At 45.2% G+C, this 57,671-nt stretch carries 59 protein-coding genes and 1 pseudogene (1 of these 60 only partly in view); 58 read left to right on the top strand and 2 right to left on the bottom strand.

Annotation, left to right across the window (positions count from 1 at the left end):
* From ACOJQI_RS21985 to ACOJQI_RS21950, 8 genes are all read left to right on the top strand, one after another.
* Nucleotides 1-7, top strand: the 3' portion of a protein-coding gene (locus tag ACOJQI_RS21985) for a 3-hydroxybutyryl-CoA dehydrogenase (protein ID WP_421382144.1). It extends 845 nt beyond the left edge of the window; the window shows 7 of its 852 coding nt (coding positions 846-852); its start codon lies off the left edge, out of view; the stop codon is at nucleotides 5-7.
* A 40-nt stretch (nucleotides 8-47) separates the two neighbouring features.
* Nucleotides 48-1,184, top strand: a complete 1,137-nt coding sequence (locus ACOJQI_RS21980) for an acyl-CoA dehydrogenase (protein ID WP_421382142.1) — start codon at nucleotides 48-50, stop codon at nucleotides 1,182-1,184.
* A gap of 112 nt (nucleotides 1,185-1,296) precedes the next feature.
* Nucleotides 1,297-2,436 carry an acyl-CoA dehydrogenase gene (locus tag ACOJQI_RS21975; protein WP_421382140.1) on the top strand — a complete coding sequence of 380 codons (1,140 nt, stop codon included), beginning with the start codon at nucleotides 1,297-1,299 and terminating at the stop codon, nucleotides 2,434-2,436.
* Nucleotides 2,437-2,705: 269 nt separating this feature from the next.
* On the top strand, nucleotides 2,706-3,335 hold the full coding sequence (locus ACOJQI_RS21970) for a TetR/AcrR family transcriptional regulator (RefSeq protein ID WP_421382138.1): 630 nt from the start codon (nucleotides 2,706-2,708) through the stop codon (nucleotides 3,333-3,335).
* Between the two features lie 20 nt (nucleotides 3,336-3,355).
* Nucleotides 3,356-6,622: a fused isobutyryl-CoA mutase/GTPase IcmF gene (gene icmF, locus ACOJQI_RS21965; RefSeq protein ID WP_421382136.1), complete on the top strand. Its 3,267-nt coding sequence runs from the start codon at nucleotides 3,356-3,358 to the stop codon at nucleotides 6,620-6,622.
* A 242-nt stretch (nucleotides 6,623-6,864) separates the two neighbouring features.
* The gene (locus tag ACOJQI_RS21960; RefSeq protein WP_421382134.1) at nucleotides 6,865-7,056 is read left to right on the top strand and encodes a hypothetical protein; all 192 of its coding nucleotides are present in this window, start codon (nucleotides 6,865-6,867) and stop codon (nucleotides 7,054-7,056) included.
* A 262-nt stretch (nucleotides 7,057-7,318) separates the two neighbouring features.
* Entirely contained in the window at nucleotides 7,319-7,891 is a 573-nt protein-coding gene (gene rpoE, locus ACOJQI_RS21955; protein WP_421382131.1) for a DNA-directed RNA polymerase subunit delta, read from the top strand.
* Between the two features lie 243 nt (nucleotides 7,892-8,134).
* A complete protein-coding gene (locus ACOJQI_RS21950) occupies nucleotides 8,135-9,736 on the top strand; it encodes a CTP synthase (RefSeq protein WP_421382129.1) in 1,602 nt (533 codons plus the stop codon).
* A 60-nt stretch (nucleotides 9,737-9,796) separates the two neighbouring features.
* Here the strand turns inward: ACOJQI_RS21950 and ACOJQI_RS21945 are convergent, their stop codons facing one another.
* On the bottom strand, nucleotides 9,797-10,318 hold the full coding sequence (locus ACOJQI_RS21945) for a DUF2529 domain-containing protein (RefSeq protein WP_421382127.1): 522 nt from the start codon (nucleotides 10,316-10,318) through the stop codon (nucleotides 9,797-9,799).
* 310 nt (nucleotides 10,319-10,628) lie between these two features.
* Here ACOJQI_RS21945 and ACOJQI_RS21940 point away from each other — a divergent pair, with 310 nt between their 5' ends.
* The 39 genes and pseudogenes from ACOJQI_RS21940 (at nucleotide 10,629) to spoIID (ending at nucleotide 46,594) form a co-directional block, all read left to right on the top strand.
* Nucleotides 10,629-10,991, top strand: coding sequence for a response regulator (locus tag ACOJQI_RS21940; RefSeq protein WP_421382124.1), 363 nt, complete (start codon nucleotides 10,629-10,631; stop codon nucleotides 10,989-10,991).
* A gap of 164 nt (nucleotides 10,992-11,155) precedes the next feature.
* Nucleotides 11,156-12,013, top strand: coding sequence for a class II fructose-bisphosphate aldolase (locus ACOJQI_RS21935; protein WP_421382122.1), 858 nt, complete (start codon nucleotides 11,156-11,158; stop codon nucleotides 12,011-12,013).
* 124 nt (nucleotides 12,014-12,137) lie between these two features.
* Nucleotides 12,138-12,788, top strand: a complete 651-nt coding sequence (gene fsa, locus ACOJQI_RS21930) for a fructose-6-phosphate aldolase (protein WP_421382119.1) — start codon at nucleotides 12,138-12,140, stop codon at nucleotides 12,786-12,788.
* 314 nt (nucleotides 12,789-13,102) lie between these two features.
* Complete coding sequence (locus tag ACOJQI_RS21925; RefSeq protein WP_421382117.1) at nucleotides 13,103-14,392, top strand: UDP-N-acetylglucosamine 1-carboxyvinyltransferase; 1,290 nt, start codon at nucleotides 13,103-13,105, stop codon at nucleotides 14,390-14,392.
* Nucleotides 14,393-14,511: 119 nt separating this feature from the next.
* Entirely contained in the window at nucleotides 14,512-15,474 is a 963-nt protein-coding gene (gene glpX / locus ACOJQI_RS21920) for a class II fructose-bisphosphatase (protein ID WP_421382115.1), read from the top strand.
* 297 nt (nucleotides 15,475-15,771) lie between these two features.
* The gene (gene rho, locus ACOJQI_RS21915) at nucleotides 15,772-17,034 is read left to right on the top strand and encodes a transcription termination factor Rho (protein WP_421382113.1); all 1,263 of its coding nucleotides are present in this window, start codon (nucleotides 15,772-15,774) and stop codon (nucleotides 17,032-17,034) included.
* Between the two features lie 248 nt (nucleotides 17,035-17,282).
* Nucleotides 17,283-17,495 carry a 50S ribosomal protein L31 gene (gene rpmE / locus ACOJQI_RS21910; RefSeq protein ID WP_421382111.1) on the top strand — a complete coding sequence of 71 codons (213 nt, stop codon included), beginning with the start codon at nucleotides 17,283-17,285 and terminating at the stop codon, nucleotides 17,493-17,495.
* A gap of 345 nt (nucleotides 17,496-17,840) precedes the next feature.
* The gene (locus tag ACOJQI_RS21905; protein ID WP_421382108.1) at nucleotides 17,841-18,455 is read left to right on the top strand and encodes a thymidine kinase; all 615 of its coding nucleotides are present in this window, start codon (nucleotides 17,841-17,843) and stop codon (nucleotides 18,453-18,455) included.
* Between the two features lie 311 nt (nucleotides 18,456-18,766).
* On the top strand, nucleotides 18,767-19,201 hold the full coding sequence (locus tag ACOJQI_RS21900) for a hypothetical protein (protein ID WP_421382106.1): 435 nt from the start codon (nucleotides 18,767-18,769) through the stop codon (nucleotides 19,199-19,201).
* A 90-nt stretch (nucleotides 19,202-19,291) separates the two neighbouring features.
* Nucleotides 19,292-20,362, top strand: a complete 1,071-nt coding sequence (gene prfA / locus ACOJQI_RS21895; RefSeq protein WP_421382104.1) for a peptide chain release factor 1 — start codon at nucleotides 19,292-19,294, stop codon at nucleotides 20,360-20,362.
* Nucleotides 20,362-21,228 (top strand): peptide chain release factor N(5)-glutamine methyltransferase, encoded by an 867-nt coding sequence (gene prmC / locus ACOJQI_RS21890; RefSeq protein WP_421382102.1) that lies wholly within the window; start codon nucleotides 20,362-20,364, stop codon nucleotides 21,226-21,228. Before prfA ends, prmC begins: the two co-directional genes overlap by 1 nt.
* Before the next feature lie 232 nt (nucleotides 21,229-21,460).
* Nucleotides 21,461-22,294 (top strand): stage II sporulation protein R, encoded by an 834-nt coding sequence (gene spoIIR / locus ACOJQI_RS21885; protein ID WP_421382100.1) that lies wholly within the window; start codon nucleotides 21,461-21,463, stop codon nucleotides 22,292-22,294.
* A 108-nt stretch (nucleotides 22,295-22,402) separates the two neighbouring features.
* A complete protein-coding gene (locus tag ACOJQI_RS21880; protein WP_421382098.1) occupies nucleotides 22,403-22,846 on the top strand; it encodes a GNAT family N-acetyltransferase in 444 nt (147 codons plus the stop codon).
* Nucleotides 22,847-23,100: 254 nt separating this feature from the next.
* On the top strand, nucleotides 23,101-24,147 hold the full coding sequence (locus ACOJQI_RS21875) for an L-threonylcarbamoyladenylate synthase (protein ID WP_421382096.1): 1,047 nt from the start codon (nucleotides 23,101-23,103) through the stop codon (nucleotides 24,145-24,147).
* Between the two features lie 104 nt (nucleotides 24,148-24,251).
* On the top strand, nucleotides 24,252-24,806 hold the full coding sequence (locus ACOJQI_RS21870; RefSeq protein WP_421382094.1) for a manganese efflux pump MntP family protein: 555 nt from the start codon (nucleotides 24,252-24,254) through the stop codon (nucleotides 24,804-24,806).
* A gap of 192 nt (nucleotides 24,807-24,998) precedes the next feature.
* Entirely contained in the window at nucleotides 24,999-25,445 is a 447-nt protein-coding gene (locus ACOJQI_RS21865; protein WP_421382092.1) for a low molecular weight protein arginine phosphatase, read from the top strand.
* 4 nt (nucleotides 25,446-25,449) lie between these two features.
* Nucleotides 25,450-25,824, top strand: a pseudogene (locus ACOJQI_RS21860) (HAMP domain-containing protein); the annotation flags it as partial.
* A complete protein-coding gene (locus ACOJQI_RS21855; protein ID WP_421385535.1) occupies nucleotides 25,816-26,763 on the top strand; it encodes a methyl-accepting chemotaxis protein in 948 nt (315 codons plus the stop codon). The pseudogene ACOJQI_RS21860 and the gene ACOJQI_RS21855, both read left to right, overlap by 9 nt.
* Nucleotides 26,764-26,892: 129 nt before the next feature.
* Nucleotides 26,893-27,339: a ribose 5-phosphate isomerase B gene (gene rpiB / locus ACOJQI_RS21850; protein WP_421382090.1), complete on the top strand. Its 447-nt coding sequence runs from the start codon at nucleotides 26,893-26,895 to the stop codon at nucleotides 27,337-27,339.
* 37 nt (nucleotides 27,340-27,376) lie between these two features.
* A complete protein-coding gene (locus ACOJQI_RS21845; RefSeq protein WP_421382087.1) occupies nucleotides 27,377-27,943 on the top strand; it encodes a TIGR01440 family protein in 567 nt (188 codons plus the stop codon).
* A gap of 195 nt (nucleotides 27,944-28,138) precedes the next feature.
* Nucleotides 28,139-28,675 (top strand): RNA polymerase sigma factor, encoded by a 537-nt coding sequence (locus ACOJQI_RS21840; protein ID WP_421382085.1) that lies wholly within the window; start codon nucleotides 28,139-28,141, stop codon nucleotides 28,673-28,675.
* Nucleotides 28,668-29,666, top strand: coding sequence for an anti sigma factor C-terminal domain-containing protein (locus ACOJQI_RS21835; RefSeq protein ID WP_421382083.1), 999 nt, complete (start codon nucleotides 28,668-28,670; stop codon nucleotides 29,664-29,666). The genes ACOJQI_RS21840 and ACOJQI_RS21835 overlap by 8 nt, the downstream gene beginning before the upstream one ends.
* 244 nt (nucleotides 29,667-29,910) lie before the next feature.
* Nucleotides 29,911-31,152 carry a serine hydroxymethyltransferase gene (gene glyA, locus ACOJQI_RS21830; RefSeq protein ID WP_421382081.1) on the top strand — a complete coding sequence of 414 codons (1,242 nt, stop codon included), beginning with the start codon at nucleotides 29,911-29,913 and terminating at the stop codon, nucleotides 31,150-31,152.
* Nucleotides 31,153-31,308: 156 nt separating this feature from the next.
* The gene (upp, locus tag ACOJQI_RS21825; RefSeq protein WP_421382079.1) at nucleotides 31,309-31,938 is read left to right on the top strand and encodes a uracil phosphoribosyltransferase; all 630 of its coding nucleotides are present in this window, start codon (nucleotides 31,309-31,311) and stop codon (nucleotides 31,936-31,938) included.
* Between the two features lie 163 nt (nucleotides 31,939-32,101).
* Nucleotides 32,102-34,297, top strand: a complete 2,196-nt coding sequence (locus ACOJQI_RS21820) for a S8 family serine peptidase (RefSeq protein WP_421382077.1) — start codon at nucleotides 32,102-32,104, stop codon at nucleotides 34,295-34,297.
* A gap of 784 nt (nucleotides 34,298-35,081) precedes the next feature.
* Complete coding sequence (locus ACOJQI_RS21815) at nucleotides 35,082-35,303, top strand: AtpZ/AtpI family protein (RefSeq protein ID WP_421382075.1); 222 nt, start codon at nucleotides 35,082-35,084, stop codon at nucleotides 35,301-35,303.
* Between the two features lie 6 nt (nucleotides 35,304-35,309).
* Nucleotides 35,310-35,684 (top strand): ATP synthase subunit I, encoded by a 375-nt coding sequence (locus ACOJQI_RS21810; protein WP_421382073.1) that lies wholly within the window; start codon nucleotides 35,310-35,312, stop codon nucleotides 35,682-35,684.
* Between the two features lie 22 nt (nucleotides 35,685-35,706).
* A complete protein-coding gene (atpB, locus tag ACOJQI_RS21805; RefSeq protein WP_421382071.1) occupies nucleotides 35,707-36,417 on the top strand; it encodes a F0F1 ATP synthase subunit A in 711 nt (236 codons plus the stop codon).
* 78 nt (nucleotides 36,418-36,495) lie between these two features.
* On the top strand, nucleotides 36,496-36,708 hold the full coding sequence (gene atpE / locus ACOJQI_RS21800) for a F0F1 ATP synthase subunit C (RefSeq protein ID WP_006838507.1): 213 nt from the start codon (nucleotides 36,496-36,498) through the stop codon (nucleotides 36,706-36,708).
* Between the two features lie 167 nt (nucleotides 36,709-36,875).
* The gene (locus ACOJQI_RS21795; protein ID WP_421382068.1) at nucleotides 36,876-37,391 is read left to right on the top strand and encodes a F0F1 ATP synthase subunit B; all 516 of its coding nucleotides are present in this window, start codon (nucleotides 36,876-36,878) and stop codon (nucleotides 37,389-37,391) included.
* Nucleotides 37,388-37,927: a F0F1 ATP synthase subunit delta gene (locus ACOJQI_RS21790; protein ID WP_421382066.1), complete on the top strand. Its 540-nt coding sequence runs from the start codon at nucleotides 37,388-37,390 to the stop codon at nucleotides 37,925-37,927. The genes ACOJQI_RS21795 and ACOJQI_RS21790 overlap by 4 nt, the downstream gene beginning before the upstream one ends.
* A 101-nt stretch (nucleotides 37,928-38,028) precedes the next feature.
* Nucleotides 38,029-39,537, top strand: a complete 1,509-nt coding sequence (gene atpA, locus ACOJQI_RS21785) for a F0F1 ATP synthase subunit alpha (protein ID WP_421382064.1) — start codon at nucleotides 38,029-38,031, stop codon at nucleotides 39,535-39,537.
* Between the two features lie 108 nt (nucleotides 39,538-39,645).
* A complete protein-coding gene (locus tag ACOJQI_RS21780) occupies nucleotides 39,646-40,503 on the top strand; it encodes a F0F1 ATP synthase subunit gamma (protein ID WP_409252243.1) in 858 nt (285 codons plus the stop codon).
* Nucleotides 40,504-40,582: 79 nt separating this feature from the next.
* Nucleotides 40,583-42,001: a F0F1 ATP synthase subunit beta gene (gene atpD / locus ACOJQI_RS21775; RefSeq protein WP_421382062.1), complete on the top strand. Its 1,419-nt coding sequence runs from the start codon at nucleotides 40,583-40,585 to the stop codon at nucleotides 41,999-42,001.
* Between the two features lie 22 nt (nucleotides 42,002-42,023).
* Nucleotides 42,024-42,428, top strand: coding sequence for a F0F1 ATP synthase subunit epsilon (locus tag ACOJQI_RS21770; protein WP_421382060.1), 405 nt, complete (start codon nucleotides 42,024-42,026; stop codon nucleotides 42,426-42,428).
* Between the two features lie 274 nt (nucleotides 42,429-42,702).
* Complete coding sequence (locus tag ACOJQI_RS21765; RefSeq protein WP_421382058.1) at nucleotides 42,703-42,954, top strand: DUF1146 family protein; 252 nt, start codon at nucleotides 42,703-42,705, stop codon at nucleotides 42,952-42,954.
* A 254-nt stretch (nucleotides 42,955-43,208) separates the two neighbouring features.
* Nucleotides 43,209-43,952 (top strand): YwmB family TATA-box binding protein, encoded by a 744-nt coding sequence (locus ACOJQI_RS21760; protein WP_421382056.1) that lies wholly within the window; start codon nucleotides 43,209-43,211, stop codon nucleotides 43,950-43,952.
* 32 nt (nucleotides 43,953-43,984) lie between these two features.
* Complete coding sequence (murA, locus tag ACOJQI_RS21755) at nucleotides 43,985-45,301, top strand: UDP-N-acetylglucosamine 1-carboxyvinyltransferase (RefSeq protein ID WP_421382054.1); 1,317 nt, start codon at nucleotides 43,985-43,987, stop codon at nucleotides 45,299-45,301.
* A gap of 276 nt (nucleotides 45,302-45,577) precedes the next feature.
* On the top strand, nucleotides 45,578-46,594 hold the full coding sequence (spoIID, locus tag ACOJQI_RS21750; RefSeq protein ID WP_421382052.1) for a stage II sporulation protein D: 1,017 nt from the start codon (nucleotides 45,578-45,580) through the stop codon (nucleotides 46,592-46,594).
* 45 nt (nucleotides 46,595-46,639) lie between these two features.
* Here the strand turns inward: spoIID and ACOJQI_RS21745 are convergent, their stop codons facing one another.
* On the bottom strand, nucleotides 46,640-47,071 hold the full coding sequence (locus ACOJQI_RS21745; protein ID WP_421382050.1) for a VanZ family protein: 432 nt from the start codon (nucleotides 47,069-47,071) through the stop codon (nucleotides 46,640-46,642).
* A gap of 196 nt (nucleotides 47,072-47,267) precedes the next feature.
* On the opposite strand from ACOJQI_RS21745, the gene ACOJQI_RS21740 reads away from it, so the two are divergent.
* From ACOJQI_RS21740 to ACOJQI_RS21690, 11 genes are all read left to right on the top strand, one after another.
* Nucleotides 47,268-48,185 (top strand): peptidoglycan DD-metalloendopeptidase family protein, encoded by a 918-nt coding sequence (locus tag ACOJQI_RS21740; protein WP_421382048.1) that lies wholly within the window; start codon nucleotides 47,268-47,270, stop codon nucleotides 48,183-48,185.
* Between the two features lie 294 nt (nucleotides 48,186-48,479).
* Nucleotides 48,480-48,662 carry a hypothetical protein gene (locus ACOJQI_RS21735; RefSeq protein WP_421382046.1) on the top strand — a complete coding sequence of 61 codons (183 nt, stop codon included), beginning with the start codon at nucleotides 48,480-48,482 and terminating at the stop codon, nucleotides 48,660-48,662.
* Between the two features lie 15 nt (nucleotides 48,663-48,677).
* Complete coding sequence (locus tag ACOJQI_RS21730; RefSeq protein WP_421382044.1) at nucleotides 48,678-48,980, top strand: DUF4212 domain-containing protein; 303 nt, start codon at nucleotides 48,678-48,680, stop codon at nucleotides 48,978-48,980.
* 298 nt (nucleotides 48,981-49,278) lie between these two features.
* Nucleotides 49,279-50,946: a sodium:solute symporter family protein gene (locus tag ACOJQI_RS21725; RefSeq protein WP_421385534.1), complete on the top strand. Its 1,668-nt coding sequence runs from the start codon at nucleotides 49,279-49,281 to the stop codon at nucleotides 50,944-50,946.
* On the top strand, nucleotides 50,921-52,753 hold the full coding sequence (locus ACOJQI_RS21720) for a DUF294 nucleotidyltransferase-like domain-containing protein (protein ID WP_421382042.1): 1,833 nt from the start codon (nucleotides 50,921-50,923) through the stop codon (nucleotides 52,751-52,753). The genes ACOJQI_RS21725 and ACOJQI_RS21720 overlap by 26 nt, the downstream gene beginning before the upstream one ends.
* A gap of 51 nt (nucleotides 52,754-52,804) precedes the next feature.
* On the top strand, nucleotides 52,805-53,452 hold the full coding sequence (locus tag ACOJQI_RS21715) for a PolC-type DNA polymerase III (protein WP_421382040.1): 648 nt from the start codon (nucleotides 52,805-52,807) through the stop codon (nucleotides 53,450-53,452).
* Between the two features lie 307 nt (nucleotides 53,453-53,759).
* The gene (gene spoIIID / locus ACOJQI_RS21710) at nucleotides 53,760-54,023 is read left to right on the top strand and encodes a sporulation transcriptional regulator SpoIIID (protein WP_006838368.1); all 264 of its coding nucleotides are present in this window, start codon (nucleotides 53,760-53,762) and stop codon (nucleotides 54,021-54,023) included.
* A gap of 540 nt (nucleotides 54,024-54,563) precedes the next feature.
* A complete protein-coding gene (locus ACOJQI_RS21705) occupies nucleotides 54,564-55,565 on the top strand; it encodes a rod shape-determining protein (RefSeq protein ID WP_421385533.1) in 1,002 nt (333 codons plus the stop codon).
* A 98-nt stretch (nucleotides 55,566-55,663) separates the two neighbouring features.
* Nucleotides 55,664-56,506, top strand: coding sequence for a flagellar hook-basal body protein (locus tag ACOJQI_RS21700; protein ID WP_421382037.1), 843 nt, complete (start codon nucleotides 55,664-55,666; stop codon nucleotides 56,504-56,506).
* 16 nt (nucleotides 56,507-56,522) lie between these two features.
* A complete protein-coding gene (locus ACOJQI_RS21695) occupies nucleotides 56,523-57,362 on the top strand; it encodes a flagellar hook-basal body protein (protein ID WP_421382035.1) in 840 nt (279 codons plus the stop codon).
* A gap of 14 nt (nucleotides 57,363-57,376) precedes the next feature.
* A complete protein-coding gene (locus tag ACOJQI_RS21690) occupies nucleotides 57,377-57,664 on the top strand; it encodes a DNA-directed RNA polymerase subunit beta (RefSeq protein ID WP_421382033.1) in 288 nt (95 codons plus the stop codon).
* Nucleotides 57,665-57,671: the final 7 nt, after the last annotated feature.

The following is a 57,671-nucleotide window of genomic DNA, read 5'->3' as shown; positions in this document are numbered from 1 at the left end:
CGAATAAGTTCAGGCGCCTTTAAACAAACATCGGGGAGGAAAACAGGATGGATTTACGTTTTACAGAGGAACAGCAAATGATGAGAAAGATGGTCCGCGATTTTGCGCAGACCGAAATCGCACCATTTGTTGAAAGAATGGAAGAAGGGGAGTTTCCGAGGGAGATTCTCAAAAAAATGGCTGACCTCGGATTGATGGGGATCACGATTCCAGAAAAATACGGCGGTTCGGAAATGGACTTCACTTCCTATATCAGTGCGATTCATGAGTTATCCAAAGTAAGTGCGACAGTAGGGGTTATCCTGTCGGTGCATACATCGGTTGGAACGAACCCGATCCTTTACTTCGGAACCGAAGAGCAAAAGCAGAAGTACGTCACAAAGCTGGCATCCGGTGAATATCTCGGAGCATTCTGCCTGACGGAACCTAGTGCCGGATCTGACGCCGGCGGGTTGAAATCCCGTGCGGTCAAGAAAGAGGACCATTACGTGCTCAACGGATCCAAAGTCTTTATCACAAATGGCGGAGAGGCAGACGTCTATATCGTTTTTGCATCAACGGATCCTGACAAGGGCGGCCGCGGAGTTTCTGCTTTCATCGTTGAAAAAGATACACCGGGTCTCATCATCGGCAAAGATGAACATAAAATGGGGCTTCACGGTTCAAGAACAGTGCAGCTGACATTTGAAGATATGAAGGTGCCTGCAGAAAATCTCCTTGGTGAAGAAGGCCAGGGGTTCAAGATTGCAATGGCCAATCTTGATGTCGGGCGTATCGGTATCGCCGCTCAGGCACTAGGAATTGCAGAAGCAGCCTTTGAACACTCAACAGCTTACGCAAAAGAACGCGTCCAGTTCGGCAAGCCAATCGCCGCCCAGCAGGGTATCGGATTCAAGCTGGCTGATATGGCAACAGGTGTGGAAGCAGCAAAGCTGTTAGTCTATCGCGCAGCCAACATGAGAAGCGAAGGCTTGAACTGCGGAAAAGAGGCATCAATCGCCAAGCTATTCGCATCCAAGACTGCTGTCGAGGTGACAACGGAAGCCATCCAGGTCTATGGCGGATACGGCTACACAGAAGAATACCCGGTCGAAAGACTGTTCCGGGATGCCAAAGTAACCGAAATCTACGAAGGCACAAGCGAAATTCAGAGGGTAGTCATAGGCAAACATCTCATGAAATAAAAAGCGGCCGCTTTAACACTCTAAAGCACTGGGGGACAGTCCCCTGTTACTTTAAAGTACTAAAGCGTCATTACCAATACATCCTATTAAACAGACAAACGGGGGAAGAGAAATGAATTTTAAACTATCAGAAGAACATGAAATGATCCGTAAAATGGTCCGCGACTTCGCGAAGAACGAAGTGGAACCGACAGCTGCAGAGCGCGATGAGGAAGAGCGCTTTGACCGTGAGCTTTTCGATAAGATGGCAGAGCTTGGCCTGACAGGGATTCCTTGGCCGGAAGAGTACGGCGGAATCGGCAGTGACTACCTTGCTTACTGTATCGCAGTAGAAGAACTATCCAGAGTGTGTGCCTCGACTGGTGTAACGTTATCAGCCCACACTTCATTGGCTGGCTGGCCGATCTTCAAATTCGGTAACGAAGAACAAAAACAGAAATACCTTAAGCCGATGGCGCAAGGGGAGAAAATCGGCGGATACGGTTTGACAGAACCGGCTTCCGGATCGGATGCAGGCGGAATGAAGACTACTGCCAAGCTTGACGGCGATCACTATGTACTGAATGGTTCCAAAATCTTCATCACGAACGGCGGAATCGCTGATATCTATGTCGTATTTGCTTTGACAGATCCATCCCAAAGACAAAGAGGGACAACGGCATTCATCGTTGAAAGCGGCTTTGAAGGCTTCTCAGTCGGCAAGAAAGAAAAGAAACTCGGCATCCGTTCATCACCAACAACGGAAATCGTTTTTGATAACTGCCGCGTACCAAAAGAAAACATGCTCGGTAAAGAAGGAGAAGGCTTCAAGATCGCGATGATGACACTTGATGGCGGCCGTAACGGTATCGCCGCACAGGCAGTCGGAATTGCACAGGGTGCATTGGATGCCTCCATTGGCTACGCTAAAGAGCGTGAACAATTCGGCAAGCCGATTGCGGCAAACCAAGGGATTTCCTTCAAACTTGCCGACATGGCAACAAGCATCGAAGCTTCCCGCTTGCTGACTTACCAGGCGGCATGGCTTGAATCAGAAGGCCTTCCTTACGGTAAAGAATCGGCAATGTCCAAGCTGATGGCCGGTGACACAGCAATGAAAGTGACAACAGAAGCAGTCCAGATCTTCGGAGGCTACGGCTATACAAAAGACTATCCAGTAGAGCGCTACATGCGCGACGCGAAAATCACACAGATCTACGAAGGAACACAAGAAATCCAGCGCCTGGTCATCTCTCGTATGGTGACGAAGTAAGGTATTACAAAAGATAAATGCAAGGAGTTTTAAGACCTTCTTATAGAAAAAATTACTTTAGTTCAAAGAGTTGATTGGAGCGGAAGGTGCGCGACCTCCTGCAGGATTAGCGGGACAGGTGAGACCCCGCAAGGCGAAGCCGAGGAGGCTCACCGCCCGCCCCGCGGAGTCGAGCATCTGGAGCGGAAATCAACCACTCATCACAAAAGCAACAAAGGGGAAGTTTTACACAAGGGAGAAAAGGTGGTCAAAAAAGGCGGTCGGTTAAAGTGAATAAAAAGAGAGAAGTCCATGCTTCTGTCAAAGATGAAAGGCTTGTCGAAAAGCGCCGGGATGAAATGGTCAGCGGAGCTGTCTCTCTCTTCAAGCAAAAGGGGTTTCATCGGACGACGACTAGAGAGATTGCCAAAGCAGCCGGTTTCAGCATCGGAACGCTGTATGAATATATCAGAACAAAAGAAGACGTTTTGTACCTCGTATGCGACAGCATCTATGAACAAGTTCGCTCGCAGCTCCAAGCCATGGACACGGAACAGGGGACGCTGGTCAGCCTGAAACTGGGCATCGACCACTATTTCCGGGTCATGGATAACCTGCAGGATGAGGTTCTGGTCATGTATCAGGAAGCCAAGTCGCTATCAAAGGATGCCCTTCCGTATGTGCTGCAAAAAGAACTCGAGATGGTCGGGATGTTTGAAACATTAATCAACAGATGTTGCGAAAATGGCGAATTGAAGCTCGACGAAAACAGGATTCACCTGCTTGCTCAAAATATCTTCGTCCAGGGGCAGATGTGGGGATTCCGCCGCTGGGCACTTCAGAAAAAATATACATTGGAACAATACATTGAACTGCAGACAGATCTGCTTTTTTCAGGCATCAACGGATTCTTAGATTAAATACGAACAGGGGGAGAAATATGAGCACGGTTGAAATTTATAAACCAAAGCATCACGTCCGCTTCGTGACAGCATCAAGCTTGTTCGACGGACATGACGCTTCCATCAATATCATGAGAAGAATCATTCAGGCGAGCGGGGCAGAGGTCATTCACCTTGGCCATAACCGTTCCGTTGAAGAAGTGGTCAATGCGGCCATCCAGGAAGATGTTCAGGGAATCGCGATTTCCTCTTATCAGGGCGGTCACGTTGAATACTTCAAATACATGTACGACCTTTTACAAGAAAGAGGAGCTTCCCATATCCGCATCTATGGCGGCGGGGGCGGGGTCATCATCCCTCGTGAAATCAAAGAGCTCCATAATTATGGGATTGCCCGGATCTTCTCACCTGAAGACGGACGCACTCATGGCCTTCAAGGGATGATCAATAAAATGATCGAGGAATGTGACTTTCCTACCGTCACTTCTTCAGTAGGCGAGCAGCTTGATAAACTGCAGGAAGGTGACATCAACACCGTTTCCAAACTGATTTCCCTTGCTGAATATCAAATCAATTCCAATGAAGAAGCAGCTGCAACGGCCCAATCGGTGTTGACGGAAGTGAAATCGATGGCCAAAACGGTTCCTGTCCTGGGAATCACAGGTACGGGAGGAGCCGGAAAAAGTTCACTGACGGACGAATTGATCCGCCGTTTCTTAAATGAAATTCCTGAGAAAAAAGTGGCCATCCTGTCCATCGACCCGACGAAACAAAAAACAGGCGGAGCCCTTCTGGGTGACCGTATCCGCATGAATGCCATCTTCAATAACCGTGTGTTCATGAGAAGTTTGGCGACACGCGGATCGAAGACGGAGCTTTCCCTTGCCATCCAGGATTCCATCAATGTGGTTAAAGCTGCAGGCTATGACCTGGTCATCGTTGAAACATCCGGTATCGGCCAGGGGGATGCGGAAATCGCGGAAATCTGTGACCTATCCATGTATGTCATGACAAGCGAATTCGGTGCGCCTTCCCAGCTCGAAAAAATCGATATGATCGATTACGCAGATCTTATTGTCATCAACAAGTTTGAGCGTAAAGGTTCCGAAGATGCCAGACGCCAGGTGCAGAAGCAGTATCAGCGCAGCCATATGCTGTTCGATAAAGATCTGGATGCAATGCCTGTGTACGGAACGATCGCAAGCCAATTCAACGATCCGGGCACCAACGCATTGTTTGCGGCACTCGTTGATAAAATCAACAGTAAATTGGACATGGAATGGTCTACTTCTTTTTCAAAAGATGTGGATGTTGAAAAGCAGAATGTCATCATTCCGAATGACCGCCGCTACTACTTGAGAGAAATCTCTGAGACGGTGAGGAATTATCATAAAAAAGCGGGAGAGCAGGCACGCCTTGCCCGCAAGTTGTTCCAGCTTCAAGGGGCGATCGAAGCGGTGAAGGAGCAGGAAGCGAATGAGGAAGTGCTGACTTCGCTTGAAAGCCTGAAAAAGAATGTAGAAGAAAAGCTGACTCCGGAATCCAAGAAGATCCTTGACGGATGGGAAGAGTTCAAAGAGAAATACGGCGCAGACCAGTACATCACGAAAATCAGGGATAAAGAAATCATTACAGAACTGAAAACGAAGAGCCTTTCAGGTCTGGATATCCCGAAAGTGGCGCTGCCGAAATATAAAGACTTCGGAGAAATCCTTGGATGGGTATATAGAGAAAATGTACCAGGGGCTTTCCCTTATACAGCCGGTGTATTTCCGTTCAAACGCAAAGGAGAAGATCCGAAGAGACAATTCGCAGGTGAAGGGACACCGGAAAGAACGAACCGCCGATTCCATTACCTGTCCAAAGATGATGATGCGAAACGCTTGAGTACGGCATTTGACTCTGTAACTCTGTATGGCGAGGACCCGGACCATCGTCCTGATATCTATGGAAAAGTCGGAGAGAGCGGTGTCAGCATCTGTACACTGGATGACATGAAGAAGTTATATGCAGGATTTGACCTGTGTGCCCCTTCAACATCAGTTTCCATGACGATCAACGGACCTGCGCCGATCATCCTGGCAATGTTCATGAATACAGCCATTGACCAGCAGGTGAAAAAGAAAGAAGAAGAGCTTGGCAGAACGCTCAACCTGGAAGAGTTTACTGAAGTGAAAGAAGCTACTCTGAACGTCGTTCGCGGTACAGTTCAGGCAGATATTTTAAAAGAAGATCAAGGACAGAACACGTGTATCTTCTCAACAGAATTTGCTTTGAGAATGATGGGGGATATCCAGCAGTACTTCATTGATCACAAAGTGAGAAACTATTACTCTGTATCTATTTCGGGCTACCATATCGCCGAAGCGGGAGCGAACCCGATTTCCCAGCTGGCCTTCACGCTTGCCAACGGCTTTACTTATGTCGAGTACTACTTGAGCAGGGGCATGGATATCAATGACTTTGCACCGAATCTTTCATTCTTCTTCTCAAACGGACTTGATCCGGAGTATACGGTGATCGGCCGTGTTGCCCGCCGTATCTGGGCGACAGTCATGAGAGATAAATACGGCGCGAACGAGCGGAGCCAGAAGCTGAAGTATCACATCCAGACTTCCGGGCGTTCTCTGCATGCGCAGGAAATCGACTTTAACGACATCCGTACGACATTGCAGGCATTGATGGCGCTGCAGGATAACTGTAACTCCCTTCATACCAATGCGTATGACGAAGCGATTACAACTCCTACGGAAGAATCAGTCCGCAGAGCGATGGCAATCCAGATGATCATTACAAAAGAGCACGGGTTATCGAAAAATGAGAACCCGCTTCAAGGTTCTTTTATCGTGGAAGAATTGACAGATCTTGTGGAAGAAATGGTGCTGACAGAGTTTGACCGCATCAATGACCGCGGCGGCGTGTTGGGTGCGATGGAAACACAGTATCAGCGCGGCAAGATCCAGGAAGAATCCATGTACTATGAAATGAAGAAACACAACGGCGAGCTTCCGATTGTCGGGGTGAACACATACTTGAACCCGAATCCGCCATCCGAGGAACAAATGGACAGCATGGAACTCGCACGTGCGACAAAAGAAGAAAAAGAAACGCAAATCACGAACCTTCGCAGCTTCCAGGGCCGCAATGAGGACAGCACAGAAGAAGCCCTTAAGAAACTGAAAGAAGCGGCTGTGAACGACGGAAACATCTTCGCCGAATTGATGGAAACCGTCAAAGTGGCAAGCCTCGGCCAAATCACAAGAGCCCTGTACGAAGTGGGCGGACAGTATAGAAGAAATATGTAATCATTAAAGTTAACTGATCCAGAGGCTGGACCTTTGGATCAGTTTTTCTCTTTAACCCTTTAAAGTGCTAAGAGGGACAGTCCCCCTTAATGCTTTAAAGGGCTAAAGTACCAGTGTGGAGATTTCAAACGAATTTCCTGTTTTTTAACATAGATTTAATATTACGTAGAACCATTTTCATCTATAATAGGAGAAGAGTAATGTTTTTGTGATGCGCAGGACACATGGCAGGGAGTGACAGTGTGAAACTTATTCTTAAATACGCCCTGATCTTGGCAGGGTTCATCATATCGTTTTATCTTTATCAAAAGCTTCTGGGAGCAATACCGCTTTTGCTGCTGGCTTTCTACTTCTTTTACGAGGCCTTCAGTGAAATATATCAAAATTCAATAAAGCAGCGCCACGCTGAATTACAAAAAGGGGAATTGCCGTGAAGCTCTCATAGTTCGAGCTCATGAAAGGCGATTCCCTTAACTATTTTCTCCTCTATAAAATCCTTTCCCCACCGCTTCATCTTCCGTAACCAAACTTGGAAAAAAATAAAAGAAAAACCGCATAAATCTAGCATAAACCCATTCATATTGTTTATAATGAATAATATGGTTTTAGGCAAATTCGTGAATTATGCCCTTTTATCATTCTTTTGAAAATAGCATCTTTTAATAGAATGTGAAATAGAGAAAGGAAGTGCGTCAGATGAGTTTAAAGCAATTATCGACCGAAGAATTGCGTCAGAAATCCTTCATAGAATTAGCACATGAATTGCTTACAGAAAGAAAGCAGGCAATGGCCTTTAGTGATTTATTAAAAGAAATGGGCGACATGATGGAATTGTCCGAGGAAGAAGTCCGCTCCCGCATGGTCCAATTTTACACAGACCTGAACGTTGACGGCCGCTTCATCGCATTGGGCGAAAACCGCTGGGGAATCAGAGCATGGTATCCAGTTGATCAAATCGAAGAAGAAACCGTTCCGACCATCAAACCTCGTAAGAAGAAGGCTAAGAAAAAAGACGAAGATGATCTTGAAGAAGACTTCGATGAAGAAGATCTTGATTTTGATGACTTGGATGATCTGGATGAAGAAGATCTTACAGATGATGACGACGACGAAGATCTTGATGATGACGAGGACCTCGATTCAGATTCAGATGACGAGGAAGTCGACGATGAACTCATTGATGAAGATGAGTATGACCTTGGCGATGACGACGAGGACGAAGAAGACCTTGATGAAGAGGAAGAGGAAGCTGACGAAGAAGAAAAATAATCAGTTCTTGACTTCTTTTGTCGAGGAAGGTAGTATGTTATTTGGGCTCCTTAAAAAAGGATCAGAATGTGAATTCAACGCTCCCCTTACTACGGTAAGCGGGGGCGTTTTTTGTTTTTTACACCCCTTTGATACTGATTCATCGAGATCGGTCCTTAGATTAATTTCATCATAAGAGATTAATGTTCAGCCCTGCTGAACATACTTTTTTTAGACACTAACTTGAAGAAGGGGGTACTTTGCATGACAAAGTATATTTTTGTAACAGGCGGTGTAGTTTCCTCACTTGGTAAAGGAATTACAGCCGCATCACTTGGAAGATTATTAAAAAACCGCGGGTTGAAAGTGACAACCCAAAAATTTGATCCTTATATCAACGTGGACCCTGGTACAATGAGTCCTTATCAGCACGGGGAAGTTTTCGTAACAGATGATGGCGCGGAAACAGACCTTGATTTAGGGCACTACGAACGTTTCATCGATATCAACCTGAATAAATACAGCTCTGTGACCACAGGGAAAATCTACTCAACTGTATTGAAAAAAGAACGCCGCGGGGACTATTTGGGCGGAACGGTTCAGGTTATTCCACATATTACAAATGAAATCAAAGAGCGGGTTTTCCGTGCCGGCCGCGAAACCAACGCGGATATCGTCATCACGGAAATCGGAGGAACAGTTGGGGACATCGAATCCCTGCCATTCCTTGAAGCCATCCGCCAGATCAAGAACGATGTAGGCCGTGACAATGTTATGTACATCCACTGTACACTTGTGCCGTACATCAAGGCTGCCGGTGAAATGAAAACAAAACCGACGCAGCACAGTGTGAAAGAATTGAGAAGCCTTGGCATCCAGCCAAATGTGATCGTCGTGCGTACGGAAATGCCGATGACTCAGGATATGAAAGATAAAATTGCGTTGTTCTGTGACATCGACCAGCGTGCGGTTATCGAAGCGATGGATGCAGATACATTATATGCGGTGCCGATTGCCCTTCAGGACCAGAAGCTTGACCAGCTGACATGCGAGCATCTGAAGCTTGAGTGCGGCGAAGCGGATATGACGGAGTGGAATGAACTCCTTCATAGAGTGCGTAACCTAAGCAAAAAAACAAAAATTGCCCTTGTCGGTAAGTATGTCGAGCTTCAAGATGCTTACATCTCAGTAGTTGAAGCCCTTAAACATGCCGGCTATAACTTTGATGCAGACGTAGAGGTGAAATGGCTGAATTCCGAGCTGGTCAATACTCAAAACGTTGACGAGTTGATGAGTGATGTCGACGGTATCCTGGTACCGGGCGGTTTCGGTGACCGTGGAGTCGAAGGTAAGATTGCCGTGACGAAATATGCGCGTGAGAACAAAGTTCCATTCCTTGGCATCTGCCTTGGCATGCAGCTGGCTTCAGTCGAATATGCCCGTCACGTGCTTGGTTACGAAACAGCTCACTCAGCTGAATTGAACCCGGAAACGCCTTATCCGATCATCGATTTGCTTCCTGAGCAAAAAGATATCGAAGACCTTGGCGGAACCCTTCGCCTGGGATTGTATCCATGTAAACTCATCCCTGGAACGAAAGCATACGATGCTTATGCTGGCGAGGTTGTCTACGAACGCCACCGCCACCGCTATGAGTTCAACAATCACTTCAGGGACGAAATGGAAGCAGCAGGCTTCATCTTCTCTGGTACTAGCCCTGACGGCAGATTGGTCGAGATCATCGAGCTTGCGGATCATCCATGGTTTGTGGCATCACAATTCCATCCGGAGTTCACATCCCGTCCGACTCGTCCGCAGCCATTATTCCGCGATTTCATCAACGCGGCTTTGGAGAATGCGAAGTAATAGCATGAATATAAAAAGAGCTGGTCCGGTTATTCGGATCAGCTCTTTTTGCCTTTTAATTTAATATTCGTCGAGCATTTCCTCGAGAGAAAACTTGATAAGGTAATAAATATACAGTGCGGCCATACTGGATGGGAAGCCGACACGCTCACCCAATTCCTCACCTGGAAGCATGCCTTTGATCAGTTTTGTGTCGATATGGATATCAGCAAGGTCGGCGAGACTCTCACCGTCATCCTTTACCACTCCTGATATTGCGGTAAAAGCGATCCCTTTATCTACAAGGTTTTTTGCCATTGCCACAGCATCTTCATCATTGGAAAAACGGGAAATCAGCAATACCCGGTCAGCTTCTGTCAAATCCTCGACATTGTGCAGTTCTTTTGCACTCTCCAACGGCTCTTGGCCATAGAGAGCTTCAAGAGTGACGCTCCCCATTTCCCTGAACCCTTTTATGTAAATATGGCCCTCCCCAACTGACGCCTGAGCAAGAAGCCGTGCTCCGTCCTCTATAGAAAACTCTTCCTTATCACCAATCCGGCCAAAAAGGCCCGAAAGCTGAGTCGTGAACATTTTGATCAAAATACTTTCTCCTTTCTGGTTAAAGGTTATAGTCATTAGTTGCAGCAAGAATATCAATTTCATACCCACATAAATTATAAAACCGACAGCGAATGATGTAAAATTATCGAAAAAAGAAGGAGTTTGCAGGTCTTATGTTGAAGTATACTTGTGGACTAATATATCATAATACATATCAATTTCTTCAACGAACAAACCCGGATACTTCGGGCAGGTAAGAAAAACAGCAAAATCAGTGGTCGAAGAGAAGCCCTCGGCGGAAGCTTTTACCACGTTTTATATGTGAATAAGAGGGGAAGAGGTGGACTGGATGAAGGAAAAAATCCTCATAGTTGATGATCAATTTGGTATCCGGATATTACTGAACGAAGTACTGCAAAAGGAAGGGTACAACACATTTCAGGCGGCCAACGGAATTCAAGCCCTTGATATCGTTGATAAGCATTCCCTTGATCTGGTATTGCTCGATATGAAGATACCGGGAATGGACGGTATCGAAATTTTAAAAAGAATGAAAGAAAAAGATCCCGATATCCGCGTCATCATCATGACAGCATACGGCGAACTGGATATGATCCAGGAAGCGAAGGACCTGGGAGCCATCACTCACTTTGCCAAACCGTTTGATATTGACGATATCAGACAGGCAGTGAAACAATACGCCACGATGTAAGCCTTTCCAGATAATTGAAAATACGGAATAGTACTTCTTTTAATAAAATCAGGCCCGTCAGTTGGTAAAATGTTGACCTTTTTGGTATTATACAGATGAAATTGCAAACACTGAGAAACGGGTACACAGTTTACATACTGACTCAATAAAAGGAGGAAAATTTCATGCCTTTAGTTTCCATGAAAGAAATGCTTATCAAAGCAAAAGAAAACAGCTATGCTGTTGGACAATTCAATTTAAATAACCTTGAGTTCACTCAAGCGATCCTTCAAGCTGCCGAAGAAGAAAAATCACCAGTCATCCTTGGTGTTTCTGAAGGTGCAGCCCGTTATATGGGCGGATTCAAGACTGTTGTTAAAATGGTAGAAGGTCTTATGGAAGACTACAATATCACAGTTCCAGTTGCGATCCATCTTGACCACGGTTCAAGCTACGATAAATGTAAAGAAGCGATTGATGCTGGATTCACTTCCGTTATGATCGATGCTTCTCACGGTCCTTTCGAGGAAAATATCGAAATCACTTCCAAAGTGGTTGAGTATGCTCACTCTAAAGGCGTTTCTGTTGAAGCTGAACTTGGTGTTGTCGGCGGACAGGAAGATGACGTTGTCGCTGACGGCGTTATCTATGCTGATCCTAAAGAGTGCCAGGAGCTTGTTGAGCGTACAGGCATCGATACATTGGCACCTGCCCTTGGTTCCGTTCACGGACCTTACAAAGGTGAGCCAAACCTTGGATTCAAAGAAATGGAAGAAATCGGTGCGGCGACTGGAGTGCCTCTTGTACTTCACGGCGGTACTGGTATTCCTACTAAAGACATCCAAAGAGCGGTTTCATACGGAACAGCTAAGATCAATGTAAACACTGAAAACCAAATTGCTTCTGCGAAGAAAGTCCGCGAAGTCCTTGCAGAGGATGCAAATGTGTACGATCCACGTAAATATCTTGGACCGGCACGTGAAGCGATCAAGCAGACTGTCATCGGCAAAATGCGTGAATTTGGTTCTTCCAACCAAGCTTAATCTCAATAACATCTCGGGTTAATACAGAATCAAATAATCTTTTATAGAAACCGCCTTACAATCTGAGGCGGTTTCCGTTCATTTTAACTGTTTTGAAAATTTAGTCGAAAAAGGGGATACGATTATGAAATTTTTTATTGATACAGCAAACATGGATGAAATTCGCGAGGCATTTGAATGGGGTATTCTTTCAGGGGTGACAACAAACCCTTCACTGGTTGCAAAAGAAGAAGGGATTTCTTTTCATGAACGATTAAAGGAAATCGCTGACCTGGTTCCGGGATCCATTTCAGGTGAAGTCATTGCACTGGATGCTGAAGGCATGATCAAAGAAGGGCGCGAGCTTGCAGCAATCCATCCGAATATCACGGTCAAAGTTCCGATGACTCCCGATGGTTTAAAAGCAGTTTCTGTATTTGCCAAAGAGGGAATTAAAACAAATGTAACGCTTGTTTTCAGTGCCAACCAGGCATTGCTTGCAGCAAGAGCGGGTGCGTCATATGTCTCGCCTTTCCTTGGAAGATTGGATGACATCGGCCATGACGGCATGGAATTGATTGAAAAAATCGCTGAAATCTTTGCCATTCACGGCATTGAAACAGAAATCATCGCTGCGTCCATCAGACATCCTCAGCATATCACGGATGCTGCACTCAGAGGAGCGCATATTGCGACAACACCATTCAAAGTCCTCAGCCAGATGTTCAAACACCCGCTGACAGACAAAGGAATCCAGGCGTTCCTTGATGACTGGAATAAGCGTGCAGGGCAATAATTTTTTATTCTACTAAATAACTAGATGAAATAGTTATTTGGAGTTAACTGGATGCTATTTTGTCGATTGAAGCGCCTGGAGCGGAAATCGACAGCATTAAATAACAGCCAATTCCGACAGTAAAATAGTATAAAAGGTATAAATTCGAAAAAAATCTATTCACCTATACATGTTTTGACGAATTATGTATAAACTAGTAGACAATACTTCTTAGAGTTATTTTTATTGGTAAAATAAACCATTATAAACATCCAGTATAAATCGTCACTTAGTTTATGGAAAATTCATCAAGGAAATTTGGAAGGGAGTCTAAAATGGAAAAGCTCAAAATAGCAGGCGGTTATCCACTGAAAGGCACAATCAAGGTAAGTGGAGCTAAAAACAGCGCTGTGGCCCTTATCCCGGCAACCATTCTTGCCGACTCTCCAGTTACAATCGAAGGTTTACCAGATATTTCAGATGTACAGACGCTGAAATCTCTTCTAGAAGAAATCGGCGGGGAAGTTTCATTTGAAGAAGACGGAGAGATGAGAGTCGATCCTTCGCAAATGATCTCCATGCCACTGCCAAGCGGAAAAGTGAAAAAACTGAGAGCATCCTATTACCTGATGGGTGCGATGCTTGGCCGTTTCAAAAAGGCGGCAATCGGTCTTCCGGGTGGATGCCATCTTGGGCCTCGCCCGATCGATCAGCACATTAAAGGCTTTGAAGCGTTAGGTGCTGAAGTAACAAATGAACAAGGAGCCATTTACCTGAGAGCGGAAGAACTCCGCGGAGCACGCATCTACTTGGATGTCGTCAGTGTCGGCGCAACCATTAATATAATGCTTGCGGCTGTCAGGGCAAAGGGCCAGACAATCATAGAAAATGCAGCAAAAGAGCCGGAAATCATCGATGTGGCCACACTGCTGACCAACATGGGCGCCAAAATCAAAGGTGCCGGCACGGATGTCATCCGTATTGATGGTGTCGAGAACTTGAGCGGATGCCGCCATACGATCATCCCGGACCGGATTGAAGCAGGTACATTCATGATCCTCGGAGCTGCAGCAGGTGAAGGTGTACTGATTGATAATGTCATCCCGCTTCATATGGAATCCTTGATCGCCAAGCTGCGTGAAATGGGTGTTCCGATTGAAACAGGCGATGAACAAATCTTCATCGGCAAAGCCGAGAATCTGAATGCGGTTGATATCAAAACGCTTGTGTATCCAGGATTCCCGACTGACTTGCAGCAGCCGTTCACATCGCTTTTAACGAGAGCGAAGGGGTCTGCGGTCGTAACAGATACTATTTATTCTGCACGCTTTAAGCATATTGATGAACTTCGCCGCATGAACGCTAACATTAAGGTTGAAGGCCGTTCTGCCATCGTTAACGGGCCAGTGCAGCTCCAAGGCGCAAAGGTAAAGGCTAGTGACTTGAGAGCGGGTGCAGCCCTGGTTGTAGCAGGACTGATGGCTGAAGGTGTTACAGAAGTAACAGGCCTTGAGCATATTGACCGCGGATACAGCAACCTGGTTGAAAAACTGGAAGGCCTGGGCGCGACAATCTGGCGTGAAAAAATGACAGCCGAAGAACTTGAACAGCTGAAAAGTTCCTAATTTGTTTCCATCTCAAAAATAAATCTGTCACTCTTTATTTAATGTGTTACAATATATTTATTATTATGTTATACAATTCGCATATAAAAATATATTTGTGATACAGGAGGCAGAAATCGATGGAAAGAAGTTTATCAATGGAACTTGTACGCGTAACAGAAGGAGCAGCACTTGCATCAGCCCGCTGGATGGGAAGAGGAAAGAAGATGGAGGCGGACGATGCAGCCACTTCTGCGATGAGAGATGTTTTTGATACGGTTCCGATGAAAGGAACCGTTGTGATTGGGGAAGGGGAAATGGACGAAGCCCCAATGCTCTATATCGGTGAAAAATTAGGGACAGGCTATGGACCTCGGGTAGACGTTGCTGTCGATCCTTTGGAAGGTACCAATATCGTCGCTTCCGGCGGCTGGAATGCCCTTGCTGTATTGGCAGTTGCGGACCATGGAAACCTTCTGAATGCACCGGATATGTACATGGATAAAATCGCAGTGGGACCGGAAGCGGTTGGACAGATTGATATCAATGCATCTGTCCTGGATAATCTGAAAGCCGTCGCTCGTGCCAAGAATAAAGACATCGAAGACGTGGTCGCTACAGTGCTGAACCGTGAGCGCCATTCGCATATCATTGCCCAGCTTAGAGAAGCGGGAGCAAGAATCAAACTGATCAATGATGGAGATGTAGCCGGTGCGATGAACACAGCATTCGATCACACAGGCGTTGATATTCTTTTCGGATCCGGCGGAGCCCCTGAAGGCGTATTGGCTGCCGTTGCGTTGAAGTGTCTTGGAGGAGAAATCCAAGGAAAGCTTCTTCCGCAAAGTGAAGAAGAAGCGGAGCGCTGTGAGAGTATGGGTCTTGATTGCAGCAAGATCCTTCGTATGGAAGACCTGGTCAGGGGAGATGACGCAATCTTCGCCGCAACAGGTGTTACAGACGGAGAACTTCTGCGAGGTGTCCAGCTGAAGGGTACCCACGGCTTAACTCATTCGGTTGTCATGAGAGCCAAGTCCGGCACTGTGCGTTTCATCGACGGCCGCCACAGCCTTCAAAAGAAACCAAACCTTGTCATTAAGTAAAATATAAATAAAAAGTCAGCTTCAGTGGAGCTTTTCCATTGAAGCTGACATTCCTATATAAAGAGAGAAATGAGCGGGTATTCCTCTGCCCAAATTTATTTTTCCTTCCCTTACAATTCCTTTGTTGATTTAAACAGAAAAATATGATTAGATAGTAGTTGTTTTATTTTCATATACAGATAAAAAATACTTCACAAGAAATTGCTTCTTTATTTCTTCTAATTAATTTTCCAGCAATTCTTCCTATCATAACGATCTCCATATGGTAGATTTCAAAAAATGAAAAGTGGTGTCATTATGGAATTAACGATTAAAAGTCTTGAAAACATGAAATTGAAAGAGCTGTATGAATTAGCGAGAGAGTACAAAATTTCCTACTACAGCAAATTGACAAAAAAAGAACTGATCTTTGCGATCTTGAAAGTAAGAGCCGAAAAAGAAGGTTATTTCTTTATGGAAGGTGTATTGGAAATCATCCAATCAGAAGGATTTGGATTCCTGCGCCCAATCAATTATTCGCCAAGTGCTGAAGATATCTATATTTCTGCATCGCAAATCCGCCGTTTTGATCTTCGGAATGGAGACAAGGTATCCGGTAAAGTGCGTCCTCCAAAGGAAAATGAGCGCTACTTCGGACTTTTGCATGTAGAGATGGTCAATGGCGAGGAACCGGAAGCATCCAAGGAACGTGTCCACTTCCCGGCGCTGACCCCTTTATATCCGGACCGCCAAATCAAATTGGAGACAACGCCGAACAAAATCTCGACACGCATCATGGATCTTATCTCTCCAGTTGGTTTCGGTCAGCGTGGTTTGATTGTTGCACCACCTAAAGCCGGTAAGACCATGCTTTTAAAAGAAATTGCCAACTCAATTACAACGAATAATCCAGAAGCTGAATTGATCATCCTGTTAATCGATGAGCGTCCTGAGGAAGTAACGGATATTGAGCGTTCGGTTGAAGCGGAAGTTGTCAGCTCGACTTTTGATGAAGTGCCTGAAAATCACATCAAAGTGGCAGAGCTGGTGCTTGAACGCGCAATGCGTCTTGTTGAGCACAAACGCGATGTCATCATCCTTATGGATAGTATCACTCGTTTGGCACGTGCGTATAACCTTGTGATCCCGCCAAGCGGAAGGACCCTTTCCGGTGGTATTGATCCGGCTGCGTTCCACCGTCCAAAACGCTTCTTCGGTGCTGCGCGTAACATCGAAGAGGGTGGAAGCTTGACGGTCCTTGCCACTGCGCTTGTGGATACAGGCTCCCGTATGGATGACGTTATTTATGAAGAATTCAAAGGAACAGGAAACATGGAACTTCACCTTGACCGTTCGCTTGCGGAAAGAAGGATCTTCCCTGCGATCGATATCCGCCGTTCCGGAACAAGGAAAGAAGAGCTTCTTATTCCTGCTGAGAATCTTGATAAGCTTTGGGCGATCCGCAAAGCGATGTCAGACGCACCGGATTTCGCGGAGAAATTCCTGCGCAAGCTGAAAAAGTCAAAAACAAACGACGAATTCTTCGAAGTCCTGCACGAAGAATCCAAGAGCAAACGCTAATCTTCCTTTAGCGCTTTAACTCGCTAAGAGGGACTGTCCCTCTTAATGCTTTAAAGCGGCAAAGTGAATATTATCCAGCTCAAAAACCAGGTTGCATTTAGGGTGTGGACTTGTTATAATATTGTCAGTGTGTTTTTAAAGTGGATGCGGTAAGGGGCTGGTCAAACGGCTTATGCTCATATCGCATATTATTGCGCTATATATAACTCTGTCTCAGATGATTCAGGGCAAAAAGGAGATGAAAAAGAATGAAACAAGGAATTCATCCAGCTTACAACAAAGTGATGGTTACATGTGCTTGCGGTAACGAATTCGAAACAGGTTCTGTTGAGAAGGAAGTTAAAGTAGAGGTATGTTCTGAGTGCCATCCTTTCTACACTGGTCGTCAAAAATTCGCTGATGCCGGCGGACGTGTTGATCGTTTCAACAAAAAATACGGCCTTAAAAACAAACAACAATAATTTTAGAAAAGCAGCGGAGGGTTCCCGGCTTCCTGTGAGCATTGGTGCTTAACAGATCCCTGGAACTTCTCCCTTTCTAATCTTTAAAGAAAACAGGCAAGGATATTATGCTTGCCTGTTTTTTATTTCTCTTTTATGAGAAAATAATAAAGTAATCGTTGGAGGCAGTGAAAAGACTGTGCCTCTTTTTTTCTGAAATTTGAACTTGCCGGCATTCTTTTTTAACCCGCATCAAACTGTTTTTGCACTTATTTCTTTTTTATTTTTACTGATGCGGGTTGCTACATAGGGTGCGTTTTGATAATGAATTTAGTATTACGATCGAGGAAGGAGAGGGCTAATTTCATGTATATCATGAAGCAGACCGGTTGGTTGGAAGTAATTTGCGGAAGCATGTTCTCAGGGAAATCCGAAGAGTTGATTCGACGCGTCAGAAGAGCGCAATTTGCCAAGCAGGAAATCATGGTCTTCAAACCGAAATTAGATAACCGATACAGCGAGGAAGCAGTGGTTTCCCATAATGGGACTTCTGTCATTGCCAAGCCTGTTGCATCTTCTTTGGACATTCTTGAAGAAGTCTCGGCAAGCGCAGATATTGTTGCCATTGATGAAGTTCAGTTTTTTGACGAGGGAATCGTTGAAGTTGCACAAAAACTTGCTGACAGCGGCCATCGTGTCATCACTGCAGGACTTGACCAGGATTTCCGCGGAGAACCATTTGGTCCGATGCCCCGCCTGATGGCTGCCGCTGAACAAGTGACCAAGCTGCAGGCTGTCTGTTCCGTTTGCGGATCGCCCGCAAGCCGTACACAGCGCCTCATTGATGGAAAACCTGCAGGATACGATGATCCCATCATCCTGGTCGGGGCTTCCGAAGCCTACGAGCCAAGGTGCCGCCACCATCACCAGGTACCCAAAGGAGTAAGCGTCAGTCAGGAATCGATCGTGAAAGAAGTATAAATAATTGCCGGAAGCCTTTGGGTTTCCGGTTTTTTATTTTTTTTATTTGAGTGTGTGCTTGAGCTGTTGAATAATTATTTGCAAAGCAGTCGATTCTGTACGGTGATTAATCTCTGCTTGTTTGAGTTGATTGGAGCGGAAGGTGTGTGACCTCCTGCGGGACTAGCGCGACAGGTGAGACCCCGCAGGCGAAACCGAGGAGGCTCACCGCGCGCCCCGCGGAGTCACGCGCCTGCAGCGGAAATCACCCATTCCTTTTGTTGAATAACCTCCTGTTCATAGGACAACCTATGGTCAGGAGGTGTTTTCAGATGAAGAAAGTCATCAGTTTATTTGCACTGACTATTTTACTCACTGCCTGCGGCGCACAAGATGGAGACAATCTTTACGTCCAGGATGAAGACCAAAACGGCAGAAGGTTCGTCAATAATGACCTGACGGACGTCGATACGAACCAGAATGTCGACCAGCCGATGGAAACCAATCAGAACCCGAACTTTATTGACTTATCCGAAACACAGCCGAATATAGGCACAGACGTCAATAAGACAAGGGAAGTCATAGAGGAATATACAGATTATGAAGCCGGCCAGGTCTGGGTAAACGGCGAACAAATGTGGGTGACGGCCTATACCCGTGATGAGATGTCCCAGGACAGAAGGGATGAGGAAGAAGCGAAACTTCGCAAACGCCTCATAAGAGCAATGCCACGTTATAAAATCAATGTCAAGATCCAAGAGCGGTAAAAGGGATATCCCCCTTTTGCCGTTTCTTGTGTTTAAGGCGTGCATATAATATAATTAGACTGTTATGGATTAAAATTGAGGTGAATAGCTGTGTTCGATCGTTTACAAGCAGTTGAAGATCGCTATGAAAAGCTGAATGAGCTTTTGAGCGACCCAGAAATTGTGAATGACCCAAAGAAGCTAAGAGAATATTCAAAAGAACAATCTAACATCCAGGAAACTGTTGAAGCATATCGTGAATATAAGGAAGCAACTTCCCAGTACAAAGACGCCAAATCAATGCTTGAAGAGAAGCTTGATGCTGACATGCGCGACATGGTCAAGGAGGAAGTTTCCGAGCTCGAAGAACAAATCGAGAAGCTTGAAGAAAGAATGAGGATCCTTCTTATTCCGAAAGACCCGAATGATGACAAGAACGTTATCATGGAGGTTCGAGGAGCAGCAGGCGGTGACGAAGCGGCCTTGTTCGCAGGAGATCTTTACCGCATGTACAGCCGTTTTGCTGAAACGCAAGGCTGGAAGATCGAGGTCATGGAAGCCAATTCAACTGGAGTCGGCGGTTATAAAGAGATCATTTTCATGATCAATGGTAATGGTGCTTTTTCAAAAATGAAGTATGAGAATGGTGCACACCGCGTCCAGCGTGTACCGGAAACGGAATCCGGCGGACGTATCCATACTTCAACAGCAACGGTTGCGTGCCTGCCTGAAGCAGAAGAAGTCGAAGTCGATATCCATGAAAAAGATATCCGTGTCGACACGTTTGCTTCCAGCGGACCAGGCGGACAGAGTGTTAACACGACGATGTCGGCTGTCCGTTTAACGCATCTGCCGACAGGTGTTGTGGTTTCATGTCAGGATGAAAAATCACAGATCAAGAATAAAGAAAAAGCGATGAAAGTACTCCGTGCCCGCGTGTATGATAAGTTCCAGCAAGAGGCACAGGCAGAATACGATGCAAACCGTAAATCTGCTGTCGGTACTGGTGACCGCTCAGAGCGTATCCGTACGTATAACTTCCCGCAAAACCGCGTGACGGATCACCGCATCGGATTGACGATCCAAAAACTCGATCAGATTTTAGAAGGTAAACTGGATGAAGTCATCGACGCGCTTATCCTTGAAGACCAATCTAAACTTCTCGAGAGAATGGAAGAATAATGAGCAATTGCAATACAGTTTTTGAAGCCCTTAAATGGGCTTCTTCTTTTTTAATAGAAAATAAGCGGGATGAAAATGCGGGAGAACTGTTAATGAAACATATGCTGGGGATGGACAGATCCCAGCTGCTTGCGAATCAACGGCTGGTGCTGGACGATAAAGTGAAGTTGGAATTTGTCCGCGGAATTACTGCCCACATCCAGGGGACGCCCATCCAGCATATCATCGGGTTTGAAGAATTCTACGGCCGGAAATTCCTGGTTAATGAATATGTGCTGATTCCCCGTCCTGAAACGGAGGAATTGGTTTATTATACGTTGGAAAAGGTTCGGAAGCATTTTGATGCTTTTGGAGAATTGAAGCTTGCGGATATCGGTACGGGCAGCGGGGCGATTGCGGTTACGTTGAAATTGGAGGAGCCTAAGCTTTCGGTATCGGCTGTCGATATTTCAGCGGACGCTTTGGAGGTTGCCCGGCACAATGCAGGGGAGCTTGGTGCCCAGGTGAAATTTTTAGAGGGAGATCTGCTGGAGCCGTTGATTACTGAGGGATTGAAACTTGATGTGCTGGTATCCAATCCGCCGTATATTCCATTGGGTGATTTGGACTCATTGTCAGAAGTCGTCAAGGACCATGAACCACACTCAGCTCTATTCGGTGGCGAGAGCGGACTGGAGTTCTATCAGCGCTTTATGGAAGAACTGCCGCATGTCATGAAAGAAAGATTCGTGATCGGATTTGAAATCGGAGCCGGCCAGGGAGAAGCAGTGGCAGGAATGCTGCGCAGTGCCTTCCCGGAAGCCCTGACTGAAATCATCCACGACATCAACGGTAAAGACCGGATGGTGTTTTGTACTAGAGGATAAAGCATGTGAGTTATTGTGCTTTAACATACTGCCGCACTAAGAGGGACTGTCCCTCTTAGCGCGGTGGCGTATTAACGCGTCACCGTCCCGGGGGACAGTCCCCTGTTACGTTAACGCAGCAGAGCAAAGTTATGATTCTAGTATTTTGGCATTTTTGAAATTTATTTGATTTTGCTAGTTTAAGAAATCTCATTTCTGTCCACACTGTTTTACTGAAGGGACGGTGGAGGAAATGAAATCAACTAAATTAGCATGGATGTACATACTCACTTTAAGCATTGGAACAATCTTAAGTTTATATATACCGAAACAGGAATCGATCTCTGCACAGCAAGAGGTTCAAGTCATTCCGAATGAAGCCATCCGGTTGAGGATTTTGGCAGACAGCGACCGGGAAGAGGATCAGGCGGTCAAGCGTTTGATCCGTGACAAAGTGAACGAAGAAATCACAGTTTGGGTAGAAAAATTGACTTCAATTGATGAAGCGCGCTCAACAATCAAAGCCGGCTTGCCTGAATTGCAGGAAATCGCAGAGGAAGTAATGGAAGAGGAAGGCCTGTCACAATCGGTCAACGTTGAGTTCGGCAAAGTAGATTTCCCGACAAAGCTTTATGGACAGTTTTTATATCCTGCTGGTGAATATGAAGCCATCTTGATCACACTTGGCAGCGGCAAAGGTGCGAATTGGTGGTGCGTACTGTACCCGCCGCTATGCTTCCTTGATTTTTCAAGCGGTACGGCAGTGAGGAGCCCGGGATTTGAAACAACAGCAGAAGCCAGTGAAATGGATGAGGAGTTGGTGGAACCTGTTGTTGAAGAAGAGGAAGCCGTTTCGACTGTAGAAGATGTAAAGGCTGATGAGCCAGAAGTAAGCGAAGCATCAGTAGTCAGCGAGCCGTCAAGTACAAAGGAAGAAGTTTCTGAAACCGTGACAAGTGAGCAAGTTGTGGATAAAGTGAAAGTAGAAAAGGCAGCGGCTGAAGAACAGCTTTTTGTAAAAGAAGAAGAAACGGAAGTAGAAGTGAGATTCTTCGTAATAGACTTCTTTAAAAAGCTGATCCCCTGAATAGCAATAAAAGAGATTCTTTTAAAACAAAAGAATCTCTTTTTGGTTCTATTTACTCTCTCATTACATATCTATTAAACATAAAGAAAATCGAGAGAGGTGCTGGGAATGTTGAAAACAATCCGAAGAGCTGTGGAAAAAGATAGTGTGGCAATAAAAGAGTTTCTGGAAAGGGCGGGATTAAGTACGCTGGGAGTGGAGGAAGCTGTTGATAACTTCTTAATAGTTGAAAATGAAAAAAGGGGGATCGACGGCACACTCGGACTGGAAATTCACGAACGGATTGGATTGCTGAGATCACTAGTGGTGAAGCCGACTATGGATGGAGAGGATTTATTTGCTCTTTTTCAAGAAATCCTTCAATTAGGCCGGGAAAAACAGTTATCCACTCTTTATCTCGTGTCGAACAAACAGGCATCCGTTCAGTTTTTCCACTTGCTAGGTTTCAAACAAGTGGATAGATCAGCTTATCCACCAGAGCTGGACCACTTTGCACATGCAAAAGCCTTATCCACAGTGGATAACTGCACCATCATGAACTTCGAATTCTAGCAGCCGCTTTATTCAATTAACGTTTTAAAGCAGCGGGGGACTGTCCCCCGCTGCTTTAGTGTGTTAAAGGAGAGATGTGCACAAAGTTATGCACAATTTTATTCGAGTTATGCACATTTTGTGGATAAGGTTTGAATAACTCTGTCAATTCTTATATACTTGCAAAAGTAGAAATGATGTAGGATAGTTAAATTTCAGCGGGAAACGAGCTTTCTCGACATAAATCTTGTTTTAAATTATAAAGGTGGATCACAATGAAGATGAATTATTGGATTGTGGAGAACGATGTGGATATTAATAAAAGTTGTCCACAGATTGTGGAAGCATCTCAATTTTTAAAAGATAATGAAGTCGTTGCTTTTCCAACAGAAACAGTTTACGGCCTGGGGGCCAATGCAAAATCGGATGAGGCAGTGGATAAAATCTTTGCGGCCAAAGGCAGGCCGAGCGATAATCCCCTGATTGTCCACATTTCCAACAAGCAGCAATTGAATGAGCTGGTCAAAGAGATTCCAGAAGCAGCGCAAACCTTCATGGACCAATTTTGGCCGGGCCCTCTAACGATCATTTTTAATAAAAAGGAAGGCGTTCTTTCGGAAAAGGTAACGGCAGGGCTTGATTCCGTCGGGATCAGAATGCCGGACCATCCCGTGGCGCTTGCGCTGATTGAAGCTGCTAACCTGCCGATTGCTGCCCCGAGTGCAAACGTATCAGGAAGGCCGAGCCCTACAACCGCACACCATGTGACACAGGATTTGGACGGAAAAATCAGTGGAATCATTAACGGCGGAGAAACCGGGGTCGGTGTGGAATCGACGGTGGTCGACTGTACTTCAGAAATCCCGGTTATTTTAAGACCGGGCGGAGTCACGAGGGAACAGCTGGAAGAGGCAGCCGGCCCCGTGCTGATGGACCCTTCCCTCGCTAAAGGAGAAGGTGCGCCGAAATCACCCGGGATGAAATATACTCACTACGCCCCGGATGCACCGTTAATTTTATTTGAAGGAAAAAGAGAATGGATTCAGTCTTTGATTGATGAAAAAAGAAGAGGCGGGATGAAGGTCGGGGTTCTGACAACGGAAGAGAACAAGGATTTTTACAACGCGGATAAAATCCTTGTCTGTGGAAGCCGTTCGGACCTAAGCACTGTCGCCCATTCCCTTTATGATGTATTGCGCTCTTTTAATGGAAGCGATGTAGAGATTATTTTTTCAGAAACATTTCCGAATGAAGGTGTCGGTGTTGCCATCATGAACAGGCTCCAGAAAGCGGCAGGATATAATTATATAAAGGAAGATTAAATTTGAGCGGCAACCATATCTGCCGCTCTTTTTTAATTTAATGAAATAAATTCCTTTGGACGCGCATAGAGTGTGATGTAGGCACGTCCAAAGGAGGAAATGAAATGACGGCACTTATAGCAGAGTTGTTCACATTGATGTTGATGGCATTTGCCCTCGGGATGGATGCCTTTTCGATAGGGATTGGAATGGGAATGGTACAGCTACGGATGCGGCAGATTTTCTACATAGGGTTGACGGTTGGGGTTTTTCACGTTTGGATGCCGCTGCTGGGAATGATGACAGGGAAGTTTCTTTCTGAAAAATTCGGCTCGTTCGCAGGATATGCAGGGGGAATCCTGTTGATCGTGCTCGGGATACAAATGGTTTTGGCGAGCTTTAAAGATGACGATAGTTCAGTGATGACTCCGGTTGGATTCGGGCTCCTGTTGTTTGCATTGAGTGTGAGCCTGGACAGCTTCTCGGTTGGGCTCACGTTAGGTATCTTCGGGGCGAGAACGGCGGCAGCCTTGATTTGCTTTGGGGTTGCTGCCACCGTTTTGACATGGGCGGGACTGCTGGTCGGCCGCCGTGTCCAAGGCTGGCTCGGCTCTTACAGCGAAGCACTCGGAGGCTGCATCCTCTTCGCCTTCGGAATCAAACTGCTGCTGCCATTTTAATAAGGATGCTTTAGTACATTAACGCGATGGGGGACTGTCCCCCATCGCGTTAATGCGTTAGTGTAAGTGGGGACAGTCCCCCGGTGCTTTAGAGTGCTGAAGGGGCTGTTTTTTATTTTGTAAGATTTTTTTGTTTTGGCGCGCTATAGAGTTGTCGATGAATGGCTTATAATAGGGGTAAGGAGTTGGTCAATGATGAATATTTTATTTGTTTGTACGGGAAATACATGCCGCAGCCCCATGGCGGAAGCGCTTCTGAGGCATAAGGGAAAAGACCGGTTCAAAGTGAAATCGGCAGGGGTTTTTGCTGCGGATGGACAAAAAGCCTCCTTTCAGACTCAAGAAATTTTAAAAGAGAACGATATAAAACATGAACACAGTTCCAGTTCGCTGACCCCTGAGGACATTCAGTGGGCGGAATATATTTTTACGATGACTGAGGGACATAAACAAACCATCGCAAGCATGCATCCTCAAGCAGCTGACAAAATGTTTACTCTAAAAGAGTTTGTCACTGAAGACGATTTTGACCGTGATGTTTCGGATCCCTTTGGCGGAAGCCTTGAGATTTACCGCGTAACCTATAAAGAGCTGGATGGACTGATTGGCAGGCTGATAGAGAAGCTCAAGAATTCTTGAGGAGATGGAAGGGGAACTTGGCATGGAAACGGAAGAGAGAAAAAGCTACAAATTCGGGTTGAGGAAGAAATTGGTCTTATTCATTACGCTGCTGGCGGTCATCACGTACTCCACCAGTGCGCTTTTTATTTATTATATCCGCCCGACTTTTGCAGCAGATATGAATGAAGCGGTTTTTACGACAGCAACATTGGCGATGGGGATCTTCTGGTCAGGAGTGCTTGCCTTTTTCGTTGCAGGTTTTATCACGAAGCCGCTGCAAAACTTGGAAAAAGCCGCAATTCAAGCTTCACAAGGGAATATCCAGGATGATGTGAAGCTGCCGAAATCCGACGATGAAATCCGCTCGCTGGGTACAGCATTTAATTCAATGCTTGCCAATCTGAGGGAAATGGTCCATAATATCGACGATAATTTCAATAAAACGAATGACACCGTTGTCCATATTTCCGAAGCATCTTCCAAGGCTTCCAAGCAGGCAGAAGGTATCGCGGTGACCATCAGTGAAATCTCGGCTGGAGCCGAAAGCTCTGCTGTTTCCATCCAATCGACTGCTGAATCGGTGGATGATGTGATCCGGATCGCTCAGGAAGTGCAGAACCGTTCCAAGTCATCCGAAACCATCTCAACGGAAATGCTGAAAGATCTGACAGAAAGCAAAAAAGTCATTAACTCCCTTGTTGAAGGCATTGAAGCGCTGGCGAAAGGGAATGAAAACTCTCTTGAAGCGGTCCGCCGTTTGGAGGATAATGCGAAAAAAGTAGAGCAGATCATCCAGCTTGTCGGCGACATCGCGGCACAGACAAATCTGCTTGCGCTGAATGCTTCCATTGAAGCGGCAAGGGCCGGTGAACACGGCAAAGGCTTCGCGGTTGTGGCAGAGGAAGTGCGGAAGCTTGCCGATCAAAGCGGTAAAGCCGTGCAGGGCATATCTGATTTGATAAAAAACATTCAGTCGGATGTCGGCAATGTGGCCGGCAGTATAAAGACTCAAGTGGAGAATGCCAATAATGAAGTGAAAAAAGGCACCCAGACAAATGTCGTCATCGAGGAAATGACTGAGACCATCAATGAAATGGCTGAATCTGTCCAGCAGATTTCCGGACTTGTTGATCAGCAGATGGAGTATATCGAATCTACTTCAAGGCAGTCACAGGAAGTGGCAGCCATCGCCGAAGAAACGTCAGCCGGCGCAGTCGAAGTAGCAGCTGCCACCAGGGACCAGGCAGCCGTCATGGGAAATGTGGAACAGCTAGCCTCCGCCCTGCAAAAACAGGCCGAAAGCTTAAAAAACACCATCACGCGTTTTCACTTATAAAAATGGGCTGCGCTCTTGCGGGAGTGCAGCTTTTTTGTTTGGTGACAATTTAAAATCAATAATTCTTTATAATTTTTCAAGGGTATGTAAAAATTAAACTATAACTCATTATGGCAGGAGGAATACGGCATGAAAGTCGCAATTGCATCAGATCATGGCGGTATTAATATTCGTGAAGAAATAAAAGATTTGCTCAATGAACTAGGAATAGAATTTGATGATTTTGGATGTGAATGCGATACATCTGTAGACTACCCGGATTATGCCCAGCCGGTCGCTGAAAAAGTAGCAAAGGGCGAGTATGACCGCGGCATACTGGTTTGCGGTACGGGAATCGGCATGAGCATTTCCGCAAATAAAGTAAAGGGGATCCGCTGTGCACTGGTACACGATGTATTCAGTGCCAAAGCAACCCGTCAGCACAATAACACAAACGTCCTGGCAATGGGCGAAAGAGTCATCGGCCCGGGACTGGCGAGGGAAATCGCAAAAACCTGGCTGGAGACTGATTTTGAAGGCGGACGCCACGAACGAAGAATTGGAAAAATAACAGAGTATGAAGAGAAAAACAGATAATCTGCCAAGGTAAAAGTTAGAGAAGGAGGCAGCAATCATGGATGTCGAAGTTCTCAAAAACCAACTGAACACTATATTGAATGAGTTCAAAGAGCAGTCTCCATTGCAAAATGGAAATCTGCTGGTTGTCGGCTGCTCTACTTCCGAAGTGATCGGCAAGAAGATTGGCACAGCCGGAACCTCAGAAGCGGCCCAAGTGATTTTCGAGAGGGTAAAAGCTTTCGCGGATGAGCAGGGCGCAGGTGTTGCGTTTCAATGCTGTGAACATCTCAACCGTGCGCTGGTAGTGGAAAGGGAATGGGCGGAAAAAAGAGACTATGAGGAAGTTTCCGTCATTCCGGTCAGAACAGCCGGCGGCGCAATGGCTACCTATGCTTATGAAAAATTTGAGGATCCCGTGGTGGTCGAGTTTATTAAAGCCGAAGCCGGAATTGATATCGGACAGACTTTTATTGGGATGCACCTGAAACATGTGGCGGTTCCCATCCGGGTCTCGCACAAAATGCTAGGGGAAGCCCACGTAACGCTTGCCAAAACCCGGCCGAAACTCATCGGCGGAACCCGCGCTGTCTACGAACCAAAACCCGAAAACAAATCGTGCTAGAGAGACAAAAATGGCGGACAACAGGTCCGCCATTTTTTATGTGGGATGAAGCACTTTAAAGCATTAACGTATTGGGGGACAGTCCCCCGTTGCTTTAAAGTGCTAAAGCAAGACATGCAAAATATTTTTTTGAATGTATGTAACATTACCGCCGCTCAGACGTTATGTAAGTAGAGAGAAAAAGGGGGGGAGCCGGTGCATGATGAAAAGAGGCAGAGTCTTGAAACGTTATATCGAAAGTATGCAGAGCAGTTATTTTACTTTCTGGTAAAGCTGTCCGGGAGCAGGGAAACAGCAGAGGACCTTGTCCAGGAGACGTTCATCCGTGCCACCGTCTCCCTGGAATTTTCAGAGACAGACAATGCTAAAGCCTGGCTGTTCAAGGTAGCCAGGAATGTATACCTTGATGAGTGGCGGAAGCGCAAAAGGCGGGAGAGATTCCCGTTTTTATCAAGGCTGCTCAAAGAAAAGGAAATGGTCAGTCCTTATGGAGTACCTGAAGAGGAAATCATCAGGCAATCTACAGTGGCAGAAATGCAGGAATTGCTTTCACACCTGCCTGAAAAATACAGGACCCTTTTATATTTACGTGAACATGAACAGTTTTCCTATAAAGAGCTTCAATCAGCGCTGGATTTATCGGAGTCCCAGGTGAAATCAGAGTTGTTCAGGGCAAGGAAAAGATTAAAGGAACTCTATGAGAAAAATGAAAGGAGTGATCAACGTGGCTGAATGGGATCAAAATTTGGAGAATAAAATCATGAAGAGATACCGATTTAAGTTTACCGCTCGGATTATCCAGGTAGTTATAGCCGTTCTTTTACTCTATTCTTTTTATATGATGGGGGTAAACATCATTGCAGATGCCTTGAAATGGGACCGGAAACATTTGTATGATATCAATCTGATGCTGGATTGGAAGTTTCCTAATGTGAAGACGACAATGTCTTACCCCATTAGTGAAACCGACGGCTTGTGGACGCAAAGGATGGAAGTACCGCTGTTTGAGCAAATCGGGAAAGAGGACTTTCCAACAGGGAACATCCATATGACGAAAGGGATCCTGCCGTTGAGTTCCCATCTTCAATACGATTGGGAGACTGCTGAAACAAGTGATTATTTCAGGTTCTACTTACCGGAAAATCCTAATTCGGGGAAAAAATATAGTCCTCAAACCTCTGATTCTGCCTGGACTACGTTGGAAAAAGTCCATGAGGGAACAGTAGCAGAAATGGCATTCTCTACGACGGAATTCATGGAACCGATTGAGCTCCAAAAAACGCTTGAAAACTATGATCTGCAAGTCTTATGGATGCCCTTATATACAGGGGAAATGAAGGAATTCAAAGCTGGATACGGGTCGAGCGGAAATGATATGCAGCTGACTGGTGTGTACGGGTTATCCAGCGGCAGGGAACATGATGGAGATTATATGTCCCAATCGCAAATGCTATTGGATTCCCGTCATATGGAGGAACTGCAGCAGGCAATGCTGGAGAGCATGAAAACCTTCTTGGAAGAAGAGAGTGAAGGCTATTACGATAGCTTCCTCGGCCTGGACCACCTTCAGGAAAGATACGATTATCTGAAAAAAGAAGGCTTCACCGTCTATGGTGCAGTAGTGACAGGACCAGTGAAAGAGCTGCTGAAGTTAAAAGACATCGAAGGAATCCACGGAGTCCAAGTCGGCGGCATGGAATACTGGAACTGGGATGCCTACTAACCCTTTACCACACTAAACCACTAAAAGGGACAGTCCCCTATTACACGCTAACGCGTTAAAGCACGAAGAGGGACAGTCCCTCTTAGTGCTTTAAAGGGGTGAAGCGCCCTCACCGCTCAACCCCGTCCATTTTACTCGTTTATTCTCCAGCGGAATCATGTTAGAATATAGAAGGAATTTGAAATTTTTCGAGATTGATAGAAACGGAATGTAAACGTTTTCCGTAATTTGAAGGGGGATCCGTATGAGCAAGATTGCAGCACAAGATCAAGAGTTATACCAAGCTATTCAAGATGAATTGCATCGCCAGCAGACGAAAATCGAACTGATCGCTTCTGAAAACTTCGTAAGCGAAGCTGTCATGGAAGCACAGGGGTCGGTTTTGACCAATAAATATGCTGAAGGTTATCCTGGACGCCGCTACTATGGCGGATGTGAACATGTCGATGTTGCTGAAAACCTTGCGCGCGACCGTGCGAAGAAGATTTTCGGAGCGGAGCATGCCAACGTTCAGCCGCACTCTGGTGCACAGGCGAACATGGCGGTTTACTTCACTATTTTGGAGCAAGGAGATACAGTCCTTGGAATGAACTTGTCGCATGGCGGCCACTTGACTCACGGAAGCCACGTGAACTTCAGCGGAATTCAATATAACTTCGTCGAGTACGGCGTTGATAAAGACAAGCAGGTCATCGACTATGATGACGTTCGTCAAAAAGCACTTGAACACAAGCCGAAATTGATTGTTGCCGGTGCGTCTGCTTACCCAAGACAAATCGATTTTGCCAAGTTCCGTGAAATTGCGGATGAAGTGGGAGCTTACCTGATGGTGGATATGGCTCACATCGCCGGACTTGTTGCAGCAGGTCTGCACCCGAATCCTGTACCGCATGCGGACTTTGTCACAACGACGACTCACAAAACGCTTCGCGGACCACGCGGCGGAATGATCCTTTGCAAAGAAGAATACGCGAAGAAAATCGATAAATCCATCTTCCCTGGAATCCAGGGCGGACCGCTGATGCATGTCATCGCGGCTAAAGCGGTTGCTTTTGGTGAAGCACTGCAGGACGACTTCAAATCCTATGCACAAAACGTCATCGACAACGCAAAACGTTTAGGTGAAGGTCTTGTAAAAGAAGGATTGCAGCTTGTATCGGGCGGAACGGATAACCACCTTCTGCTGATTGACCTGCGCTCCATGAACCTTACAGGAAAAGTGGCTGAAAAAGTTTTAGATGAAATCGGGATCACAACGAATAAGAATACGATTCCATTCGACCCTGAAAGCCCGTTCGTAACCAGCGGTATCCGCATCGGTACAGCAGCTGTTACATCCCGCGGCTTCGGATTGGAAGAAATGGACGAGATTGCATCCATTATTGCTTTCACCCTTAAAAACCAGGAAGATGAGCAGAAGCTGGAAGAAGCACGCCAGCGTGTGGAAACACTGACTGCCAAATTCCCTTTGTATGCAGATAGATAATTTTTAACCGAAAAACCGCCACCTCGCTTGGCGGTTTTTTTACGAGAAAATGACATCTCTGTGCAAACATTGCCACTCAATGTTCTTTTAGGTAAAATAGGACGGAGTATGAATTTGAGAGATTACGTAATTTTACATAAAGAAGGAGAGATTTCAGTGGGAAAAGTATATGTATTCGACCATCCGCTAATCCAGCATAAGCTGACATTCATCAGGCAGAAAGAAACGGGAACAAAGGAATTTCGCGAGCTTGTAGATGAGGTAGCATCCCTGATGGCTTTTGAAATCACTCGTGATATGCCTTTGGAGGACATCGAAATTGAAACGCCGGTAAGTAAAACGATGGCCAAGACACTTGCCGGTAAAAAATTGGGCATCGTGCCGATCCTTCGTGCCGGCCTTGGTATGGTTGACGGTATCCTGAAGCTGATCCCTGCGGCAAAAGTGGGACACGTAGGATTGTACCGCGACCCGGAAACACTTCAGCCTGTAGAATACTATGTAAAACTTCCGAGCGATGTCGAAGAGCGTGACTTCATCGTCGTTGACCCGATGCTTGCAACAGGAGGATCTGCGGTTGAAGCGATCAACTCCATCAAAAAGCGCGGCGCCAAAAACATTAAATTCATGTGTCTAGTGGCATGTCCTGAAGGGGTAGACGCCATTAAGAGCGCACATCCGGACGTGGATATCTTCATCGCGGCCCTTGATGAAAAACTGAACGAAAAAGGCTACATCGTCCCTGGTCTTGGAGATGCAGGCGACCGCTTGTTCGGAACAAAATAATCATTATGAATTGGAAAGCCTGTCTCTTCAACTATAGAGGCGGGCTTCTTTACCGCTTTAAAGGAGTGGGGGACTGTCCCCCGCCGCTTTAAAGCGATAAAGCGCCCCGTGCATACCTTCCCCTCCCGCGAGAAAAGCTAAACGGAAAGGGGGATCAGACACTATGCGCAAACTAACCGCACTCATACTCATACTACTCACACCACTGCACACTGCTGAAGCCCAGAGTTTCAAAATGCCTCAGCTCAAGGAAGAGCCAAATCAAGAGGAAATCCTGATTATTGAAACAGCAGGCCAGGTTGAACCTGCCCAAATAAAAGAAGAACTAAAAAATCATCCATCTCTAAAATTGAGGCATATGTTTTCCGAAGTCCTAAACGGCTACTCAATCCAAGGCCCGAAAGCTGAACTAAACAACTTCCTAGCCTCTCACCCAAAGGCAAACCTGATCACCACCTCCAAAGCTCAAACCTACACGGTCAAAAGAGACAGCACCATCCCGTTTGTCGGAGCAGAAAAGATCAGGGGCTACTTCGATAAAAAAGGCAGCCGGCTGACTGGGGAAGGGGTAAAGGTCGGCATCATCGACACCGGCATGGATCTCCATCACCGTGACCTCTCACGAAACTTCAAAGGAGGGAAAGATGTCGTTGATGGAGATAAGGAGCCGATGGAAACCCAGGGAGGCGGAGGCTACTCAACCATTCATGGGACACATGTCGCCGGCATCATCGCTGCAAACGGGTCTCTCCAAGGGATGGCGCCGAACGCTGACCTTTACATCTATCGCGCGTTAGGACCAGGCGGGCGAGGAACAACGGACCAGGTTCTCGCTGCCATTGAAGCTGCTGTCAAAGACAAAGTCGACATCATCAACCTTTCCCTGGGCAGTGAAGTCAACGGACCCGACCTGCCTTTAAGCAAAGCCTTGGACAAGGTAGCTGAAAAAGGGATACTACCCGTTGTGGCGAGCGGGAATTCGGGACCTGGAGTCTGGACGATCGGAACTCCTGCCACCTCTGCGGATTCATTAGCGGTCGGAGCTTCAACACCTCCGACAGAGGTCCCGTATCTCAAAATCGGAAAAGAAAAAATCCGACTTCTTTCTATAGATAGGACCGGTAAGTGGCGAAAGAAAAGAAATATAGAGGTATACGATGGCGGTCTGGGCACGCCGGAAGAATTAACAGGCAGCTTCGGGAAAATAGCGGTCATCCAAAGAGGCCATCTCACCTTTGAAGAGAAAATAAATAACGCAGAAAAAGCCGGTGCCAAAGGGGTCATCATCTATAACAACACGAAGGGGCTGTTTGCTGCCATGATCCAGATGGAAAAGGGCATTCCGGCAGCAGTGACTTCCATGGAAAATGGAAAAAACCTTTTAAAAACGAAAAAACCTATATCCATCATCATGAAAACAGAACAAGACAAGCTGGCTCCGTTCAGTTCAAAAGGTCCCGTCACCGTAAACTGGATGATCAAGCCGGACTTGACTGCTCCCGGAGTCGATATCAACAGCACAATCCCGGACGGTTATATGTCCCTCCAAGGCACCAGCATGGCAGCACCGCATGTTAGCGGAGCGGCTGCCATACTAAAGCAGGCCCATCCCGATTGGAGCGCCCAGGAAATCAAATCGGCCCTGATGCTGACGGCAAAAGAGATCGTCAATGAAGAAGGGGTTCCGTATAAGGTATACGAACAGGGATCGGGAAGGATCCAGGTCGATAAAGCCCTGGAGTTGGAGACACTTGTCTTTCCTTCCTCCATTTCAATGGGCGGACTTGAAACGACTAAGAAAAGATTTTTAGAGAAACAGCTGACCATCAAAAATAGAGGAACCGAACCCAAAACCTATTCATTCCAACCAGCAGAAACAAGAAATGACCTTCGCTGGGAAGTGCCACTAAGTTTTGACTTGGAACCAGGCGAGGAGAAAATAGTGACGGTACGGGCGATCATCAAAAAATTCCCGAAAGAGCATGCCCTCTGGGAAGGAAAGCTTCTGCTTGAAGAGGGGACCAAGGAATATTCCCTTCCATACCTGATTGCCGTAGGAACACCTGATTACCCGCGGGTAATGGGATTTTCGGCAGTTCCGGGTGATGCTCCCGATACGCTGAGATATGAGGCCTATCTGCCGGGCGGCGGGGAAGAGTTCGCACTCGCACTGTATGACCAGGAAACGATGCAGATGCTCACCATTCTGGAGCAAAGGCGCCAGGTTGGGCATGGAATGATCAGTAATCAGGTTAAACTTCCTTCTTATATAAAAGGGAAAACATTTTACGCAGTCGCGTTCGTGAGGAAAAGCGGTGACGAGGATTACCAGGAGAACTTGATTGAGTGGTACAGGTGAGGGAGTGATGGCTGCTCCCTCTTTTTTTGAAGAGTTTTTTCGAGCAAGACAGTGGGGGAGAATATATGTTTTTAACAAAACACCGGATTATAACTCGTCATAAGCTCTGTAATCCTCTATTCCTTGTCTAAACACTGGATTATAACCCTGCGTATACATTGTAATCCTATGAATATTGACTAACCACCGGATTATAACTCCGCATATGCACTATAATCCTGTGAATATTAATTAACCACCGGTTTATAACTCAATCTGCAATCCATAAACCCATGAATACTGGCTAAATACGGGATTATAACTCCGTATACGCTCTATAGTCCCGTGATTGTTTGCTAAACACCTGGTTATGGCTCATCTCCCGCTCCATAACCCCATGTTCCCCCAGGTCATTACCCTGCCGGCCCAATTCCTCAAGACCCCCCACATACTATATCACCCTAACAAACCAATCCCCCGCACTTCCTTCATCATCCAGTAAACATGTGGAATTTTTTACAATAAAAATTCCTCTTTCAAACTTTCATCCTATTCTTATATAATGAAATTGGCACCAAAATTCTGCACATTTTTACAAATTTGATGATTTTGTGAACAAATCAGGAACGCGTGGCAAGGTTGTGAACTTTTTCACTGTAACGCATTGACATCAATTCTGCCCTATTGTATGCTTACAAAGGATATGAAATGATAGGGTTTTCACAATCATTCTCGTGTCGAATTGGATCTTTTGCTAATGTGAAAGATTTACCGCAAGCAAATCCCCGGAAATGTAGGGATGCCTATGCGTCAACGTAATAGACGCCCGTTACAAGCCATGGCTTTATACACAGCCATTCTCTCGCAACTTGTCGGATCCATGCTGATCGGTATCTTCGGAGGAAGATGGCTCGACAGTTACCTGGATACCGCGCCACTTTTTTTAGTAATCGGACTACTCCTTGGACTAGCAACAGGAATTTATGCAATGCTCCGTACAGTCCGTACTTACTTTTCAGGAGACTAATGTTTTATGCCGGAAATTCAACAGATGTTCATCAGACATCGCAAGTACATATTCTTCCTGCTCGCAATCTACGTTCTTGGCTGGGGGTTCACAGACTACCAATCGGTCTTCCTCGGGCTCATCCTTGGGACGGGCATCAGCTTGTTCAACCACTGGGTGATGGTCAAAAGGACAGTCAGGTTTGGGGATAAGGTAATTGCAGGAGAAAAAGTTCGTTCTTTGGGAACGTTTTCACGCATGGCCGGCGCGGCTTTCGCGGTGATCATTGCGATGGAATACCCGGACACATTTCATCTTCTGAGCGTTGTTATTGGATTAATGACATCATATCTTGTCATTATGATAGATTATTTGATTCAACAGCTTCAACTTCATAAATAGCGGGGAAGAGAGGTGAATTTCATTGCATCATGAAAATCCTACTGCTGAGTTTCTTGGACTAACTTTTAACTTGGCAAATGTATTAATGATTACAGTAGCAAGTGCGATAGTATTCCTGCTTGCCGTTGTGTCAACCCGGCGAATGGCCATGAAACCAACCGGTATGCAGAACTTTATGGAATGGGTCATGGATTTCGTCAAGAACATCGTAAAAAGCAACATGGACTGGAAAACTGGAGGAAGGTTCCACATCCTCGGGATAACATTGATTATGTACATCTTTGTATCTAACATGTTAGGTCTTCCATTCTCAGTGGTCATTGACCACGAACTCTGGTGGAAATCACCGACAGCCGATCCTACCATCTCATTAACACTGGCGGTCATGGTTGTTGGTCTATCACACTACTACGGTGTGAAAATGAAAGGTTTCGGTGAATACGGAAAAGATTTCTTTAAACCTATGTGGTTCTTATTCCCGCTGAAGATAATCGAGGAATTTGCAAACACTCTCACATTAGGTCTTCGTCTTTACGGAAACATCTACGCTGGTGAAATCCTGCTCGCACTATTGGCGGGAAGCTTGGCCACAGGCGTGGGCGGAACTCTTGCGGCAATACTGCCAATGCTGGCATGGCAAGGTTTCTCGATATTTGTTGGTGCAATCCAATCATTTATCTTCGTAATGTTAACGATGGTTTACATTTCTCACAAAGTGAGTGCAGACCATTAATATATACCTGTTCATTTATGAACAAAAACCCTATTTAAGAAAAAAATATTTTTCATACATTTAAGGAGGAACTTAATAATGGGTCTATTAGCAGCAGCAATCGCAATCGGTTTGGCAGCACTTGGTGCCGGTATCGGTAACGGTCTTATCGTATCTCGTACAGTTGAAGGAATTGCACGTCAGCCAGAAGCACGTGGTATGCTTCAAACTACAATGTTCATCGGGGTAGCACTAGTTGAGGCGATTCCTATCATCGCCGTTGTTATCGCGTTCATGGTACAAGGTCAATAATCGGAAGTTAAACACGTTCCAAAATGGCGAAGATCATTCCATGAGAACCTTCGCCATTCCTTTATGTTCATGACTTCAATCACAAGTTTTGTGAATACAGCATTACTTTATAAGTTAAAAAGCGGATCTAAAAGAGAAGCTATGTCTCTTGAAGGGAGTGAAATCGCGTGCTAACAAACGCATTTGTCCTTGGTGCAGCTGAATTCAACGGTGGAGACATCTTGTTCCAGCTTGCCATGTTCATCATTTTGCTAGCGTTGCTGAAGAAATTCGCATGGGGTCCACTCATGGGAATTATGAAAGAACGTGAAGACCATATTGCAAGTGAAATCAATGCGGCCGAATCAAGCCGTACTGAAGCAAACAACTTGCTTGAAGAACAGCGCCAGCTTTTAAAGGAAGCTCGTCAAGAAGCACAAACTATGATCGAGAATTCCAAGAAGCAAGGCGAGCAACAACGTGAGGAGATTATCGCAACTGCCCGTGCTGAAGGTGAACGCCTGAAAGAAGCGGCGAAACGTGAAATCGAAACTCAGAAAGAACAAGCAGTCACTGCATTGCGTGAGCAGGTTTCATCACTATCTGTCCTTATCGCATCTAAAGTGATCGAGAAAGAACTAAGCGTGGAAGATCAGCAGAAATTGATCAATGACTATATTCAAGAGGCAGGAGAAGAGCGATGAGTAATATTGCCGTAGCAAAACGCTATGCGATAGCTCTTTTCGAAATTGCCAAAGAACATAATCAGTTAGAATCAATTGAAGTGGAGCTTCGCGTAGTCAGAACCGTATTCGAAGAAAACAAAGAATTAGGCGTCCTTTTGGAAACTCCAAGAATCACGACGGAGAAGAAAAAAGAAATCCTTAAAGAAGCGTTCTCATCTGCTTCACCATATGTAATGAATACTCTGATGCTCCTTGTCGACCGTCACCGTGCAAACCAGGTAACAGCACTTATTGATGCTTTTATCGAACTTGCGAATGACGAGCGCGGGGTTGCTGAAGCCAAAGTATACTCTGTCCGTCCATTGGATGAGGCGGAAAAAGCAGCGCTGTCTGCGTCTTTTGCGAAAAAAGTCGGAAAAAGTTCATTGCGCATCGAAAACATTACAGACACGAACCTTCTCGGCGGCTTGAAGCTGAGAATCGGCAACCGCATATTTGACGGAAGCCTAAAAGGAAAACTAGAGCGCCTAGAGCGTGAATTAATCCGTAAATAAGCCGGGCGGTTTCAAACCGAGCCTGCATAAACGATATAAGGGAGTCTCTATTATAGAGATACCCTGAAAAAATCCAATGTAACCATAGAGGGGTGAAATTCATGAGCATCAAAGCTGAAGAAATCAGTGCGCTGATAAAAAAGCAAATTGAAAACTATCAGTCAGAAATGAAAGTAAGCGACGTAGGTACGGTAATCCAGATCGGGGACGGTATCGCACGTGCTCATGGCCTCGACAACGTCATGGCTGGAGAGCTTGTTGAGTTTTCAAACGGTGTCATGGGTATGGCACAGAACCTTGAAGAAAATAACGTAGGTATCGTAATCCTTGGACCTTACAGTGATATCCGTGAAGGCGATGAAGTTCGCCGTACGGGACGTATCATGGAGGTACCTGTAGGTGAAGAACTTATCGGCCGCGTTGTTAACTCACTAGGACAACCAGTAGATGGTCTTGGCCCTATCAATGCAACAAAAACACGTCCAATCGAAAGCAAAGCAACTGGTGTTATGGATCGTAAATCTGTTCATGAGCCGTTGCAGACTGGTATCAAAGCGATCGACGCTCTTGTGCCAATCGGCCGCGGACAGCGTGAATTGATCATCGGTGACCGTCAGACAGGTAAAACTTCTGTTGCCATCGATACAATTCTTAACCAAAAAGATCAAGATATGGTATGTATCTATGTAGCGATCGGACAAAAAGAATCTACAGTGCGTAACGCTGTAGAAACTCTTCGTAAGCATGGTGCGCTTGATTACACAATCGTTGTAACAGCGTCTGCTTCACAGCCGGCTCCAATGTTATTCCTTGCTCCTTACGCAGGTGTAACAATGGGTGAGGAATTCATGTTTAACGGCAAGCACGTTCTTGTTGTATATGATGACCTTTCCAAGCAAGCTGCAGCATACCGTGAACTTTCACTACTATTACGCCGTCCTCCAGGCCGTGAAGCGTTCCCTGGTGACGTATTCTACTTGCACAGCCGTCTACTAGAGCGTGCAGCTAAACTAAGTGATGCGAAAGGTGCCGGTTCAATCACTGCACTTCCGTTCGTTGAGACACAAGCGGGCGATATCTCTGCTTACATCCCGACAAACGTTATCTCCATCACTGATGGACAGATCTTCTTGCAGTCTGACTTGTTCTTCTCTGGTGTACGTCCAGCGATCAACGCCGGTCTTTCTGTATCCCGTGTAGGTGGATCTGCACAAATCAAAGCGATGAAAAAGGTATCTGGTACACTGCGTCTTGACCTTGCAGCATACCGTGAGCTTGAAGCATTCGCTCAATTCGGTTCCGATCTTGATAAAGCAACACAGGCGAAACTTAACCGTGGTGCGCGTACTGTAGAAGTACTTAAGCAGGATCTTAACAAGCCGTTAAAAGTTGAAAAACAAGTTATGATTCTTTATGCGTTGACGAAAGGTCATCTGGATGATATCCCTGTTGGAGACATCCGCCGCTTCGAGGAAGAATTCCTTAGCTGGTTAGATCGCAACCATACTGAGTTGTTAGACCATATTCGCACAACAAAAGGTCTTCCTGAAGACGATGCAATGAAAGCTGCAATCAACGAATTCAAGAAAACTTTTGCCAAGTCTGAATAATAAACTACCAACAAGTCACAAGGCAGGCCATAAGAGCATATCAGCTCCACGGTCCTGCCCTCGTGTTTGAGGTAAGGTCTGAAACAATAAAAAGGGTGGTGAGAACCAGTGGCATCGTTACGCGACATTAAATCTCGTATAACTTCTACGAAAAAGACGAGTCAAATAACTAAAGCCATGCAAATGGTTTCTGCATCAAAGATGGCCCGTGCTGAAACGAATGCAAAATCATTCGTTCCTTATATGGAGAAAATCCAGGAGGTAGTTTCATCTATCGCCCTTGGAAGCAAAGACGCATCCCATCCGATGCTAGTCTCCCGCCCCGTTAAAAAAACCGGCTACTTGGTCATCACGTCTGACCGCGGTTTAGCGGGAGCATATAACAGTAATGTTATACGACTTGTCCATAACACAATCAAAGAACGTCATTCATCCAACGATGAATTTGCTATAATTGCAATCGGCCGCATCGGCAGGGACTTTTTCCAAAAGCGTGATTACAATGTAATCGAAGGCATCACAGGAATCCCGGATCAGCCGAGTTTCTCTGATATCAAAGATATCGCAAACAAAGCAGTAGGCATGTTCTCTGACGGCGCTTATGATGAGTTGTACCTATACTACAACCATTATGTCAGTGCCATCCAGCAAGATGTTACTGAGAAGAAAGTTCTGCCATTGACAGATCTTGATACTTCAGCAAAACTGACATCTTATGAATTTGAGCCTTCTGCGGAAGATATTTTAGAAGTACTGCTTCCTCAATATGCTGAGAGCTTGATTTACGGCGCATTGCTTGACGGTAAAGCCAGTGAGCATGCTGCACGTATGACAGCGATGAAGTCTGCAACGGATAATGCAAAGGAACTGATCAACAGCTTATCACTTTCTTACAACCGTGCGCGTCAGGCTGCCATCACTCAGGAGATCACCGAAATTGTCGGTGGAGCAGCTGCATTAGAATAAACCAATTCAACGGCTGGAAGGGATTCCGCCCAGCCTTTTTCTTTAATATGTCGTCAAATGCTAGATAGGAGGGAAAAAGATGAACAAAGGACACGTTCTTCAAGTAATGGGTCCGGTTGTTGACGTTAAGTTCGAAAGCGGTCAACTGCCTGATATCTTTAACGCTCTTGTTATCAAACAAGAAGCGAAAGCTGATGCTAAAGGCATCAATTTAACACTAGAAGTTGCCCTTCACCTAGGTGATGATACGGTCCGTACGATCGCGATGGATTCCACTGATGGATTGACTCGCGGAATCGAAGTAGCAGACACTGGAGCTCCTATCTCAGTTCCGGTTGGTGACGTTACTCTTGGACGTGTATTCAACGTACTTGGTGAAACAATTGACCTTGATGAAGAAATCGATAAAAGTGCACGCCGTGATCCTATTCACAGAGAAGCACCTAAATTCGATCAACTTTCTACAGAGGTAGAAATCCTTGAAACTGGTATTAAAGTCGTTGACCTTCTTGCTCCTTACATCAAAGGTGGTAAGATCGGACTATTCGGCGGTGCCGGTGTAGGTAAAACAGTATTAATCCAGGAGCTTATCAATAACATCGCTCAAGAGCACGGCGGTCTTTCCGTATTCGCCGGTGTAGGTGAGCGTACTCGTGAAGGTAATGACCTTTTCCACGAGATGAGCGATTCTGGCGTTATCAAGAAAACAGCAATGGTATTCGGTCAGATGAACGAGCCGCCAGGAGCACGTATGCGTGTTGCCCTGACTGGTCTGACAATGGCTGAATATTTCCGTGATGAGCAAGGACAGGACGTTCTTCTGTTCGTTGACAACATCTTCCGTTTCACACAAGCAGGTTCTGAGGTTTCCGCCCTTCTTGGCCGTATGCCTTCAGCGGTAGGTTACCAACCGACACTTGCAACGGATATGGGTCAATTGCAGGAACGTATCACATCTACTAACGTAGGTTCTGTTACATCGATCCAAGCGATCTATGTACCTGCCGATGACTACACGGATCCGGCTCCAGCTACAACTTTCGCTCACTTGGATGCTACAACGAACCTTGAGCGTAAGCTTTCTGAAATGGGTATCTACCCTGCGGTGGATCCACTTGCATCTACTTCACGTGCCCTTTCTCCTGAAATTGTTGGAGAAGAACACTACAATGTTGCACGTCAAGTACAGCAGACATTACAGCGTTACAAAGAACTTCAAGACATCATTGCGATCCTTGGTATGGATGAGCTTTCAGACGAAGATAAATTGGTTGTTCACCGCGCACGCCGTGTTCAATTCTTCTTATCTCAAAACTTCCACGTTGCTGAACAGTTCACTGGCCAAAAAGGATCTTATGTTCAGGTTAAAGATACTGTTCAAGACTTCAAAGAGATTCTTGAAGGTAAATATGACCACATTCCAGAAGATGCATTCCGTCTAGTAGGTCCAATGAGTGACGTACTTAAAGCAGCAAAAGAGATGGGTGTAGAAGTATAATCAGGGACCAGGAGGGAATAAAATGAAGACATTAAAGGTCAATATTGTCACTCCCGATGGCCCAGTGTACGAATCTGAAGTGGAAATGGTAAGCACCAAAGCTCAGAGCGGTGAGCTTGGAATCCTTCCAGGACATATTCCAATGGTTGCTCCATTGCAAATCGGTGCCGTCCGTTTGAAAAATGGCAACGACACTGAGCTTGTAGCTGTCAGCGGCGGCTTCTTGGAAGTCCGTCCTGAACAAGTGACAATTCTGGCGCAATCAGCTGAAAGATCGGAAGCGATCGATGTTGAACGTGCCAAACAAGCAAAAAATCGTGCAGAAAGCCGCTTGAACGCGAGCAAGGAAGACATCGACTTCCGCCGCGCTGAACTTGCACTGCGTCGTGCGATGAACCGTATCAACGTCCACGATCGCAATTTCTAAACACCAAACACCAACGCCTTTCCCAACAGGGAAAGGCTTTTTCTTTATGTTCAGTGACTTTAGCACTGTAAAGGAATGGGGGACAGTCCCCCATTCCTTTACAGTGCTAAAGCGCCATCTACCTCTGACAATATTTACAGTTTCATATGATAGGCTGAAATATTTGTAAAATTTGTTCCTGGGCTGTTTACTTGTGCTACAATAGGGTATATGTCGAAATTTGGGGTAATTTAGGACCGATTTTTACATAGATGGATTAAAGGAGTTATTAATCATGTTAGAAGGATTCGGGCAGCAGGCAATTATTAATATGCTGGTTCATTTAACTTTTATAGCCCTAAGTTTTTGGGCTTTGCAGGCTTTGAACTTTGATAAGTTTTTGAGGGCCAGCCGTATATTCCAGGCAAGGCTTTTGTTTATCCTGATGTCCATTGCATTGGGATCGATTGTCGGAAACTTTTTTCTGGATTATCTGATGTGGTCACAGCAGCTGCCATTCATTTTGCAAAGTGTCACCAATTTGTAAAAAAGTAGGCCGTTGTACATGTGTTCAAAAATGTCAGGATTGAGTATGATTTCTATTGTGTGTTTCTTTTCACAAGCTTGCACAAGCCCGTTATTGCAGCGCGAGAATAGAGTTGTCACGAACTTCAAAGATTAATCTAAAATATATAGAGCAATAAGAAAAGATAAAGCCTCGAGAATATGTAAAAAGATGACGACAATTCCCAAGTATGTTCCTCCCTTTACAGGAAACACTGTGAATAAGGGGGAGAGAACATGAGTAGATATAAGGTTTTATTGCCGGCAATATTACTGGGGATTAGTTTGATGATGATCGTCAGCGGGAAATATACGAATGCATCCAATCGGCCTTTAGATATAGAAAAGCTTGCATCAGCTGTTGAAAAAACGGATGGAAAAATCACTGAATGGTCTCTATATGCAAGGGAAAGCTTAAATTTCTCCACGGATAAAGGTTTTACCACTTATGCTGAAACTATGCAGAAACAAAACCCGGACTTTAGTTGGATTTATAACCAAAATAATGAAGGTCATGAATTAAAAGGTTTAATTCGTCATGAATCCGGGGTAGAGACTATCAAGATGGTGATGACGGAGACCGGCAATCACTACCAATCGTATCTAATATACGAATTCCGCGGAATGAAATGGAATCATCAAACGAAACAAATCATTCAAGACCATTATTTTCCTAAAGTGAAAAATCTTTTCACAGGAGAACCTTTAATTTTCTCTTGTATCAAAGGCGAATTCAGTGATACACTTGACGGAGTTTTATCAAAGCAATCAAACAAGTTACTTTCTATCTTAGAGGCAAATGAATTGGAATCATTGAAAGAGAACGATTTTTATTCGATATCGGCTTATTCTAATACATTCGAACAGAAAGTGCCAACCGAACATCAATACATGAACTTGCAACTAGGCCTGAGGAAAAAAGGATTGGGCGCACAGACAACCTTTGTCATTGGCACACCCATCCTTACGATTGAATATTAATATAGAGAAATTGGACGCGGAGGGGAATACTCTTGGAAAAAATCATCGTCCGCGGCGGCCAGAGACTGAACGGCACTGTTAAAGCAGAAGGTGCTAAAAATGCTGTTTTGCCTGTGATCGCTGCTACATTATTAGCTAGTGAAGGAAAGAGCGTCATTAAGGATGTACCAACTCTCTCCGATGTATATACTATCAATGAAGTATTACGTCATTTAAATACAGATGTTACTTTTTCAAATAACGAGGTTACTGTTGATGCATCAAGAGAGTTATTTGTAGAAGCTCCATTTGAATATGTACGCAAGATGCGTGCGTCTGTCCTTGTCATGGGATCATTGCTTGGCAGAACCGGCCGTGCACGTGTGGCATTGCCAGGCGGCTGTGCAATTGGTTCCAGACCGATCGACCAGCATCTTAAAGGTTTTGAAGCAATGGGAGCGAAAGTCAAGGTCGGCAATGGCTTCATTGAAGCTGAGGTTGACGGCAGACTGCAAGGTGCGAAAGTGTATCTTGACTTCCCAAGTGTAGGTGCAACAGAAAACATCATGATGGCCGCTGTTTTGGCGGAAGGCACAACTGTGCTTGAAAATGTTGCAAAAGAACCTGAAATTGTAGACCTTGCAAACTTCCTGAATAAAATGGGTGCAAACGTAAAAGGTGCTGGTACAGGTACCATCCGCATCGAGGGTGTAGAACGCCTTTATGGTGTAGAGCATAATATCATTCCTGACCGCATTGAAGCAGGGACTTTCATGGTTGCTGCCGCAATCACGCAAGGTAATGTGCTTGTTAAGGGAGCAATTGCAGAGCATATGTCTTCCCTTGTGGCAAAAATGGAAGAAATGGGCGTAACGATCATTGAAGAAGCAGAAGGCTTGAGAGTCATCGGACCTGAAAAATTAAAGGCTGTTGACATCAAGACAATGCCTCATCCTGGTTTCCCTACGGATATGCAGGCCCAAATGATGGCCTTGCTGCTTCACGCAGAAGGAACCAGTGTCATTTCGGAAACTGTATTCGAAAACCGTTTCATGCACGTGGAAGAGTTCCGCCGTATGAATGCAGACATCAAAATTGAAGGACGTTCTGTGATCATTAACGGACCTGTTTCCCTTCAAGGTGCAGAAGTCGGTGCGACAGACTTACGTGCAGCAGCTGCTCTTACCATTGCTGGACTTGTCGCAGACGGATACACTCGTGTAACGGAACTGCAGCACTTAGACCGCGGCTACGTAGACTTCCACAAGAAACTGGAAGGAATCGGAGCAGACATCGAGCGTGTCAAAGAAGTCGAAGAAGAAAATGACGTTACAGCTAACGACCAAATCATCACTGACCTTAATGCATAAATAGATCTTGTTGAAAAGCTCTGCAGCCGCAGAGCTTTTTCAATTGTCAGAATAACATACCATCCACTGGAAATAAACTAACTTGCCCACTCGCTTTAGTCCTTTAAAGCGTTGGGGGACAGTCCCCCAACGCTTTAAAGGACTAAAGCGCTCCAGAAATCAAACAAATTTTCTTCGAATCTAAAGTTATAATTGCTTGTCCACGGCCATACATATGAATTGAGGTGAAGAAGTGCAAGCTTCTTCGCTTTAATCATTCATATGGAGGCATCGGACATGAAGCAGTTCAAACCAGTAATCATTACAGTCGCAATCCTAATGGCCATTACATTTCTAGTCCCCACACTTGTTGTCCTTCCTTTTTCAAGTGATGAAGCAAGCAGTGAGCTGGATGAAAACACAACGAAAAAACCGGATCAGGCAGCTCTGTTGGAAGACTCAGTAGAGGTGGCTGTATTCAGGGCCGGAAAAGAAATCATTGAAAAGCTTCCGTTAGAAGAATATGTCATCGGAGTCGTCGCAGGAGAAATGCCTGCAGATTTTGAAATAGAGGCCTTGAAAGCACAAGCACTTACAGCGAGGACCTTCATCGTCAATCAAATGATGAGTAAAGATGGAAACCTCCCTGAAGGAGCAGACGTAACAGACACGGTCACTCATCAGGTATATAAAAACAAGGCAGAGCTCCAGCAGCAATGGGGTCCTGATTATGATTGGAAAATGGAGAAAATCACAAAAGCAGTCCTGGAAACCAAGGGGAAGATCCTGACCTATAATGGGAACCCGATCTCAGCACAATTTTTTTCAACCAGCAATGGTTTTACCGAGAACTCAGAAGCCTATTGGGCCAATGAAGTTCCATACCTCAAAAGTGTCGAAAGTCCATGGGATAAAGAATCACCGAAATTCAATGCACAGAAGGTCATATCGATCACCGAGTTTCAGGAGAAGCTGGGCATCACCCTTGGAGGAGACGGATCGGTGGGGACCATCACTGATAGAACACCGGGCCAGCGGGTCGGCAGTGTCATCATCAGCGGCAAGGAATTTACAGGAAGGGAAATCCGGGAAAAGTTGGATTTGAGATCTTCTGACTTCACCTGGTACCGAAAAGGGGATCATATTGTCATCACAACCAAAGGCTTCGGCCATGGAGTCGGGATGAGCCAGTACGGTGCCAACGGTATGGCGAAAGAAGGAAAGACTTACGAGGATATTGTCACTCATTACTATAAAGATGTGAAAATAACAGCATCGGATACAATCCTAAAGCAGTTTACCGCTAAAAAATAATACAGAAAAGGAGCTGTCCTCAAGGGCAGCTCCTTTCGTTTTACCTTAATGTAATTTCATCCGGAGCCATTCCATTCCCCTGGCAAGCGGATGTTTTTTATTTCTGAAATAGGTACGGTTCACAATCAATAGGCAAACCGCTACACCGAATAAATCTTTCGCCGCATCAATGAGCGTTGCAGAACGGTAGGGGACAAACGACTGGTGAATCTCATCTGTCAATCCGTAGAAGCCTGCAACCATTGCAGCAATGAAGCTGGCCATATAAGTCAAACGGTTGTGGACCAAAAGAGCAAGAATGAACAAAACATAAAGAATCGCAAATTCAATCAAGTGAAGCGACTCTTTGAAGATCCGGTCAAAGCGATCATGCTCCATTTTAATAATCATATCATCCGGGTTCCCCGACATAAACCAAATCAATCCCATATATAAAAACGGAGCAGTGGTCAGCCCCCATTTAATGAATTTCCTCATGAAGCAATCCTTCCTTATTAGGTATTCTTTTAGTTATTTTACCACTAACCCAGTTTTCTTCCATACAAAATAAGAAAATGTGATAAAACATACATATTTAAGATGAGTTTGTCGAAAGATAAGAAGTAAAAAATTTTTTTAAGGAGATGTATATATTCTTTTCAAAGTGTTCAGAATGATTGCTGAGGTGATGAAAATGAGAGAGGAAGAAAAGAAACAACCTTCTCAGAAATTTTTTAAGAAACGTTGGGCATACCCAGCAATCTATTTGGCAAGTGCAGCAATCATTATTACAGCAATCCTATGGTATCAAGCAGCTGGTAATGATGTTGCAGAAGATCAGGAACTAGGTTATGACGATGTTCAAACTGGTAATGAGTTTGATCGTCCAGCAGTCGAAGTCAACCGGACAATGGAAAATTTCGTAATGCCAGTAGCTGATGAAAATGAAGTGACGATCGCAAAAGGATTCTACGATGTGAACGCTTCAGAAGAAGAGCAAGAAGCTGCATTGGTTGTCTATGACAATCAGTATCATCCGAACCAAGGAATCGATATCTCACTTGGCGGAAAAGACTTTGAAGTATTAGCTGCAATGAGTGGTACAGTTACAAAGGTTCAAGAAGATTCATTGCTTGGAAACATGATTGAAGTCGAGCACGACAAGGGAATCGTTACACGTTACCAATCAGTCAAGGACTTCGCGGTTGAAGTAGGCGACGCTGTAAAGCAAGGACAAAAACTTGCAACAGCTGGCCAAAGCTTGTTCAATGAAGAAGCTGGAATTCACGTACACTTTGAAATCCGTAAAGACAATGTTGCCGTTAATCCACAAGACTATGTAAATAAATCACTAGCTACACTTCAAGAAGTATCTTTCGAAGAGAAAGCAGCAAATGATGAAGCCCAAGCAGAAGATCAGGAAGAGACAGATGTTCCGGATGCTGCTGACAGCCAAAGCGAAGATGGTGCTGCTGCTGAAGAAAGCACTCAAAGTGAAGAAGATGGATCAGATTCCGCTGATGAAAGTGGAACTGAAGACACTGACACTGAAGACAATGCTGACCAAGGTACTGATGAAGGAACTGAAGATAACAGTTCTGAAAACGAATAAATTTAAACAAGGGGTTGTCCAAATTGGACAGCCCTTTTTGGTTGTAAAAAAATTTCCGGGGAAATTCGACGTCCTAATTATTCTCGTGAAAAAACAATTTGTCCACTATGAATAATTATTATCTCTCATTAAAGATATTTCAGAAAAATAAATACATATATCCCTGTGGAAATGAACAAATCTTTGTCTACAAAAACAGCTTGACGATGTACCATAAAATGTTAATAATATCTCTATGAATAAATATTCTGAAAATTAAATATTCTATTCTTACAACTAGAAGGAGGGAAAAGGTTGCTATTATATTTAGGTTTTATTCTCATCACTGGACTATGCCTCGTCCTGGCTCTTAAGAAAAGAAAGGTTTTCTTCCTGGCCATCCCATTTGTATCTTTATTTGGGTATGGAGTCGTCCAAGTGGTTCTCGTCCCTTTGCCATTCGTTGACACCGTTAAGTTTATTTTCAGTTTGTCTTAAAAAAGGAGGATTTCTATGAAAAAGATTGAGAAGGGAACGGCTGATCAATATTTTAAGGAAAAGAACAGGTATATTGCTCTTTATTTGGTCGTTTGGTTTCTTTCATCGTTTGGGGTGGTGTTGTTTGCGGACAGCCTGACAGATGTGACGATCAATGGCTATCCGTTCCATTATTTCATGGGTGCGCAGGGTGCAATTTTGATTTTCATTATTTTGCTGTTTGTTAATGCCAAGGTTAGTGATTCCATTGATAAAAAATATGGGATTGATGAAAGCAAGAATGAGAGTTTGAGTTATGGGAAGACGCTGGATCATTAAAAAATATGCAGGTGATTTCCGCTCCAGGTGCACGACTCCGCGGGGCGGGCGTTGAGCCTCCTCGGCTTTGCCTGTGGGGTCTCACCTGTCCCGCTAGTCCCGCAGGAGGTCATGCACCTTCCGCTCCAATCTAATAGTTATGCGGCTATCAAAATAGTAGCCATCACCTTCTAAATAAGGAAAGGAGTTATTTGGACTACATTTTCTCGCTAATCGATCACAAATACACATTCAAAAAGAAACTCCAAAAATGTAAACGCTTCACCCATTACATGAAGGAAAGATAAGGGGGACCATGATGGATTTACAGTTTATTGTTTCTACTGCCATTATTTTAGCTACTTTTGCTCTTTATATTGGTATTGCGGTTTATAACAAAGCGAAAGAGACTTCTGACTTTTATGTTGCCGGGCGGGGGGTTCCGCCGGTTTTTAATGGGATGGCCATCGGGGCTGACTGGATGAGTGCCGCTTCCTTTATCGGGCTGGCGGGGACCGTCATGATCCTTGGGTATGACGGGCTTGCCTACATTATGGGGTGGACAGGAGGATACCTGCTGTTGACATTCCTGCTGGCACCGCAGCTTCGTAAGTATGGGCGCTACACGGTACCGGAATTCATCGGGGACCGTTACAACAGCCATACGGCGCGCGTCATCGCTGCTATCTGTACAATCATCATTTCCTTTACGTATTCAATCGGTCAGTTATCAGGTTCCGGGGTGGTTATCGGACGCCTGTTTGAAATTGATGCCAAGGTCGGCACGATGATCGGGGTTGTCCTGATCGCCTTCTATGCGGCATTCGGGGGTATGAAGGGGATTACCTGGACCCAGGTGGCTCAGTACATTATCTTGATCATTGCTTACCTTATTCCAGTCATTTTTATGAGTCTTCAATTGACAAACAATCCGCTTCCTTGGATTTCATATGGGGAGCTTATCGGTAAAATGGGTGAACTGGACCGGGAGCTCGGCATCTCGGAATACTTTGCTCCGTTTACGAACGGAACCAAGTGGCAGTTCATGGCGTTGATGTTTACGTTGATGGCGGGTACAGCTGGTCTTCCGCACGTTATAGTCCGTTTCTATACGGTATCGACGATGAAAGCGGCACGCTGGTCGGGAGCATGGGCGTTATTGTTCATCGGTCTCCTGTATCTTTCCGCTCCTGCCTATGCTGCGTTCTCCCGCTTTATTTTAATGACAAAAGTTGCAGGGCAGAGAATCAGTGAACTGCCAAGCTGGACAACGTCATGGGTCGATACAGGCAAGCTGCAGATTGCAGATGCCAACGGAGATGGAATTCTTCAATGGACAGAGCTTGTCATCTCCAATGATATCGTCGTTATGGCAACACCTGAAATTGCGAATCTGGGTGTGTTTGTTATCGGTCTTGTTGCTGCCGGCGCAATGGCGGCTGCATTATCTACAGCAGGAGGACTGATGATCGCGATATCATCTTCCTTTGCACATGATATCTACTACCGTGTTTTCAAGCCGACAGCGACAGAGAAGAACCGTTTGGCCGTTGCCCGCTGGTCCATTGTAGTAGCAACCGTACTCGCCGGACTGGTGGCCTTGAATCCTCCGGGAGTTATTACACAAATTGTTGCATGGGCCTTCGCGCTCGCGTCAGGTACATTCTTCCCGGCACTCGTCCTTGGTGTATGGTGGAAGCGTTCAAATGCGGCAGGGGTCATCTCTGGGCTGCTCGTCGGCCTTGGAGTTACCTTGACGTACATCTTCCTTGCAAGGGAAGGAATGACGATGTTTGGCATCATTGACACAGGTGCAGGTATATTCGGAGCAATTGCCGGGTTCCTTACAAACATCATCGTGTCACTGTCTACTAAAGCACCATCACAAAAAATCCAGGAAGAAGTTATCGACCTCCGCTATCCTGAGCAGATGACGTTCAAGGACGGAGAAGTCTGGATCAATGACGATGCAACAATCAGCAAATAATGAGAAGTGGAAGCAGGCTGTACTCCTCCATCCCTTATTGTCAGGGATGGAGAGGGGTGCAGCCCTTTCGCTTATAGACAAAGGACGAATAGAAGAGTTCAACGCGGGAGAGACCTTTTTATACAGCGGGGAAAGGCGTACAGGGATTTACCTGATTCTTGAGGGCAAGGCAGAAGTTTTTGTGGAACGGGAAAGCGGAAGGCAGGAAGTGCTGGAGTTGATTGATAAAGGGGAAGCTGTCGGCCTTTCCAGTATCCATCAACTTTTTTCAGAAGGAGAAGAGGCATCTACCGTAAACGTGAAGGCGGTGGAAACAAGCATTCTTTTTTTTATAGAATTCAATTCTTTAAAGGCCTATTTGCCGCAGGTTACTGATTATCTGCTGAATATCACCGCACACCGCCTTCAGGATGTCTATCAGTCTCTTTCACATCAATTAAAAATAGGTGAAAGATTTCCGAGTAACATGACGGTGTTTGAAAGAATGGGAGATCTTATCCGGCGTCCGCCTGTCTGTATCGAAGCCAATCACTCTCTGGGAGAAGCGGCCAGGCAGATGGGGAAAGAGAAGGTCGGCTCACTCGTGGTGATGGAGGGTGAGAGCTTGGCAGGTCTGATAACGGAAAGGGACCTGGTCAGGCATGCTTTTGCAGAAGGCAGGGGTCCCGGAATTAAGGTATCAGAGATTATGAATGCCAAGCCGCCAATTATAGAAGCTGAAGAATACTATTATGAGGGACTTGCCAAGCTATTGAGCGGCCAAAGCAAGTATTTGCTCGTTCAAGAACGTGAAAAGGTAACAGGTGTCGTAACCTTAAAAGACTGTATGAGACGCAGCAACGAGGGTGCGCTTCTTTCGTTTAATGAAGTGGAAGACCTTGACTATCCGGTTGAGAAGCTAAGCGAGCTTTCAGCGGGTTTGTCTGCTTTTCTATGGAGGTCCAGCACGCCTGTTTTCCGTTCTATGGAAATGATGACGAGCCTCCATGACAGGATTTATAAAAGGATGATAAGGCAAGTAGAAAGCGAGTTCAAAGAGGAGACTTCCGGCGGCTACTGCTTCTATGTGATGGGTTCTGCCGGGCGCAGGGAGCAGTTTTTCATGTCGGACCAGGATCATTTCCTGGTTTATGAAAAAAAGGAGGATCAAGCTTATTATTCTACCTTTGCGCAAAGGCTGGCGGAAAGACTGGTACAGGCAGGATTCAGCAGGTGCGCAGGTAATATGATGGCTTCCAATCCTCAGTGGCGAGGAGACTTGCTGCAGTGGGAAGAGATGATAAGGAAGTGGTCTGTTCATTCAGACGAACAAACCTTGTTAGGCGCCCATAACTTCTTTGCCTACAGGCTGCTGGCGGGGAGTCCCGCTCTTCATCACGCTTTTGAAAGAATGGCAGCAGAGCAGCTCCAGAGAGGGAAAATATTTTTATACAGAATGGCGCAAAGCATAAAGGCGGTTCCGGAATTAAACAGTTCCATCCGTTCGTTTCTCGGAATGACCAGAAAGGAAATCGATCTCAAAAAAGAAATACTGTTCCCTTTTCACCACAGCCTTCAGGTCCTTCATCTATCACATGGTGGGAGGAGCGGTTCGGTGCTGGAAAAGATGTCTTACCTTAAGGATAAGCAGGTATACTCAAGTGACTTCCATGAAGAGCTGCTTTTGGCATTTCATGACCTGTTCAAACTCCTCGTCGATTATAAATCCAAACACCCGGAGACCGGCAGCAAGCTGTCCCTCCACTCCCTCTCGACAATGCAGAAAGAAAGGCTGTATTACAGTGTGGAAAAAATCAAGGAATTTTAGAAGCTTGTGCAAGGGCATTTTTCTGTTTGATTTACAACTGAAAAGAAGGTGATGATTTTCTTTTACACAAGAAAAAAAGCAGAAATTCCTCTGCTGAATGAAAAAATTCCGTTATCCACGCCGATAGATAATCTGAATTTTATCGTGTTCGACACCGAAACAACCGGATTCCATGTGAACGGTCCAGACCGATTAATTGAAATTGCGGCAGTAAAAGTAAAAGGAACAAGGGTTATCCAAGAGGATACCTTTCAATCATTCGTCAATCCCCATCGACAAATTTCTCGGGAAATAACTCGCTTGACCGGTATCACAGAGGAGGACACCATGGATGCTCCCGACTCAAAAGAAGCGGTTGAGTCTTTCCGTGAATATGTAAAGGAAGCAGCCCCTGTCTGCCTTGTCGGCCATTACGTTTCCTTTGATGTGCAGGTGTTAAAAAGCGAGTACAACCGGAACAGCCTGGCCCTTCAGAATCCTAAAGCCATTGATACCCTGAACCTGATCGGCTATCTGGCACCATCGAAAGTAATGAGGGACCTGGAAAGGTACGCTCAGGATTTCGGCACGAGGATTTACCCGCGGCACCGGGCAATCAACGATGCTCTAACGACTGCGTACCTCTTTTCAGAGCTTCTTTTATTGTTAAAAGACAGGGGGATCAACACATGGGGGGACCTTAGTAATATCAGTCCTTAAAAAAGATTTCAGAAAATAATGACTAAACACTTGTCCTTATTCACTTATTCGTGCATATATCTTGACCATGCTTAATAAAATGATACAAACCTGACAAAAAAGAGAGTGTTTGAGGTGAAGAGTCGTTTGTTCACACAGAGAAATAGGCCATCGTCATGTTCATATGTTGTAGTGCCAGAAAGCCGAGAAGCAGTAAATAAAGCTTTCTGCCGCAAATAAAGCAGCAATTGCGGTTATCCAGTAGATACTTTAGCGAGAACGAGTCTCATTTCACACTTCTCCATCCAATTTAGGGAGGTAGAGTGGTGTGCACGATTACATCAAAGAGAGAACAGTAAAGATTGGGAAATATATCGTGGAGACAAAGAAAACCGTTCGTGTCATAGCGAAGGAGTTTGGCGTATCGAAAAGTACAGTCCATAAAGATTTGACAGAGAGATTGCCTGAAATCAATCCGGAACTCGCAAACGAAGTAAAAGATATCCTCGATTATCATAAATCAATCCGCCATCTCCGCGGTGGGGAAGCAACCAAGAAGAAGTACAAAAAAGATGAACTTGAAATCAATTAAAAAGTACCAGGTATCAAGATGTATATGATACCTGGTATTTTTAGTTTATTTAAAAAACGACGAATCTTTTACGAGAAAATTAATAATCAGAATGGATGTGGGTGATTATTCAGAATGAGTCATGAGGTATGATAATCCTAACATTGGTCCAGATATAAATTTGCACGAAAACGTTAACTTTTATAATTGAATGCAACTGAACGTAGTTTTAACTCAATATAGAAAACACGAAAAACCGGTAGATTGAAGCGGAGTCGCGCACCTGGAGCGGAAATCATAACCGTATACTTTTAAACAGTACATGAACTTCTCTGGAACACTATGAAATGTCATGTCATTTATTTTTCACGAATATGTTTTTCTTGACAAAAATTAGACAATTAGTACCTGTTTTCGACATATATATGGTAAAATAATAAATTAGGTGAAGTTTTTTCTATTCCCTGTTTTAGACTGATTAAACATACGACGATACATCTTTGATACTAAAATATATTGATATTATGACGCGTTGAAATGAAGAAGGGAGAAACGAAACAGATGCTAGCGAAAGATATTGGAATTGACTTAGGAACGGCGAATGTATTGATTCATGTAAAAGGAAAAGGAATCGTTTTGAATGAACCATCCGTTGTGGCAATTGACCGTACGAACAATAAGGTCCTTGCTGTAGGTGAAGAAGCGAGACGCATGGTCGGACGTACACCTGGTAACATTGCAGCAATGCGCCCATTGAAAGACGGCGTCATCGCAGATTTTGATGTAACAGAATCAATGCTGAAGCATTTCATCAACAAACTGAATGTAAAAGGTTTCCTATCCAAGCCTCGAATCCTGATCTGCTGTCCGACAAACATCACAAGTGTCGAGCAGAAGGCGATCAGGGAAGCGGCTGAAAAGAGCGGCGGCAAAAAGGTTTATCTTGAAGAGGAGCCAAAGGTTGCAGCGATCGGTGCCGGAATGGATATCTTCCAGCCATACGGCAACATGGTAGTCGATATCGGCGGCGGTACAACAGATGTTGCGGTTCTTTCCATGGGAGACATCGTAACGGCATCTTCCATTAAAATGGCCGGAGATAAATTTGATGCTGAGATCCTCAGCTATATCAAAAAAGAATACAAACTGTTAATAGGAGAACGTACTGCAGAAGATATCAAAATCAACATCGGTACTGTATTTCCAGGATCACGTGATGAATCCATCGAAATCCGCGGCCGTGACATGGTATCCGGACTTCCTAGAACTATCACTGTCAGATCTGCTGAAATTGAAGGTGCCCTTCGTGAGTCTGTTGCTGTAATAGTACAAGCTGCGAAAAACGTGCTGGAAAGAACGCCGCCAGAACTGTCTGCGGACATCATCGACAGAGGGGTCATCCTTACAGGCGGTGGAGCTCTTTTACATGGAATCGATCAGCTTCTTGCTGAGGAATTAAAGGTACCGGTCCTTGTGGCTGAAAACCCAATGGACTGCGTGGCCATCGGTACAGGCATCATGCTTGAGAATATCGATAAAATCAGCAGAAGAAAGATTGGCTGATACCAATAACAACCAATTGACATAAACACATAACATTTCCAAAAATGTTCCGATATAATGAATGGTAGATAAAATGTACGGAAAAAGAGGTGCCCAAAATGCTGCGCGGATTTTATACTGTTGCGTCCGGAATGCTTTCCCAACAGAGAAAAACGGAAATGCTGTCAAACAACCTTTCTAATTCCAATACTCCAGGGTATAAAGCAGACCGGTCTTCGATGAAGGCTTTTCCGGAAATGATGCTGTCTCTACAAGGGCAAAAGCAGAATATCCCTACCCAGACCGGTCTTCAATTGCCAATATCCCAGCAAGTGGGGCGTTTAAATTCAGGTGTATACATGCAGGAAACGATGCCGGCATTTTTACAGGGGGATCTCCAGGAAACGGAAAGATTGACGGACGTTGCCCTTGTTGATGGCACTATCCCTGTCGATCCTGAAACGGGTCTGAGCGGCAGCGTGTTCTTTACTCTCCAAGGCGGTGATGGAACACCCCGTTACACCCGTAATGGCAACTTCACTTTGGATGGACAAGGTTTTTTAACATCATCTAGCGGTTTATATGTTCTTGATCAAAATGGACAGCGTATTCAGCTGGCGTCGGATGATTTTAAAATTACCGAAGAAGGTAGAGTGCTGGTAGATGAGATTGAATCCGCCAGACTTGGTATGGGATTTGCTGTAAATTCATCCAGGCTGATCAAAGAAGGGGACGGGTTAATCAGAGCGGAGAATGATGAGCCGCTTCCGGATGCTTACACCAGTGGTGCGACCTTCAGAATGCAGCAGGGTTTTATCGAACGTTCGAATGTGGATACAGCCAGAACGATGACAGACATGATGACCGCTTACAGATCGTTTGAAGCGAACCAAAAAGTTTTACAGGCATACGACAGAAGCTTGGAGAAAGCAGTAAATGAGATTGGCCGTGTCAATGGCTAAAGGAGGGGACTGACCGATGAACCGTACAATGATCGGTGCAACCAATACATTGAACCAGCTGCAAAAACAGATGGATATTATCGGGAATAACCTCGCGAACAGCGACACGAACGGCTATAAGCGCCGGGAAGCCATGTTCTCGGAAATGCTTTTCCAGCAGGTCAATAACCAAAGGGACGAAAAGGAAAACAACAGCAATGGCCGAATGACGCCTGTGGGAATCCGTCAGGGTGTCGGTGCTCGGCTTTCACAGTCTGAAATCAACCTGGCTCAAGGTGCCCTCAAGGCAACTGGCAGGACCCTTGATTTTGCCCTCACCTCCCGCAATCAGTTCTTTAAGGTGCTGGTTCAAGGGGAAGAAGGAGCGGAAGTAGGATACACAAGAGATGGTGCATTCTATGCAAACCCGGTTGGCAACGGTGAAATGATGCTTGTGAATGGACAGGGCCATGCTGTTCTTGATGAAAATGATAACTTTATTACTTTTAATGAGGACATCAAGAATGAAGATATCATCCTCAGGGATAGCGGACAGTTGACTATCGGCGGCCAGCCCTTTAATCTTGGAATAGTGTCAGTGGAGAAGCCGCAATTCATGAAGCAAATCGGACAGAATCTGCTGGGACTTCCTGATAATTTGGATGGGCTCGGCGTTAATGAGAATGAAATCCTGACGAATATGAATGGTGCCTTAAGGAACAATATAGGACTTGCTCAAAGTACATTGGAAGGTTCTAATGTGGATATCGGAAAAGAAATGACGGATATGCTGAATGTACAGCGGGCTTATCAATTCCAGAGCCGCTCCATATCAATGGCCGATCAGATGATGGGACTTGTGAACGGAATCCGTTAAAAGGAGTTAAAACAATGACTGAAAAAGAGATTCTGCAAGAAGAGAGTAAAACAAGAGAAGAAATCAAAGCAGAAAAAAAGACCAATAAGAAAAACAGAGCTGAAGAAAAGCCGGGTAAATGGGTAAGAATCCGTCTGCTTCCAATCTGGCTGCGAATCATTCTTTTTGTCGTGCTTCTTGCGGGAAGTCTCATCGGAGGGGCCATGGTCGGTTATGGAGTCATCGGGGACGGCAAACCGATGGATGTACTGGAGAAGTCAACCTGGCAGCACATTGTTGATATCGTCATGCAAGAGGAGTAAATATTTT

This window comes from Bacillus salacetis, assembly GCF_049177075.1.
GTDB classification, from domain to species: domain Bacteria; phylum Bacillota; class Bacilli; order Bacillales; family Bacillaceae_B; genus Rossellomorea; species Rossellomorea salacetis_A.
This window is presented reverse-complemented; position numbering and strand designations above follow the sequence as displayed.

What these genes read in the sequence shown, in the direction of transcription:
- ACOJQI_RS21935 (WP_421382122.1), top strand. Translation starts at nt 11,156, where the DNA reads ATGCCTTTAGTTTCCATGAAAGAAATGCTTATCAAAGCAAAAGAAAAC.
- ACOJQI_RS21855 (WP_421385535.1), top strand. Translation starts at nt 25,816, where the DNA reads ATGCTTGCCAATCTGAGGGAAATGGTCCATAATATCGACGATAATTTC.
- rho (WP_421382113.1), top strand. Translation starts at nt 15,772, where the DNA reads ATGGAATTAACGATTAAAAGTCTTGAAAACATGAAATTGAAAGAGCTG.
- fsa (WP_421382119.1), top strand. Translation starts at nt 12,138, where the DNA reads ATGAAATTTTTTATTGATACAGCAAACATGGATGAAATTCGCGAGGCA.
- ACOJQI_RS21845 (WP_421382087.1), top strand. Translation starts at nt 27,377, where the DNA reads ATGGATGTCGAAGTTCTCAAAAACCAACTGAACACTATATTGAATGAG.
- ACOJQI_RS21810 (WP_421382073.1), top strand. Translation starts at nt 35,310, where the DNA reads ATGCCGGAAATTCAACAGATGTTCATCAGACATCGCAAGTACATATTC.
- rpoE (WP_421382131.1), top strand. Translation starts at nt 7,319, where the DNA reads ATGAGTTTAAAGCAATTATCGACCGAAGAATTGCGTCAGAAATCCTTC.
- ACOJQI_RS21875 (WP_421382096.1), top strand. Translation starts at nt 23,101, where the DNA reads ATGAAGATGAATTATTGGATTGTGGAGAACGATGTGGATATTAATAAA.
- ACOJQI_RS21695 (WP_421382035.1), top strand. Translation starts at nt 56,523, where the DNA reads ATGAACCGTACAATGATCGGTGCAACCAATACATTGAACCAGCTGCAA.
- ACOJQI_RS21865 (WP_421382092.1), top strand. Translation starts at nt 24,999, where the DNA reads ATGATGAATATTTTATTTGTTTGTACGGGAAATACATGCCGCAGCCCC.
- atpE (WP_006838507.1), top strand. Translation starts at nt 36,496, where the DNA reads ATGGGTCTATTAGCAGCAGCAATCGCAATCGGTTTGGCAGCACTTGGT.
- ACOJQI_RS21770 (WP_421382060.1), top strand. Translation starts at nt 42,024, where the DNA reads ATGAAGACATTAAAGGTCAATATTGTCACTCCCGATGGCCCAGTGTAC.
- ACOJQI_RS21820 (WP_421382077.1), top strand. Translation starts at nt 32,102, where the DNA reads ATGCGCAAACTAACCGCACTCATACTCATACTACTCACACCACTGCAC.
- ACOJQI_RS21815 (WP_421382075.1), top strand. Translation starts at nt 35,082, where the DNA reads ATGCGTCAACGTAATAGACGCCCGTTACAAGCCATGGCTTTATACACA.
- ACOJQI_RS21745 (WP_421382050.1), bottom strand. Translation starts at nt 47,071, where the DNA reads ATGAGGAAATTCATTAAATGGGGGCTGACCACTGCTCCGTTTTTATAT.
- ACOJQI_RS21940 (WP_421382124.1), top strand. Translation starts at nt 10,629, where the DNA reads ATGAAGGAAAAAATCCTCATAGTTGATGATCAATTTGGTATCCGGATA.
- rpiB (WP_421382090.1), top strand. Translation starts at nt 26,893, where the DNA reads ATGAAAGTCGCAATTGCATCAGATCATGGCGGTATTAATATTCGTGAA.
- ACOJQI_RS21690 (WP_421382033.1), top strand. Translation starts at nt 57,377, where the DNA reads ATGACTGAAAAAGAGATTCTGCAAGAAGAGAGTAAAACAAGAGAAGAA.
- glpX (WP_421382115.1), top strand. Translation starts at nt 14,512, where the DNA reads ATGGAAAGAAGTTTATCAATGGAACTTGTACGCGTAACAGAAGGAGCA.
- ACOJQI_RS21905 (WP_421382108.1), top strand. Translation starts at nt 17,841, where the DNA reads ATGTATATCATGAAGCAGACCGGTTGGTTGGAAGTAATTTGCGGAAGC.
- ACOJQI_RS21720 (WP_421382042.1), top strand. Translation starts at nt 50,921, where the DNA reads ATGACGATGCAACAATCAGCAAATAATGAGAAGTGGAAGCAGGCTGTA.
- spoIID (WP_421382052.1), top strand. Translation starts at nt 45,578, where the DNA reads ATGAAGCAGTTCAAACCAGTAATCATTACAGTCGCAATCCTAATGGCC.
- ACOJQI_RS21870 (WP_421382094.1), top strand. Translation starts at nt 24,252, where the DNA reads ATGACGGCACTTATAGCAGAGTTGTTCACATTGATGTTGATGGCATTT.
- ACOJQI_RS21765 (WP_421382058.1), top strand. Translation starts at nt 42,703, where the DNA reads ATGTTAGAAGGATTCGGGCAGCAGGCAATTATTAATATGCTGGTTCAT.
- ACOJQI_RS21950 (WP_421382129.1), top strand. Translation starts at nt 8,135, where the DNA reads ATGACAAAGTATATTTTTGTAACAGGCGGTGTAGTTTCCTCACTTGGT.
- ACOJQI_RS21725 (WP_421385534.1), top strand. Translation starts at nt 49,279, where the DNA reads ATGGATTTACAGTTTATTGTTTCTACTGCCATTATTTTAGCTACTTTT.
- ACOJQI_RS21900 (WP_421382106.1), top strand. Translation starts at nt 18,767, where the DNA reads ATGAAGAAAGTCATCAGTTTATTTGCACTGACTATTTTACTCACTGCC.
- ACOJQI_RS21705 (WP_421385533.1), top strand. Translation starts at nt 54,564, where the DNA reads ATGCTAGCGAAAGATATTGGAATTGACTTAGGAACGGCGAATGTATTG.
- ACOJQI_RS21715 (WP_421382040.1), top strand. Translation starts at nt 52,805, where the DNA reads ATGATTTTCTTTTACACAAGAAAAAAAGCAGAAATTCCTCTGCTGAAT.
- ACOJQI_RS21790 (WP_421382066.1), top strand. Translation starts at nt 37,388, where the DNA reads ATGAGTAATATTGCCGTAGCAAAACGCTATGCGATAGCTCTTTTCGAA.
- atpA (WP_421382064.1), top strand. Translation starts at nt 38,029, where the DNA reads ATGAGCATCAAAGCTGAAGAAATCAGTGCGCTGATAAAAAAGCAAATT.
- rpmE (WP_421382111.1), top strand. Translation starts at nt 17,283, where the DNA reads ATGAAACAAGGAATTCATCCAGCTTACAACAAAGTGATGGTTACATGT.
- icmF (WP_421382136.1), top strand. Translation starts at nt 3,356, where the DNA reads ATGAGCACGGTTGAAATTTATAAACCAAAGCATCACGTCCGCTTCGTG.
- ACOJQI_RS21880 (WP_421382098.1), top strand. Translation starts at nt 22,403, where the DNA reads ATGTTGAAAACAATCCGAAGAGCTGTGGAAAAAGATAGTGTGGCAATA.
- ACOJQI_RS21975 (WP_421382140.1), top strand. Translation starts at nt 1,297, where the DNA reads ATGAATTTTAAACTATCAGAAGAACATGAAATGATCCGTAAAATGGTC.
- glyA (WP_421382081.1), top strand. Translation starts at nt 29,911, where the DNA reads ATGAGCAAGATTGCAGCACAAGATCAAGAGTTATACCAAGCTATTCAA.
- ACOJQI_RS21980 (WP_421382142.1), top strand. Translation starts at nt 48, where the DNA reads ATGGATTTACGTTTTACAGAGGAACAGCAAATGATGAGAAAGATGGTC.
- atpD (WP_421382062.1), top strand. Translation starts at nt 40,583, where the DNA reads ATGAACAAAGGACACGTTCTTCAAGTAATGGGTCCGGTTGTTGACGTT.
- spoIIR (WP_421382100.1), top strand. Translation starts at nt 21,461, where the DNA reads ATGAAATCAACTAAATTAGCATGGATGTACATACTCACTTTAAGCATT.
- prmC (WP_421382102.1), top strand. Translation starts at nt 20,362, where the DNA reads ATGAGCAATTGCAATACAGTTTTTGAAGCCCTTAAATGGGCTTCTTCT.
- ACOJQI_RS21740 (WP_421382048.1), top strand. Translation starts at nt 47,268, where the DNA reads ATGAGAGAGGAAGAAAAGAAACAACCTTCTCAGAAATTTTTTAAGAAA.
- ACOJQI_RS21730 (WP_421382044.1), top strand. Translation starts at nt 48,678, where the DNA reads ATGAAAAAGATTGAGAAGGGAACGGCTGATCAATATTTTAAGGAAAAG.
- ACOJQI_RS21760 (WP_421382056.1), top strand. Translation starts at nt 43,209, where the DNA reads ATGAGTAGATATAAGGTTTTATTGCCGGCAATATTACTGGGGATTAGT.
- ACOJQI_RS21925 (WP_421382117.1), top strand. Translation starts at nt 13,103, where the DNA reads ATGGAAAAGCTCAAAATAGCAGGCGGTTATCCACTGAAAGGCACAATC.
- ACOJQI_RS21700 (WP_421382037.1), top strand. Translation starts at nt 55,664, where the DNA reads ATGCTGCGCGGATTTTATACTGTTGCGTCCGGAATGCTTTCCCAACAG.